Annotated in this window: 48 protein-coding genes and 2 pseudogenes (2 of these 50 cut by a window edge); 8 read left to right on the top strand and 42 right to left on the bottom strand. The window is 66.3% G+C overall.

All coding sequences use genetic code 11. The features are described from left to right. Positions 1-30 (top strand): annotated as a pseudogene (locus ACO1BR_RS25105) (IS630 family transposase) (its annotated part extends 114 nt beyond the left edge of the window); the annotation flags it as partial. 513 nt (positions 31-543) lie between these two features. Next, positions 544-822, top strand: coding sequence for a helix-turn-helix domain-containing protein (locus tag ACO1BR_RS25100; protein ID WP_426797354.1), 279 nt, complete (start codon positions 544-546; stop codon positions 820-822). Between the two features lie 198 nt (positions 823-1,020). Here ACO1BR_RS25100 and ACO1BR_RS25095 read toward each other — a convergent pair whose 3' ends face one another. From ACO1BR_RS25095 to ACO1BR_RS25050, 10 genes and pseudogenes are all read right to left on the bottom strand, one after another. After that, complete coding sequence (locus tag ACO1BR_RS25095; RefSeq protein ID WP_426797353.1) at positions 1,021-2,430, bottom strand: hypothetical protein; 1,410 nt, start codon at positions 2,428-2,430, stop codon at positions 1,021-1,023. Positions 2,431-2,605: 175 nt separating this feature from the next. Then, positions 2,606-2,770 carry a hypothetical protein gene (locus ACO1BR_RS25090; RefSeq protein ID WP_426797352.1) on the bottom strand — a complete coding sequence of 55 codons (165 nt, stop codon included), beginning with the start codon at positions 2,768-2,770 and terminating at the stop codon, positions 2,606-2,608. Between the two features lie 396 nt (positions 2,771-3,166). Next, a complete protein-coding gene (locus tag ACO1BR_RS25085) occupies positions 3,167-4,366 on the bottom strand; it encodes a hypothetical protein (protein WP_426797351.1) in 1,200 nt (399 codons plus the stop codon). Continuing rightward, positions 4,363-5,103, bottom strand: coding sequence for a hypothetical protein (locus ACO1BR_RS25080; protein ID WP_426797350.1), 741 nt, complete (start codon positions 5,101-5,103; stop codon positions 4,363-4,365). Before ACO1BR_RS25080 ends, ACO1BR_RS25085 begins: the two co-directional genes overlap by 4 nt. Further along, the gene (locus ACO1BR_RS25075) at positions 5,100-8,909 is read right to left on the bottom strand and encodes a hypothetical protein (protein WP_426797349.1); all 3,810 of its coding nucleotides are present in this window, start codon (positions 8,907-8,909) and stop codon (positions 5,100-5,102) included. Before ACO1BR_RS25075 ends, ACO1BR_RS25080 begins: the two co-directional genes overlap by 4 nt. After that, on the bottom strand, positions 8,906-11,134 hold the full coding sequence (locus ACO1BR_RS25070; RefSeq protein WP_426797348.1) for a hypothetical protein: 2,229 nt from the start codon (positions 11,132-11,134) through the stop codon (positions 8,906-8,908). The genes ACO1BR_RS25075 and ACO1BR_RS25070 overlap by 4 nt, the downstream gene beginning before the upstream one ends. 10 nt (positions 11,135-11,144) lie before the next feature. Continuing rightward, positions 11,145-13,280, bottom strand: a complete 2,136-nt coding sequence (locus ACO1BR_RS25065) for a DUF6603 domain-containing protein (RefSeq protein WP_426797347.1) — start codon at positions 13,278-13,280, stop codon at positions 11,145-11,147. Positions 13,281-13,605: 325 nt separating this feature from the next. Beyond that, complete coding sequence (locus ACO1BR_RS25060; protein WP_426797346.1) at positions 13,606-14,340, bottom strand: hypothetical protein; 735 nt, start codon at positions 14,338-14,340, stop codon at positions 13,606-13,608. 206 nt (positions 14,341-14,546) lie between these two features. After that, complete coding sequence (locus tag ACO1BR_RS25055; protein WP_426797345.1) at positions 14,547-15,497, bottom strand: hypothetical protein; 951 nt, start codon at positions 15,495-15,497, stop codon at positions 14,547-14,549. A gap of 841 nt (positions 15,498-16,338) precedes the next feature. Next, positions 16,339-17,413, bottom strand: a pseudogene (locus ACO1BR_RS25050) (IS630 family transposase). 20 nt (positions 17,414-17,433) lie between these two features. On the opposite strand from ACO1BR_RS25050, the gene ACO1BR_RS25045 reads away from it, so the two are divergent. Next, a complete protein-coding gene (locus ACO1BR_RS25045) occupies positions 17,434-17,586 on the top strand; it encodes a hypothetical protein (protein WP_426797344.1) in 153 nt (50 codons plus the stop codon). 186 nt (positions 17,587-17,772) lie between these two features. Here ACO1BR_RS25045 and ACO1BR_RS25040 read toward each other — a convergent pair whose 3' ends face one another. The 3 genes from ACO1BR_RS25040 to ACO1BR_RS25030 form a co-directional block, all read right to left on the bottom strand. After that, the gene (locus ACO1BR_RS25040; protein ID WP_426797343.1) at positions 17,773-17,982 is read right to left on the bottom strand and encodes a hypothetical protein; all 210 of its coding nucleotides are present in this window, start codon (positions 17,980-17,982) and stop codon (positions 17,773-17,775) included. A gap of 4 nt (positions 17,983-17,986) precedes the next feature. Continuing rightward, positions 17,987-18,910, bottom strand: coding sequence for an N-acetylmuramoyl-L-alanine amidase (locus ACO1BR_RS25035; RefSeq protein WP_426797342.1), 924 nt, complete (start codon positions 18,908-18,910; stop codon positions 17,987-17,989). Between the two features lie 193 nt (positions 18,911-19,103). Beyond that, the gene (locus tag ACO1BR_RS25030) at positions 19,104-19,463 is read right to left on the bottom strand and encodes a hypothetical protein (RefSeq protein WP_426797341.1); all 360 of its coding nucleotides are present in this window, start codon (positions 19,461-19,463) and stop codon (positions 19,104-19,106) included. A 245-nt stretch (positions 19,464-19,708) separates the two neighbouring features. Here ACO1BR_RS25030 and ACO1BR_RS25025 point away from each other — a divergent pair, with 245 nt between their 5' ends. Beyond that, on the top strand, positions 19,709-20,470 hold the full coding sequence (locus ACO1BR_RS25025; protein ID WP_426797340.1) for a hypothetical protein: 762 nt from the start codon (positions 19,709-19,711) through the stop codon (positions 20,468-20,470). A 75-nt stretch (positions 20,471-20,545) separates the two neighbouring features. On the opposite strand, the gene ACO1BR_RS25020 is transcribed toward ACO1BR_RS25025, so the two are convergent. From ACO1BR_RS25020 to ACO1BR_RS24985, 8 genes are read right to left on the bottom strand one after another with little or no spacing between them, the layout of a single operon-like run. Continuing rightward, entirely contained in the window at positions 20,546-22,033 is a 1,488-nt protein-coding gene (locus ACO1BR_RS25020) for a hypothetical protein (RefSeq protein WP_426797339.1), read from the bottom strand. 17 nt (positions 22,034-22,050) lie between these two features. After that, positions 22,051-23,142, bottom strand: a complete 1,092-nt coding sequence (locus ACO1BR_RS25015) for a hypothetical protein (protein WP_426797338.1) — start codon at positions 23,140-23,142, stop codon at positions 22,051-22,053. After that, on the bottom strand, positions 23,139-24,071 hold the full coding sequence (locus ACO1BR_RS25010) for a hypothetical protein (RefSeq protein ID WP_426797337.1): 933 nt from the start codon (positions 24,069-24,071) through the stop codon (positions 23,139-23,141). The genes ACO1BR_RS25015 and ACO1BR_RS25010 overlap by 4 nt, the downstream gene beginning before the upstream one ends. Next, positions 24,071-24,976, bottom strand: a complete 906-nt coding sequence (locus tag ACO1BR_RS25005) for a phage distal tail protein (RefSeq protein WP_426797336.1) — start codon at positions 24,974-24,976, stop codon at positions 24,071-24,073. The genes ACO1BR_RS25010 and ACO1BR_RS25005 overlap by 1 nt, the downstream gene beginning before the upstream one ends. Further along, the gene (locus ACO1BR_RS25000; RefSeq protein WP_426797335.1) at positions 24,973-29,934 is read right to left on the bottom strand and encodes a phage tail tape measure protein; all 4,962 of its coding nucleotides are present in this window, start codon (positions 29,932-29,934) and stop codon (positions 24,973-24,975) included. The genes ACO1BR_RS25005 and ACO1BR_RS25000 overlap by 4 nt, the downstream gene beginning before the upstream one ends. A gap of 57 nt (positions 29,935-29,991) precedes the next feature. Next, a complete protein-coding gene (locus ACO1BR_RS24995; RefSeq protein ID WP_426797334.1) occupies positions 29,992-30,297 on the bottom strand; it encodes a hypothetical protein in 306 nt (101 codons plus the stop codon). Between the two features lie 20 nt (positions 30,298-30,317). Beyond that, positions 30,318-30,905, bottom strand: a complete 588-nt coding sequence (locus tag ACO1BR_RS24990) for a hypothetical protein (protein ID WP_426797333.1) — start codon at positions 30,903-30,905, stop codon at positions 30,318-30,320. Between the two features lie 5 nt (positions 30,906-30,910). Further along, positions 30,911-31,408, bottom strand: coding sequence for a hypothetical protein (locus ACO1BR_RS24985; protein WP_426797332.1), 498 nt, complete (start codon positions 31,406-31,408; stop codon positions 30,911-30,913). A gap of 243 nt (positions 31,409-31,651) precedes the next feature. On the opposite strand from ACO1BR_RS24985, the gene ACO1BR_RS24980 reads away from it, so the two are divergent. Beyond that, on the top strand, positions 31,652-32,227 hold the full coding sequence (locus ACO1BR_RS24980) for an HNH endonuclease (protein WP_426797331.1): 576 nt from the start codon (positions 31,652-31,654) through the stop codon (positions 32,225-32,227). A 29-nt stretch (positions 32,228-32,256) separates the two neighbouring features. Here the strand turns inward: ACO1BR_RS24980 and ACO1BR_RS24975 are convergent, their stop codons facing one another. The 17 genes from ACO1BR_RS24975 to ACO1BR_RS24895 all read right to left on the bottom strand — a co-directional run bounded on the left by ACO1BR_RS24975 (position 32,257) and on the right by ACO1BR_RS24895 (position 48,508). Beyond that, positions 32,257-32,694 (bottom strand): hypothetical protein, encoded by a 438-nt coding sequence (locus tag ACO1BR_RS24975; RefSeq protein WP_426797330.1) that lies wholly within the window; start codon positions 32,692-32,694, stop codon positions 32,257-32,259. After that, complete coding sequence (locus ACO1BR_RS24970; protein WP_426797329.1) at positions 32,691-33,092, bottom strand: HK97 gp10 family phage protein; 402 nt, start codon at positions 33,090-33,092, stop codon at positions 32,691-32,693. Before ACO1BR_RS24970 ends, ACO1BR_RS24975 begins: the two co-directional genes overlap by 4 nt. Further along, positions 33,089-33,508 (bottom strand): DUF6093 family protein, encoded by a 420-nt coding sequence (locus ACO1BR_RS24965; protein WP_426797328.1) that lies wholly within the window; start codon positions 33,506-33,508, stop codon positions 33,089-33,091. Before ACO1BR_RS24965 ends, ACO1BR_RS24970 begins: the two co-directional genes overlap by 4 nt. After that, positions 33,501-33,872: a hypothetical protein gene (locus tag ACO1BR_RS24960; RefSeq protein WP_426797327.1), complete on the bottom strand. Its 372-nt coding sequence runs from the start codon at positions 33,870-33,872 to the stop codon at positions 33,501-33,503. The genes ACO1BR_RS24965 and ACO1BR_RS24960 overlap by 8 nt, the downstream gene beginning before the upstream one ends. A 204-nt stretch (positions 33,873-34,076) precedes the next feature. Further along, positions 34,077-34,688, bottom strand: coding sequence for a 2'-5' RNA ligase family protein (locus ACO1BR_RS24955; protein WP_426797326.1), 612 nt, complete (start codon positions 34,686-34,688; stop codon positions 34,077-34,079). A 444-nt stretch (positions 34,689-35,132) separates the two neighbouring features. Continuing rightward, on the bottom strand, positions 35,133-35,624 hold the full coding sequence (locus ACO1BR_RS24950) for a helix-turn-helix domain-containing protein (protein ID WP_426797325.1): 492 nt from the start codon (positions 35,622-35,624) through the stop codon (positions 35,133-35,135). Positions 35,625-35,702: 78 nt separating this feature from the next. After that, on the bottom strand, positions 35,703-37,031 hold the full coding sequence (locus ACO1BR_RS24945) for a glutamine synthetase family protein (RefSeq protein WP_426797324.1): 1,329 nt from the start codon (positions 37,029-37,031) through the stop codon (positions 35,703-35,705). 83 nt (positions 37,032-37,114) lie between these two features. Further along, the gene (locus tag ACO1BR_RS24940; RefSeq protein ID WP_426797323.1) at positions 37,115-38,614 is read right to left on the bottom strand and encodes an amino acid permease; all 1,500 of its coding nucleotides are present in this window, start codon (positions 38,612-38,614) and stop codon (positions 37,115-37,117) included. Between the two features lie 52 nt (positions 38,615-38,666). Further along, positions 38,667-39,701 carry a hypothetical protein gene (locus tag ACO1BR_RS24935; RefSeq protein ID WP_426797322.1) on the bottom strand — a complete coding sequence of 345 codons (1,035 nt, stop codon included), beginning with the start codon at positions 39,699-39,701 and terminating at the stop codon, positions 38,667-38,669. Between the two features lie 102 nt (positions 39,702-39,803). Beyond that, on the bottom strand, positions 39,804-40,718 hold the full coding sequence (locus ACO1BR_RS24930) for a glycosyltransferase (RefSeq protein WP_426797321.1): 915 nt from the start codon (positions 40,716-40,718) through the stop codon (positions 39,804-39,806). Positions 40,719-40,777: 59 nt separating this feature from the next. Further along, complete coding sequence (locus tag ACO1BR_RS24925) at positions 40,778-41,389, bottom strand: HD domain-containing protein (protein ID WP_426797320.1); 612 nt, start codon at positions 41,387-41,389, stop codon at positions 40,778-40,780. After that, complete coding sequence (locus tag ACO1BR_RS24920) at positions 41,386-43,113, bottom strand: carbamoyltransferase family protein (RefSeq protein ID WP_426797319.1); 1,728 nt, start codon at positions 43,111-43,113, stop codon at positions 41,386-41,388. The genes ACO1BR_RS24925 and ACO1BR_RS24920 overlap by 4 nt, the downstream gene beginning before the upstream one ends. Before the next feature lie 22 nt (positions 43,114-43,135). Beyond that, positions 43,136-43,951 (bottom strand): radical SAM protein, encoded by an 816-nt coding sequence (locus ACO1BR_RS24915; RefSeq protein WP_426797318.1) that lies wholly within the window; start codon positions 43,949-43,951, stop codon positions 43,136-43,138. Between the two features lie 16 nt (positions 43,952-43,967). Continuing rightward, positions 43,968-45,068: a hypothetical protein gene (locus ACO1BR_RS24910; protein WP_426797317.1), complete on the bottom strand. Its 1,101-nt coding sequence runs from the start codon at positions 45,066-45,068 to the stop codon at positions 43,968-43,970. Beyond that, positions 45,065-46,183, bottom strand: coding sequence for a radical SAM protein (locus ACO1BR_RS24905; RefSeq protein WP_384978967.1), 1,119 nt, complete (start codon positions 46,181-46,183; stop codon positions 45,065-45,067). The genes ACO1BR_RS24910 and ACO1BR_RS24905 overlap by 4 nt, the downstream gene beginning before the upstream one ends. After that, entirely contained in the window at positions 46,173-47,162 is a 990-nt protein-coding gene (locus tag ACO1BR_RS24900) for a D-2-hydroxyacid dehydrogenase (RefSeq protein WP_384978969.1), read from the bottom strand. Before ACO1BR_RS24900 ends, ACO1BR_RS24905 begins: the two co-directional genes overlap by 11 nt. Beyond that, positions 47,159-48,508, bottom strand: a complete 1,350-nt coding sequence (locus ACO1BR_RS24895; RefSeq protein ID WP_426797316.1) for a glycosyltransferase family 4 protein — start codon at positions 48,506-48,508, stop codon at positions 47,159-47,161. The genes ACO1BR_RS24900 and ACO1BR_RS24895 overlap by 4 nt, the downstream gene beginning before the upstream one ends. A gap of 199 nt (positions 48,509-48,707) precedes the next feature. On the opposite strand from ACO1BR_RS24895, the gene ACO1BR_RS24890 reads away from it, so the two are divergent. Next, positions 48,708-50,150, top strand: coding sequence for a carph-isopro domain-containing protein (locus ACO1BR_RS24890; RefSeq protein ID WP_426797380.1), 1,443 nt, complete (start codon positions 48,708-48,710; stop codon positions 50,148-50,150). Between the two features lie 18 nt (positions 50,151-50,168). Further along, entirely contained in the window at positions 50,169-51,125 is a 957-nt protein-coding gene (locus ACO1BR_RS24885; RefSeq protein WP_426797315.1) for an FAD-dependent oxidoreductase, read from the top strand. A gap of 46 nt (positions 51,126-51,171) precedes the next feature. On the opposite strand, the gene gltX is transcribed toward ACO1BR_RS24885, so the two are convergent. The 3 genes from gltX to ACO1BR_RS24870 all read right to left on the bottom strand — a co-directional run bounded on the left by gltX (position 51,172) and on the right by ACO1BR_RS24870 (position 54,612). Next, a complete protein-coding gene (gene gltX, locus ACO1BR_RS24880) occupies positions 51,172-52,545 on the bottom strand; it encodes a glutamate--tRNA ligase (RefSeq protein ID WP_426797314.1) in 1,374 nt (457 codons plus the stop codon). Positions 52,546-52,739: 194 nt separating this feature from the next. Further along, a complete protein-coding gene (locus ACO1BR_RS24875; protein WP_426797313.1) occupies positions 52,740-53,402 on the bottom strand; it encodes a hypothetical protein in 663 nt (220 codons plus the stop codon). 331 nt (positions 53,403-53,733) lie between these two features. Further along, entirely contained in the window at positions 53,734-54,612 is an 879-nt protein-coding gene (locus ACO1BR_RS24870; RefSeq protein ID WP_426797312.1) for a GNAT family N-acetyltransferase, read from the bottom strand. Positions 54,613-55,024: 412 nt separating this feature from the next. Between ACO1BR_RS24870 and aspS the strand changes: the two genes are divergently transcribed. Next, a complete protein-coding gene (gene aspS / locus ACO1BR_RS24865) occupies positions 55,025-56,335 on the top strand; it encodes an aspartate--tRNA(Asn) ligase (RefSeq protein WP_426797311.1) in 1,311 nt (436 codons plus the stop codon). A gap of 168 nt (positions 56,336-56,503) precedes the next feature. On the opposite strand, the gene serS is transcribed toward aspS, so the two are convergent. Continuing rightward, positions 56,504-57,671, bottom strand: the 3' portion of a protein-coding gene (gene serS, locus ACO1BR_RS24860; RefSeq protein WP_426797310.1) for a serine--tRNA ligase. It continues 131 nt past the right edge of the window; only the last 1,168 of its 1,299 coding nucleotides appear in the window; the start codon falls outside the window, past its right edge; its stop codon occupies positions 56,504-56,506.

Raw genomic sequence — 57,671 nt, 5'->3', positions numbered from 1 at the left:
AGGGAGTTACGGGTGTCGCGGAAGTCCGCGTTGCCGGGCGTCGACCTCTTCGAACCCTCAGCGCCGTGGCGTACGTTCCGCTGGCGGGACGGACAGAAGCACTACTCGGGCTCGTATTGGTCTACCACCATGCGTGCTCATGTCGTCTACGAGTCGCCGCTGGAGCTGACGTCTGCTCTATGCCGACTTCGACCGGGACGTGATGGCGGTCTTCGCCCAGCCATTCCTACTGTCCGCCACGGTGGACGGCCCCCGAACTCTTGCAGGCCATCGGCCCTGGAGGCGCCCGGATGATGCTCCCCATTGCCCGGAAGCTCGTCCCCGAGGAACGCTTTATGGACCTCTACATCCAGCAGAACCAGAGCTTGTTAGAGATCGCGCGCGTCACCGGCGTCGGCAGGAAACTCCTGGCCAAGCTCGCGGACGAGTACGGCATCCCCCGGCACGCTCCCCAACAGCCCCCCCGGCGTCGACCGGGACTGGTTCTACGAGCAGCACTTCGTGCCAGGCCGGCCCCTGGCCGACCTGGCTCGGGAGAGGGGCGTGAGCCTGGACACGATGCGGCGGTGGCGCAAAGCCCACCAAGTCCCGCTCCACCGACCCGTGCGGCAACCACACATCCGCGAACCCCACTCCCCCGACTGGGCCCCGCCGATCCTCAGCCCCGTGGCGGGCAGCGCCGACGGCCGCCGCCGGCCGCAGATCTTCCTCCGCATCGTCCCCTTCCCCACGACGGACATGGTGTGCCGGACCCTTGGTCTGAATCAGCCAGCGGTCACCGGCCAGATCCAGCGACTGGAAAAGGCACTCGGCGGCCCCTAGCTGGTCTGAGCCCAGCGCGCCCACCCGATGAAGCTCACGGACCTTGGAAAGGAGATCTACGAGGCGGCCCTGCCGCACATTTAGAAAACCCAACAGTGCTGCACTGCAAGGCCCACCCATGCCCGGTTTGTTGCAGGCCTCACGCTCACCTACGCGAGCCCGTCACTATCACCCGATGGGCGGCAACGGCGGGCTATATCAGCCTTTCAGGCAGGCGACAGTAGTCTGGAGGTTCCCGGCTTTAACGCTTGCGGCCAATTCGGCTCCGGTCTCAGTGAATCGGCACCGCAGCTCGGCTTCAGCTTTATCGGGCAGGAGTTGCGTCAGCTCGGGCGGAAGATCCTCGCTCTTGACACCCAGCGCCCTGACCAGAGCGGCAACACTGAAAGGCCCTCCGGTGGCCTCGAACTGCCAGCCATGGACGTCCTTCGAGAAGTCTCCGCTGAAGCACAAGGGGGTGGCATTGCCGCTGCTCCCATCCACGCAGGACACCAGCGCACCCAGCCCGAACCCTCCTTTCTTCACGTATTCCAGGTAGAAGACCATGCTCATGTCCACCCCGGCAATCACGCTTTGCGTGCCAACGCAGACCTGCCACGCTTCGAAATCGTGTGCCGTTTCGGCTTTGACGGTCAGCTGCCGAAGTTCCAGTTTCCTGACAAAGTCCGGCACCTCGAAGGGGCTGGACTTCCACTTACCGGATGCCCAGTCAAGAACATCGGACATCTTAATTCCCGTGGCGCTCACGGACCACTGCTTGTGGAAGAGGTCTTCGGCGACGACCTCCAGCAAGAATGTCTTCTCGCCGATTTTGACGACGGGGTCGATATCCGCGACCCTGATCGCGGAGACGGCGACAGGCTCGACCTCCAGTCCTATGGTCACCGGCACCCCCCTCCCTTCCACTTGACGGAGAATCATCCCGGTATTGTTGACCAGTGTTCCTTGATGCTTTTTCACGGCCTCCTTGGAGTTTTTAGTGATCAAGCCAGAGCCATTGGAAGGGAGGAAATGCCCTCCCCGCGCGATATGCCTCCAGTCCTGCTCGCGTACCCCCTGCGGATAGTCGCCTGCAACTCTCAGGGAGAGCGTTCTCAAGTGAGAGAAGAAGGTGCCAAATTCGGCATCCCCTCCCGTGCCGCCCGTCGTCACGGACGCAATCTTCTTGAGCTCTTCCGCGGCAGTCAAGCAGTCAGGGTTCTGGAGCCTGCGGCCGAGATCCGGCTCAATGTTTTCACCCGGGTCGTCCACCCGGTATGCCACGCCTTCCAGACCGGACGGCCCTGAGGGGCCAATGATGAGATTCCCGGACGTCCAGCAGATCATTTCCGTCAGCTTCTCGACGCCCATCTTGAGATCCGTTCCCCCCTCCTGGTGCTCGACTTCCCCAGCGATAAGACCTTGCAGGAGATCCCTCAGTTCCCGCTTCTCCTCGGGCGTGAGCTCAGGATTAAACGGCAGCTCGGCCACAGAGCCTCGAAGCACCTTCAGGTAGTTCATGACACCTTTCGGTACCCCGCCCTTTCCCTGGGTGCCGTAATACCTCTTCGCCATGTTGTTCCAGGAATCCCTCAAGACATTCCAAGGGATCAGGTGATGCCGCGTCATGTCTACACGCGGACTTGACTTACTGCGAAGTCCCAGATCATCCACCCGTCTCGACGCCATTTGATCTTTTGCCGTTGTTGTATTGTAAGGATAGCTGCTGCGCTTATCGAAGGCGAGGTTGACGTGCCATTTAATTTCAGGTCGGACCACCGTCAACTCCAATGATTCTCGCAAATCAGGGTGAAAGGTTCTCGTTTTGCATCCGCCGAATCCGGTTGGCGGCGGTGATCTTCAGTTCCTGGTTCTGGTAGCCGGGTCCGAGGGGCGGCACGGGCGGATCCTCGTCGACCATGTAGACCAGCTGGGTCTTGTCCGTGGTGTCGTTCCGTGGAGCGAACATGGCAGGCCCTCCGATCCGCCGGGTCCGGCCAGCCCCAGTGCACGCCCAGTGCCACTGGATAGCCGGCCACCGGGGTGTCGAGAGAGATGCACTTCTGAGGGTGCTGGTTCGGTGGGATCGGCATGAGGGGTTCCCCTGATTTCGCTGTTCGCGGCAAACAGATCTGGCGGACTCTTGGGTGAGTTGGGGGTAGCCGATGTGGGCTTCGGTGAAGGCTCCGTTGGTTTGCCTCAGCTGCCAGTCTTCCAGTGACTCCTGATCTGGCCTGCCGGGCTCATTGGATGAACGGGAGGTGGGAGCTGAGTGTTGTGGCCTGGTTCAGTCCTTGGTTTGGCCCGCTGCGTGGCCGCTGGCGCTGAACTCTGTCGCAGTATGTGGCTGCGTGTGAGGGGTGGGTCAGGTGGTTGGTCGGTCGTTGGTGAGGCGTTCGATGCCGAGGGGGTTCCAGTGGAGCCGCAGCCCGGCCTCTGCGAGGAGGAGGCTGGGGGTGACGGTAGCGAGGTGGATCTCATGATCTTTCGGGATGGGTACGGTGAAGCATGGTTTGTGCATTCTGCCGTCGCTGACATGTCGGCTCTGCGGGATCAGGGTGACGTCGTAAACCGTCGTTTTATCTTGTGGGAGCTTCAGGTCCAGCTTGATGTGCGGCAGTTGAGTGGCGGGCGCGTCTACGAAGAGGGAGAGGACGCCGTCGGTGCCGGCTCGGAGTACGGCGGGGGTGTCGTGTGCGGGCAGCGGGAGTGTGGTGATCTGTGGCGTGCTGTGCAGGTGAACGGCTCCTGTGGCGGTCAGGTTGCCGACGGTGAGGTCGGGGTGGGCGATGATGACGAAGCTGTTGAGAGTGACCTTGTGGGGCGCTGTTGTGAGGTCGGTTGGGCTGATGGTCGCTTGCAGGGAGAGGGGGGAGTCGTGGAAGAGGTCCTGTGTCTTGAAGTTGTGCTGATTTCCTACGGGTTCGGTGATCTCGCCCGGGGCTGCCACGTAGGAGACCGTGAAGGTGATGTCCTGGCCTTTGGCGGAATTCGAGGTCCAGGTGAGTTCTGCGGGTGATCCCGCGTTGATGGACATGCGGTTGGGCGCGAAGCCGCCGACGGTGCAGCCGCTCGGTAGCTTCTCGACTGGAATGTGGCAGGTGTGTGGCTTTTTGCTGCGGGTTTCCGTGATAGCCACATAGGACTGGCCCTCGATGTTGCTGACCTTGATGTCGCACAACTTTACGGACAAGTGCTCCTGTCTCTCGATCACGGGATCAAAGCCGTCTTCGGGTGCGAGAGCGTATTCGAATCGGTTCTTGGTGCATTGCAGGTCCCATGGGCCGTGGTGGAGCTCCACATCGATCGTGACTCGGCGTACCCTGCTTGAGGGGTCGCATAGGGCTGTCTTGTTTTCGAATGGCAGGCCGAGGGTGATTTGTCCACATTCCACGTTGCCGGTACCTGTGTTTGTGGCGGTGATTGTCAGGCTGGTGCTGGTGCCTACGGTGACAGCCGGGCTTGCAGTTCCTAAGGGGCCTGCTTGTACGGGTGAGTTGGAAAAGTCGAGGGTGTAGTTGAGGATCAGGGGGCATTCATGTCCTGGGCTGCCATGTTCGCTCATGCTCGGCGCTCCGCCTTGGTGTTGTTGTGCAGCAGGCCGTCGCCCAGGGGGAACCACGCGACGCTTCCTTGCACGGTGGCATCGGCGTGAATCGTGACGGTGGTTCCCTGCCCGACGGGGACGAACAGCGTCTCCTGCTGGTTCGGGTCCGTGGAAGACGCGCTGACGGAGAAGTCCGCGTTGGTGCCGCCGTGGTAGGTGATTCTGAGTGTTGCCCTTTGGTGAGCTTGGCTGCTCTTGATGACGGCCACGACGTAGCCGTCCGTTTCGGCCACGGCACGGTCGAACTGCTTGTTGCGGTCTTCGACCTGACCTGGCTCGTCGTATCGGTAGGGGTGGCGTGCCTTGAGGAGCTTGACGTGTCCGTTGGCGGTGAGGTCGCCGGCCACTACGTCTCCGCCCTCGACCGTCACCAGGGTGAGCAGGCTGGTCTCGTGTTGCTCCCCCTTTGTGGCCGTGAGCCGGAAGGCGGTGGTGCTGGTGAGGTGGTCCACGGTGAACTGCCAGTGTCCGCCGACGTAGGCCAGATGAGGATCACCGTTGATCGGCTTCGTGGCGCTGCCGGTCTGGGTGGTGTATTCGAGGATGTAGTGAGGTGCTTCTTTGGGGTCCGGGCCTTGCCAGATGAGGTTGATTGGATCATCTCGCTTGACCTGGAGAGGGCGGGCTTGAAAGCCGTCGATCAGCCGGCCGGAGGTTTCCGGTCCGGTGGGCAGGTGGCGTGGGGCCGTGCTCACTGCTTCTCCTCGTGGTGTCCAGGGGCCGGTGTCTGGTGGTGGCTGTCGGGGATGAGACTGAGGTAGCCGGAGCGTGCTGTGGGACGGGGGTCCAGTGGATGGGCGGTGCCGTCGGCGGGGACGAGGGGGAGGGTGTGCCACTTCCCGTCCGTGGTGCGTTCGGTCCAGACGGCGGTGCGGCCGGTCTTGTCCAGTGCCAGGGGGTAGGGCAGGACGAGCTTGTGCGTGGTCTGTGCGTGGGCGTGGTCGGCTCCTGGCGGCCGGAGGGGGGCGAGCAGTGGGGCCTGGGGCAGGGACAGGCTCAGTCCGCGCAGTGCGGCGTTGACGAGGCCGTCGGGGAGGCGGAGTTTGGCGGCGGGCAGGATGCCCGTCTTCGCCTCGACGGAGCTCCAGGGATCCATCAGCAGGGTGGCGAAGGCGGCGGCGGTGTCGTCGGCCGGCTGGCCGGCCGACCGGGCCGCGACACTGAGGGCCTCGCCGTGCAGGACCGTTCGGAGGTAGACGGGCTCGGGAACGATCTCATAGCCCACGCACAGGTGCTGGTAGTCGATGGCCTTGTCGCCGGGGGCTGCGGAGGCTGCCGTGTAGTAGCCGAAGAGCCCGTCGGTGAGGTCGTGCGGCGAGCCGAGCTGGATGTTCCAGCGGGCCTTCCACAACGGGTGGGTGGCAGGCCCTGGGGCGGTCATGGCCGTGGCCCAGGAAGAGTCCGGCAGGGGCGGCCCGTCAAGCTCAAGGCGCAGGCGGGTGCGTACGAGGACGAGGGGGCGGCCTACGAGGAGGGAGACCACTGCTGTCTCGGGGTCGGTCGGTGGTGCCACGGTGGGCACGCCGATGTCGATGGCTGCGGTGAGGGCCTGGAAGCGGTCGGCGCGTTCGGTGCGGCCGCTGGCGTGGTCGGCGTCGGGGTCGACGAGCGCGCTCAGCAGACCGTACAGGTCGGGGTAGGCCTGCTTGAAGGGGGCGCCGGTGATGTCGGAGGGCCGCAGGAAGGGGGATCCGGGCAGGGGCACCCATCCGACGGCCTCTTTCCCCGCGGGTCCGACCAGGCGGACTTCGCCGAGGGCCTGGCCGCGCGGACCGTAGACCGCAAGTGCCCTCTGTGCCACGCCGCTGCCATGGGCGCGGGGCAGGATCCAGCCGCAGGCAGGAGTTTCATCGACGCCTGTGGGGTCGGCGTCGGGGTCGATGGGCCGGATGCCATCAGAACCAACGCTCAGGGGTTCGAAGCACAGTCTGGCCGGCTGGGGCAGGCGGGGGCGCAGGGAAACGAACCGCTGGGCGTCTGTGGTGCTGACGGGTGGGTCGACATCGGGGTCGGTCTGCCCTTGGCATTCGACGTGCAGGTCGCGGCCGGTGCGGGGCCGGAATGACTGCTGATTCGTCGAATCGACCACGGTGGCGAGCTGGCCGAACCGGTCGACGATGGCGAGGCCGGCGAAGGACAGCTGTCCTGCCAGTACCGGCGTGAAGGGCACCGGCTTATGGGGGTCGGGGGGGACGGGTACCGGCGTCAGTGTCGCCCCGGGTGGTGCGTCTGCGGAGGCGTCGCCATAGAAGGGTGTGCGTTGGACGAACCAGTCGTTCACTCCGGTCAGTTCCTGGGAGATCATGTCCCAGTTCCCGATGTGCTTGCGGAATTCGTGCAGGACCTCGTTGGCCTTGGTGTCGGGGTAGGTGTCCAGGTATTGGGCCACGCGCTTTTGGAGGGTGAAGATCGGCACGGGGCTGAGGTGGGAGCAGCCCTGGACCGTGTACGGGTCCGGGTTTTTCCCGATGGGGTCGAGGTCTTTGCGGGGTGCCGTAAGCCGGTGACTTGTGCCGGTGAAGGACCAGTAACCGGTGCTGTTGCCGGCGCTGTCGACGACGGGTACGGGGTAGCAGTAGGCGCTCCAGCGCAGGTACATCGGGTCCCACGGCTGGTTCCAGGGTGCGGCACCGGCTGGGAGCGTCTGCCCGGGGCCGGGCCCGACCATAGCGTCGGTGTAGTCGGAGGGGCGGGGAGTGCCCTTGCGCAGGAGTTCAGCGGTGTAGGCGTCGAGCACCCAGAATTCGCCCAGGAGTCGGCCGACCGTCTCCCAGGCCCGGGCACCGGCCTGCTGGAGCAGCGCCTTTTGGAGACTGGCGAAGTGGGCGGGAGCCGGGCACGGCTCGGGAGGGATCAATGGCGGGGACGGCGCCTGGGCGCGGGTGAGAATCTGGGCGGGGGTGCGGCAGGGCAGCGGCGGGGTGCTGTTGTCCAGCCGCAGTTCGGGAGGCAGACCCATCGGATAGGCAAGGGCAACGGGCTCCGCCGGCCGGTAGAACGGGGCGCCGGGCAGCTTGTCCACAGCCCACCCGCTCGGCAGCAACTGCTGGACGGCGCAGACGAACTGCGGTAGTTGGTCTCGCTTCGCCAGCGCGTCCGACCGCGCGGCAGCCGCGGCCTGCTGGGCGGGGGCGACGGCCCTGGCCATGAAATCAGCTGGTTTGCCGTCCAGGCCGGACATCCACCACAGCTCGTACCAGCGGCGCAGCGCGGCTCGAGCGTGCACCTCTGCCCGGTCGCAGTCGTGCTGGAGTGTGTTGAGTTTCCGCAGTGCTGCACGCAGTTCAGGGAAGTCGGTCTGCCGGGCCGGCGGCACGCCGTCTTGTGTCCGGGGAGGCGTGAGCCGCCAGGTGAAGCCACCGGGTGAGCTGTGGAACCATGATGTGCGCAGCGCGGCGTCGAGGGCCTCTGGCGAGGCGACGGTGCTGTTGTCGAGCACGTCGAGCAGGCCGGTGTGGAAGGCGTGCAGCAGTTGGGCCCGTTGGCGCCGGCGCTCCAGGTCGCCGGGGAGGCACTCGTCGACGACGGCGTCAAGTGCGTCGGCCGAGGAGTGGCCTGTGGAGACCAGGGATTGCTTCCAGGGGGTGAGAGGGCGCCTGGACGGTGGCACCTCGCCTTTTAGTTTCCAGTCCAGCCCGAGCACGGTGCCCACATACAGCGGGCGGGCTGTGTCGGACGCCCCTTTCACGGCCCAGCCGAGTGCTGCCAGGGCGTCGTCGACGGGCCGCCCAGCGCCGCCCAGGGCACCGCCTCCTGTGCCGTGGAAACGCAGGAGTTCGGTCACTGCGTGCGGGTGCAGCGGGCTGTCCTCGGGGCGGGAGTGCCAGCCGACTACCAGGTAGCTGACCAGTGCCTCGTCGATCTTCGTGTCGTTGCCGGGCTGGTTCAGGGGATCGTGGAGGGAGAAGACGTTCTCGTTGTACGGCTGGTACGAGGCGAAGGTGGGGATGCCCGGGCCCACTGCGGTCAGGAGGAACCCTGGGGCCTGGCCGGGGTCGTTCCATTCTTCGATGGACAGATCGTGCTTGGCGCCGATGTAACAGACCTGCCAGTCGTTACCCTGTCCGACCGTGCGCCGCAGATATGGCGACGTGCCACCGTCGCGGTGCGATTGGCTGTAGCGATGGTTGCTCGCGTAGTCGCTGTGGATCAGCCATCCCGTGGCTGCCGGACCGGGCAGGGGCGCACCGTGAACCGGATGGGGGCGGTGGTAGCGGACCACCACCCATCGGTTGGGAGCGGTGGGGAAGAACGGCTGACCCTGGCCCTGACCCTGTTTCGTAAGGTCGACCCGTCCGCGGCAGAGTGCGTCGGGCAGTTGCCAGTGGAGGAAGACACCGATGTCAGGTCTGTGGTCGGCGGATTCCTGCGGGTCTGTCCGCGTGCCCGGGGCGAAGCGCAGGTTCCACCGGGCGAAGTCCTGGTTGTAACGTACGGCGTTCGAGACGACGAGGGCCCGGGTGGTGACCGGTACGAGGATGATGTCGGCCGGTTCGGTCACGTGGTGCTCCTCTTGAAGGTCGCACAATAGGCAAGGTTCATGAGCTGCAGGGCGAGGCCGGCCGGTGCGATGGGTTGCTTGAGCTGGCTGGTGAGCGCCGGGACGAGGGGGGTTCCCGTGCCGCAGAGGTTGAAGACCTGCGGGCGATCGAGCCCGGACCCCGGCGAGATACCGCGCAGGCATTGGTCAACCGGCTTGAACGCCTCATTTTTCGCCTCGCCGGTTTTCTCGCCGCTCACCCAGCGCAGGTTGATGGCCCCGTGATCCTTGCCGTCCAGGGATGTGTCGATGCCGAAGTTCAGTGCATGGGGCGGCTCGCGCAGTACTAACGTCTGCGGCCACTTCGGGAAGAGGAGGAGCCGGATGTCCGGGGCCATTGCGAATGTGTGCGGAGCCGGCATGTCGGACGGGAGTTCCAGCACCAGGTCTGGCCAGTGCTGGATGAGCCGGGATCGGATCAGCACGCCGCCTTCCGGCAGGGCCTCGTCGGTGAACGCCCCGGCGAGGAGCCGGGAGGTGAGCACGACGTCGGTTGCGGACGAGGCTCCTTGACCGGCGGCCCCTGCGATCAAGGCGTCGAACCAGTACGGGTCCACGTGGAAGAACCGCAGGCTCTCGGCGGGGAGCATCTCCATGTCCGGTACCAGGAAGGAGAACGGAACTGCCGGGAGCAGGTCCTTCCAGGTCAGTCCCGCGTGGGCCACGTGCGGTCGGTGCCGTGCGGCCACTTCCTCCAGTGCCGCCTCGCATGCGGCTGCCAGGGGCGATTCGGCGGTGCGGGCCGCCATCTCGCGCAGAGCGCGAGCAGGCGCCGGCGTGACGGGCTCGACACGCGCACGCGCCGCGGAGCTGGGCGGCACGGCGTACGCCTTCTTGGCAAGCTGCTGGATATTGCGGCTGAGCTCGGACGGCATCCGGGCATCCCCTGCGAGCCATGAGTCGAATAGCGAGCGGGTGCCTTCGCTGCCGCCGTCAAGGCCATGTTCCCGCGCTGCCGCGGCCTGCTGCACTGCGCGCAGCCCCTCGCGTCGGTAGCGGGAAACTGCTTCTGCCAGGCTGGTGTTGGCCAGGGCGAGCGTCTGCCCGAGGGTGTAGGCGGCGGCGTAGCTGACGTCGAAGAGGCCGTAGTGCTCAGAGTAGATCAGGGCCGCGTCGGCGCAGGTCCACGTCGTGGCGGCGTCCCGTTCTCCGGGGGGAAGGGGATTTTGGGGGACGACGGGTGTCAGGGGGCCGCGCGTCCAGCCGTAGCTGTCCTCGCCGCCGTGCAGCCGGTGGACGAGCGGTACGTACCCATCCGCGAGCCGATCGCGGGCCTCTGGGTGGTCCACGGGGCGGGTACGCAGCCGGAGCATGGGGTCGAGCTTTGCCTCGTGGGCGAGGTGCTTGACGACGTCGCCGAAGGTGCCTTCTGCCCGGGCCTTCGAGTCGAAGGACCAGGAGGCCAGAACGACGAAGCGGACCCTGTCCGCGCGGGGTGGCAGAGGCTGGTCGCCTTGGAGATACGGGTAGCCGCCGTGCCCGCGCAGGGACACCAGCAGCGCCGTGTAGTGCCCGTCGGTCCGGGGCAGCCGGTTGGCGACCACCACGCCGTACTGGCCGGGCTGCCACCCCTCCCCCAGGGCGGCGATTTTCTTACCTTGCTTGGTGACCTGGCGCAGGTGCGTCAGCCAGCGCAACTCCTTGCGCAGCGGCATCAGGTCTTGGACAGCCGCCAGTTTGATGTCCACGGTCTGGCAGGAGTCGTCCACACCGGCGATGTCGTCGACGGTCAGGTTCGGAAGGACGACGCCATCTGGTGCCGTGCCCTTCAGGCTCTGAACCGGCCGGGTGGTGATCCACTGCCTGGTGTCGGGGTCGGCCACCAGGCTGCCGTCGGTGACCACCAGCAGCGCCAGCCAGGGGATATGGCTTTCGTCCCGTTGGCTGGTGATGGAGCGTTCCCAGGGGCGGGTCGCCTGGTTCAGTGTGATGTGGGGCAGGACGGTCGAGAAGTCTCCGGTGGCGCCGGGAGGTGGGTACTGGGCGTAGATGGACGCCGAGTCGAGCGTGAACTGCGGTGATTCGACGACGAATTCCTGGCAGGCGCCGGTCAGTGATACCTGTGACGGCCCGTGTGGGGTGACATCCTGGCTGACCTCGATCGTGTAGTGGCCGGGGTCGATCGCCGGGCGCAGGTCGTCCGCGAGTGTCACCGTGTGCCGGACAGGGGCAGATCCATGGGGCATGGGGTCACCTTTACGGGACGGCTGACAGAGGGTCATCGAGGACGTACGACCACACGCGGTCCGGGAAATCGGCGGGTGTGCCCCTGTGGGCGGTGGCGGGCAGGACACCTGCTGCGGCCAGCGCCTGGCGCAGCTGGTCGCGGCGCTCGGTGGTCTCCGGTGTGGCCATCGTGTCGCGGATGGCCTGCCGCACCGTCCCCGGCCGGCCGGTGGTGGGGCCCACGGGCCGGGTGTGCTGCGGGACCAGGGCGTCCTCGCCGTGTGTGAACACGACCTTCTCGAAGGAGAGTGTTTCCTCGGCGGCAATCTGTTTGAGCGGCCCGGTCGCGCGGGGCGGCGGGACGGTCAGCCGCATGCCGGTCTGCGCGCAGATGGTCCCGGCGCCCTGTGGTGCGGGCGGGCGGGTGCCGGTGTCTTGCAGGGGCTCGCCCCAGACACTGGTCGGGACCTGCTCGGTCGTGGGCCTCGCGTCCCAGCCTGCTTTGACGAGGTCGATCGGCTTCGTGCTGGGCCGTGGCCCCCTGACCGTGAGGGCATGGGTGACGGAGACGCCTTCCCATCCCAGCGGGCGCACGTCAACGCCGTTGCCCCGAGCTCGGCCGGGCTGCCGGCTGTGGGCAGAGAAGGGCATGGGAGAGCGGGTGGCCAGGACGAAGCCACTCTGCGACGCCTTCCACGGCCGCGCCTGGTTCTTGGCATCCGGCGCCGGTGGCCGGACGCCGGTCAGGGGCAGTACCTGGAGCTGTCCCCCATGCAAGGGCCCCGCCACGAACTCGGGCCAGGTCAGCCGGTCGGGCCTGCTCCCGCGTCCTTCCCCGAAGCGGATGTGCACGTCCCCCAGCACGGGGACGTGCACGGTGGCGATGCCCCCGGTGGGCGGTCCCCACAGCGACAGATCCACCCCGAGCTCGCCGCGGATGGTGCCGAGCCCTACATCCAGCGCGAAGCCGACGCGGATGCCGACGTCCAGCTCGAAATGGAACGGCGACCACTGGATCAGCGCGTCGCACTGGGCATGCAACCAGGCACTCAGCGGCCCGGCATGGAAGTCGACGTCGAGCCGGCCTCCGAGCATGAACGACCAAGGGGTGAGCGCCGCGTATCCCTCGCCCCTGATCGAGACAGCGTCGCTCACCGCCCAGTGCAGCCCCACCCGCTTGATGTCCGGGTAATGGCCGGGGCGGACGAACGAGGGGTGATAGCCGCCGAAGGAGACGACGAAGTCGCCCTGGTGCGGAGAGGGGTCCACCCACGTGGCGTAGGCGAAGCCGCCCTCGATGCGGCAGCTGGGATCAAGGACGTAGGAGTCCCGGGTGAACTGTCCGGCGAACGACAACTCGCCCGTGGAGCGGCGGTACACCGCCCGCAGCTCCAGCGCCGCCTTGGCGTAGGGATGCTTCTTCGGGAACTGCGCGCCGACGATACCCAGAACGGAGAGCGTGAAATCGTCCCCTGCCTGGAGCACGGCCAACAGGCTGCCGTCGATGAACTCGAATGCGGTGAACTGCGCGCCCGCCGCGAACCACATGCTGCCGGGTTCAGGCGTGATGACATCTCGCATCGCCTTGAGGACCTCGACAGATCCCTGCCCCACAGGGAACCTTTTGTCGTCCGTAATCCCCGCGATAAGAGGGAAGTCCTCCACGGCCGCCAGCTCGGGGACGGCGATCCGACTGTTGTAGCCGAACCCTCCGGCCAAGCCCGTCAGTTCGATCACGGGCGTGCCGATGTGCAGCCCGCCGACCTTGCCGAAGACGGCCAGGGAGACCCCACCGTCGTCGCGCTCGGCGTACGAGGCGACGGCCGCGACGCTCAGCTGCGGCGTGACCACCTCCGCGAGCCCGGTCAACAGGAGGTGGTAGCCCGCGGGCGGCTCCTGCAACAGCACACCGGCGGCGATGCGGACCGGGTCCCGGTCGTACTCCAGGCTCAGCCCCCGGAGGCAGCCTCGCACCTCCAGGTTCTTCTTCAAGCTGATGCCGAGCCCTAAGCCCTGGGCCGCGAAAGCGAGCCCGCCGATCGTGACGCCGGCGTCCACCAGCAGCCACACACTCTGGTCGGCGTAGGCCACTCCGATCCGGTTGAGTTCCAGTGGGCCGATTCCCTTGCCCACGGAGGACCACACGGCATGGGACTCGGGTGCCACCACAATCGGACTCCCGCCCACAGCCTCAAGCACAAGAGACTTGGTTCCCTGCCCTTCGGTCAACAGGGGGTAACGCTGCCCGAGCAGTGTGACATCGGCCTCAGCCATGAGCCCGCTCCCAGCAGGCCCCTGGACCGGCGGCTCACCTGACAGATCCCTGAGCCTGCGCCATTGCGGTTCTGTAACCTTGCCAGACAGGTACAGCAGGGCGACAGCGTTCACCTCAGCGACATTGCGTGGCATCTGAGCACCCACGACCGGGAGTTCGGCCAGCGAGAACGCATGCTTCCAGCTGAGGCACACCAGAGTGACACGGGCGGCCACGTCAGCCCAGCCCCGACGGCCCGTGGATGGTGAAGGTCCCCCATTTGTAGTTGCCGTCGGCGTCCTTCTCACACGTCCAGCCCAGTGACTGCCAGATCTTGCCGTCGTGCACACACAGCTTGTGGGTGGGCTTGAACTGTGGATCGATGGGGTCCGGTTCCGGCAGGGCCGCCTGGACATGAACAGCCGGTGCGAGGTTCTTGAACGTGACCCGGAATTTTTCGGGTACGTTCTCCGTTCCGACCAGCGGGACGATGCAGTATCGCTCGCCGGAGAATAACGTCACCCATCCGCCCACGAGTTCAGCAGCAGCGTCCACCTCGGTCCTAGCCGGAAGGTCTCTGGCAAAGGCATTACCCCACTTCAACGGGACCGGCGGGCACTGGTGCCAGGCCTTTCCCTTCCGCTTCTCCGGCGGCGTGGGCTTCAGCACCTGATAGGTCCCCGCATCGCCCACAACGAACCAGGGCTCCCCGTCCCGGACGAACGCAGCGGCCCGCTTGTCGAGCTGTCCACCGTAGGAGCGCCAGCCCTTCCCGTAGTCCACTCCGCACGGCGGATAGCCATCCAGGCTCCACGTCCACGTCGCCGGGTCACCCTGATATGTCTCCCGTCGGCGGCGAAATAGCAAGCCCCGTGGATCGAGAAAACACCCCTGCGCAACGTCTCTCTTGTCGGGGTCCGGCAACGCGAACGCCGTGGTGATACCGATGATGTCGGGGACACTCTCACTCATGCCCATCTCCCGGGATAGCGCCAGCATGTCGGTCCACCGCCGAAAGACGCGAAAGACCTGGCCAAAGACGACTGACCGACATCACGAATTCGATTCCAGTGGCTGCGGAGAATGCGATAGTGGCGATGTTACGTCACAGTAGGCCGCTATCCACTGTGAACAAGCCGTCGATTTTACGGGTTGGCGCGGACCTGCCTTCGTTTATTTCATTTTCCCCAAACCAGCAGGGAAGGAAACGGCGTCCCCCAGCCCATTACAGCGCCCACCTGATCGTTAGAGATCTCTTTGCTCGCGATTGACACCTCCATCTTAGAGGTCATGGAAATCAAATGAATCCATCCACGACCCTTAGGGTCAATAGTGTCAGAAGACCCCAGCAGCCACGAAGGATCGAGGCTCTCGTTGTAGCCCTGAGCCCCACAAACGGTAAATCTGCCAAATTTCTCGGTGATTGGGACGGAGCTGACTTCTCTGCTGACTGGGTCAAGAACCTCAATCTTTGCATCCTCGCCCAAGGAGGCTGAGAGTACGCAAACGCTAGATGTCCCCCTGATCAGTAGAGGAACTCCGGTGAACTTCTCGAAGAATTTCGGAGTGCCTGACTCCAGGTTGACGACAGTGGTTCCCCTCGTGCCGCTAGTGACGAAGAGAAATTTATCGTTATCGGTCTTCGTGATGAAGTATGGGTTGTCAACGACATCCCAGGTGGGGTGCTCGCCAAGAGAATAAGGAGGCGGTCCCTTCACCTCCTGCATGAGCAAAGCCTTGTTCCCAGTGAAATTACGGTCTCTAACAAGTGCGTAGACGCAGGTCCCTTGGGAGTGGACTGCGATGTCAATCACTGGCCTGCTGTCGGCATCGACCAGACGATAGGGGGTCGGTTCTGTTTGCGTACGAGTCTTTCCGTCGGGGGAGAGGGGGAAGGTGTAGAAAAAGCCACTGTCGTCTCCGCAGAACAGTCGGTTATCGACGTGAGGTGGCTGATCCGTGCCGTACGCAAGACCTGCACTGATCAACCTGGCATTGTTATGAGTTTTCAGCTGTTGAATTTTCGGACTGCCTGCACCCTCAGCAACCTCCTGCACGCCGCATCCTAGTTTAGGGCCCATGGCGCCATATGCGCGATAGACCAAGGCTCGACCTTCGTCGATTTTCACGGTATTAGTGCAGAGGGGCCTGCCGTCCAGCGTTACGGGAGAGCCGACATTCAGTGAGTCGCTAATGGGGATCATAGGGAAAGAGCCCTCGGTTTGCGCGTACACGGCGAATGACATGAGGCTGACCTTCTTCTGTATGATGATCTTGCGGCTCGCGGCCCGCAAATCGCTATGTTTTGACGCTTCAGGCAATTACTGAACCGGAACTGTCAGATTTCCTGCCTGCGGCTCACTTGTCAGCGGCGATGCCTCGCAAGAGCGGGAAACCGCGTTGTTCGTAGGACCCCTCTCAGGAAGAATCGCACGCTGATACCCGTACGCCAAGCATCTCAGGATCGTGAAACCCGCATCCGTGAGCGTCATGTCCGCCATCGAAAGCCACCAGACTCCGGGAGATGGGTGAGTTGCGCTGCCGGCACCATCGCATCGTCGTCGCTCACACTACGCCTGGCTCTGCCTGACCGCATAAGCTTGTCAAGAGGAATCGTTTCTTGAGAAGGCCGCTCGTCCAGTGAGATGAAAAACAGATCTTCTTTGGCCGATCCGACGCTAAATAACCCTCGTGCTAGGTAATTCACTAGCGCCTCAGCCGCCTCTTGCTTTTCCCCGCATGACCCACCATTCACACCTGGAACACTCGTTCAGGCCATTCACCTGTCACGCGAACCCGAAGTTGGCCGAGCAACTCGCTTCCCAGGCCTACTCAAGCCTGCCAGGTCCGTTGCAGAGCCTGTGGATGTCGCCGATCTTCCCTCTCCCCCAAATCAGCACGGCGGGCCACGGCGGCACGGAGAACAACGGCCAGGGACCCGCAATTGAGGATTGCGTGTTGGGTTGATGGTCAGGGAGGAGTGAGGTTGAGCCCGGTCTCCGCGACGAAGCCGTCGAGGAGGTCGGCTCTGTACTGCATCTTCTTCAACCGGGTGCGGGCACTGCCGGCGAGTTGGTGGGTGGTGCACGCGGCCAGGTTGGCCAGGGACTTCTTCAGGTGCGCCCACACGCCTTCGGCCGGATTCAGGTCCGGGGTGTACGGCGGGAGGCGGAAGGCCGTCAGTCACGTGCTGCGTGCTTGGAGTAGTTCGCGCATCGCGGTGTCCTTGTGCTGGGTGGCGTTGTCCCATACGAGGACGAGCGGGCCGCCGAGCTGCTGATGTGCGGTGTCCAGGAGCATGGCGAGGTCTCTCTCGCGGAAGCCCTTCTTCTCGCCCTTACGACCGGTGTGGGTCAGCATCCGGTAGATCAGCTGGGTGCGCTGCCCGGGCCGGACACATACCAGGGCTGCCAGCGAGATGCGCGCCCGGAGCCCTTCCCGGTGACCCTGACTACCGGGGTATGTCCGCGGCGGGACCAGGTGCGGGCCTTGGGCGGCTTCAGGCTCTGTCCCGACTCGTCCTCGAAGAGCAGCCACGCCCTCTGGTCCCGCACCGTCTTTCCACGCTCGGCCACGCCTCCTGCATCCACCGCTCCACCGCCTGCGGATCGCGTTCGGCGGCCCGGTGCACCGGGACCTGCACGCTCCACCCCATCTGGTGCAGAATCCGGCAGACCTGCGCTGTGCTGAACCAGACGTGGAACCGCCGCGCGATCAGCAACGCGATCCTCGGGAGCGTCCACTGCTGGTCCTCCACCCAGCCATGCGCGGCCGGCCCCTGCCTCAACGCCTCCTCCAGCCACACCCGCCACTCGGGTTTCATACGCGAGGACGGACCGCTGGGCCCCTTCGAGCGCAATGCCTCCACCCCGCCCTCACGCCACAGCGCATGCCCGGCAAACGCGGACTTCCGCGACACCCGTAACTCCCTGGCCACCACCGGCGGGGCCACACCCTGCTCGAACCTCTCGGCGACCTCGAACCGCACCCGCTCCCGCCGGGCCCGCTCCGACGCGGTCAGACCACCCCCATCGGGATACCTCATCTACCAGACATACAACCAAAGTGACCACACGTCACCCCAATCCGCAATCCTCAGTTGCGCACCAGCGTCCCTCTATCGAGCCGAGTTTGCAGACCACGCTCGACCTCGTCGAGCACATCATCGACCAGCTCAACTCGCAGATCGGCTGGGGCGCTGGCAGACAGGGAAGATGACATTGAGCTTCCTCGGCGACAGTCCGAAACTAGCAAGAAACCGGACCATCTCACTGCCGAACGCGTTCGAGATGCCCGTGGAAAAGCCCCCTGGGGGTTGAGCCGAACGCGACTCACCCCCCAGGGGGCCGGTGGCCATCTAAGCGATGCCAGGTTCTGGTTGTGGCGCCCATGCCACGGCCAAGGTCACGTGGATGCAGGCGGCTTCTGATGCAGAGCCATGGTGGTCTTCCGATCCTCGACGCGCTGGACGGCCTCACCCGTACCGAGGACCGCGGCGACGAGAGCGAGGATCAGACCGGTCGGCAGGTCCTGGACGTAGTGGGCGATCAGCGCCAGCGCCGCGGCGGCGATGGCGTACAGGCGGGTGCTGTGCGTGTGGATGAAGTCGAACAAGGTGTCAGTATCCGTAGGCGAGTCGGTGCAGGAGGCCCCAGCCGCGGCGGCCGATCGCCGGGTCGTCGGGCCGTCCTGTGGTGAACAGGTTGTGCTTGCGGTTGAAGCCGGCCACGGCCTGCTGGGTCTGGGGGCCGTAGGTGTCGGCGAGCGGCACCGAGGGGTCGAGCCACCCCGTGTCTTTCAGCGCCTGCTGCAAGCCCTTCGCAGACGGTGACGAGCGGCCCGGAGCAAGACCATCCGGAAAAGGAGGCGGGGCATACATACCTCCGGATGTCTTCCCCGGGATCGTGAGCAACTGCCCGGGCTTGATGACATACGGCGCGGTGATCTTGTTGGCCTGGGCGATGCGCTCCCAACTGACGCCGAACCGCTTGCCGATGCCGGAGAGCGTGTCGCCGCTCTTGACGACGTACGTCGAGCCGCTGCTGCCCGCCGAGCCTCCACCCGAACCTCCGTCAGTCGGTTTGGACTTCAGGCGCGCGGCAACCCGATCACGCAGCCAACCCATGGTGAAGCCCTCGGGATCGATCTTCCCGGGCTGCCACTCACGGTGCCCGATCACGCTGGCGGCGCTCCAGCCGTGGGCGCGGCACAGCGCCGCAGCGGCACGTTCGATGGCATCGAGCTGGGCCGCCGGCCACGGATCGCGGCCATCGCCGAGGTTCTCGCACTCAAAACCGTAGAAGTGCGTGTTGCCATCCGTATCTGCCTCGTTCGCCGAAGGCAGCGTTCGTTCCGCGATGACGGCGCTCAGTACGTCTCCGTCGCCGCGCCCGGCATGGTTGGCGCGGCCGTAACCGACCAGATGGACGGTGCCGTCCTTGGCGATCACGCCATGGCACAGCGGGCCGGGCAGGCCGTCATAGCCGCGCTCGCAGATGTTGACGGTGTTGGCCGTACCGGAGGTCACGGTGTGATGGACCATCACTCCGTTCATTGGCCCCCACGGCCCCTTGTGATTCCTGTTGTGGGTTCTCCACCCCGACCGCTCCACCACGCGCACGCCCTCGGCGCGCAGCGCGGCAACGAAACGGTCAGCACTGATAGGTGTCGCCACGTTCGGCGCTCGCTGTTCTCCCCGCGCCCCAATTGAAAGTGAACTGCCCCCATCGCCCCGGCTACGGAGCCGCGCCCCGCGACGCGAGCCACAGCTGGAGCGCCATCAGCCCCAGCGGCGACACCAATGAACTGACCACGAGCCGTCGTGTTGCTGCAGCCTGTGCTTGATCCTCGCGGCGTTGCTGCTGGGCACGCTCCGTCGCCTGGTCATGCTCGCCGCGCAGCCCGGACAGACCAGCCTCGATCTGGCTGATGCGCCGATCAACCGCACGCTGATCGGCCCGGTACACATCCTCGGTGACAACCTGGTCCAGGCGGGCGGCGAGCTGGGCGAGGTCACCACGAAGATCCTCACGCAACTGCGAGACGGCACGGTGCAGCTCCCACAGCGTGGGCTCCGCGCCCGGCGGTACGGACACCGCGATCCTCCTGGCGGCCCCGCACCCATCTCGATCGTACGGGTGCGGACGTACCGGTTGAGCGGCGCCGGTTGGTGTCGGCAGATGCTTGCGCGATTTGGCTGTTCTCCGTGACCGAGTCATCTCGCGGTGCAACCAGACGACGACACTCCTTTTGGAATTTGCTGCGTTGATACGCGGCATATGCGCACACTCCAGGTGCTCGCCGGCTCCCTCGCTCCGGCAGCGACTCGCCGGGCCGCTTGATGGACATCGCCCGCAACTATGACCGCATCTGCCTGCGAGCCGAGGGCAACCTGCAGCCCGACGCCACGGAACCCGAAATCCTCGCCACCCTGCTTGCCATCCGCATGCTCCGGGAGAAACTCGACCACGATGAGCTGAAGCTCACCACGTTGGCACGCACGAAGCGGATCACCTGGGCACGTATCGCCCAGTGGCAAGAGCTGAGTGGCCGGCAGGCGGCAGAGCGCCGACACCTCCAGCTCGGACGCGCCCACACACGGCCCGATGGCACCGTGCCTCGCACGCAGAACGAACGCGTCGAGTACACCCGTGAGTTGCGTAGCCGTCGCGCCGAGCGTCGGTGGGCCTTGGAGCATGCCGCGCGGATCCGACGCATTGCTGCACAACTGGCGGCCCTTGACGACCTCCAGAAGCGCGTAGATGGTTCCCACGAGGCTCGACTCATGCATGCCCTCAGTCGTTCTCCTGCCGAGGAGCAACCGTCGCAGGCAGTGCTCGCGTGGCCCAGAGCCCTCCGGGAGTGCGTCGCGTGGGACGAGCGTTTCCGCAGCACTTCATCGGCCGCGCTTGTCGATGAGGACGCAGACGACTCCGACTGGCATCGCCGACAGCGGGAAGCCGATATTGTGCATCGCCTCCTCGGCCTGATTGTCTACGCTGCCAACCCTAGGAACATCGACCTGTCCGACCTCCCCGACTTGGCTGACGCGATCTTCGACCTCCACAACGACTCGCAGCAGGCAGCCAAAGCCCGCCGCTGAGCAGAAAACCGTACGGTGCTTGTGGGGTGCAGTGTTGATGCCACTCCGCTGGGTGCCTCGGAGAGCGATACGTGGTCAGTCGGCTCGGCAGCTCACCCCGTCGAACCCCACCCAGGTACTGCGGTTCCCGAGCATCGGGTACAGGTTCAGGGTGCCGTCGATGCCGATGTCGATCCGCAGGATCGTGCCGTTCGCTGTGGATGGGACGAGGACATGTCGGCGTGCGGCCGGGCGGTATCCCTGTGGCAGGATGCCGAGTTGGCGCCCGGGAGGGATCTGGGAGTCTTTGAGGGTGACGTAGCCGCAGAGTTCGATGGTGCGGTTCGCGGTGACCCGGACCATCGCGGGGCTCGTGGCGTCGGAGGTCACGCCGGTGCTGAGCTCGGTGATGCGGGTCCAGTCCGTTTCGGCGTGGGTGATCCAGCCGTTGACGGTGATGCCGGTGGGGGTGAAGACGGTCAGGGTATCGCCGGCGGTCGAGGCGGTGCGGATGGTGACCTTCGCGCCTTCCAGGGTCACGAAGGAGCGGGCGCCGAGGTTCCCCGAACCTCCGGGGGCGTCTCTTCCGTCTTCGGCGTAGAGCTCGCAACTGCTGCTGCCGGTCGGTCCGTTGGCGCTGACTCCGTGGAGCTGAGACTGCCCGTGGTCCTTGTTCAGCCCGGAGGTTGCCGTGAGGTTGAACGAGCCGCCTCGCACCCCGAGTTGCGGGGAGAGGAGGTTCAGGCTTGAAGCGTCGGGGAGGTTCCAGCGGTCGATCTGCACGGCAGGCGCGGTCAGCGCGGCGTAGGGCAGGGCGGTGCCGTCGGCGTTGACGCTGGCTTTCAGCGTTCCCGGCGCCTTCTCCAGGCCAGAGTCGGAATACAGCAGGACCGACGGGATCTCCTCCAGCGGGGAGGGCGGTTGTGGGGTGACGACGACGCGGTTGCCGGTCTCGGCGGTTCGCACGGTGGAACCGGTGACGATCGCGCCATCGATGGTGCCCCCGGTGATCCGCTTGCCAGAAATGGCGTCCGCGGCAAGGGTGTCCGCAGTGACCGCTCCCGCTTGAAGATCCGCGGCGGCTGCCCGGCGCGGCGTCCCCGCCACGGTGCCACTGGCATGGCCCGGTGTGCCGGACAGGCTGCGCCCGCGCAGGCGCACCCACCAGTTGGTGTAGGGCAGCGGCACGGTGCAGGATCCGCCCTGCGGGGTCTCGATGGTGTCGCGCAGCGTGCCCTGCGTCGCCTCGAAGTCCGGTGACGGCCCGACATGAACCTCCACGCGAGCAAAGTCGAGTGGTGCCACTGACGCGTCGGTGAACGTGCCGTCCCAGGACACCGACAGGGCGCCGAGAGCTGCCTCGACGGTCGGGGCGACGGGCGTGGGTGGGGGAGGGCCGTTGACGACGCTGACGCCGCTGGAGCCGTCCGGCTGCTGGCCAACGAGCGCGCGCAGCGACCCTTGAGCGTCATACACCTCCAGGGCGCCGTCCTCGATCGATGCGTTCACGAGCTTCGGCGCCCGGAGCAGGGTCTGGACGTGCTTCTCCAGGCGCGCAAGTCGAGTGCCGATGTCGGCAGGCAAGGCAGTGTCCTTCCGGGCTATGCGGCGGTGCCGTAGTGGTAGGCGTCGGCGCGGGCGAGGCTGAGCGTGGCAGTCTCGCCTGCCGGGGTGTCGGGCCGGATCGTCCAGCCGGTGATGCGGCACCAGCCGGACCAATGCGTCCACTGGGAGCGGACGGTCACGCGGACGTCGTCCCCGACCTGCCAGGAGCCGATCGGCGCCTGGGGGTGGTCGCGGACGGTGATCTCCTCGACGTTCCCGAGGGACTGCCGCCATGCCCGCTCGGCCTTCGCGCGCTGGGCCAGGGTGTCTTTGCCCCGGACCTCCGGCAGCTCCAGGACATGTTCCAGGCGCAGTCGATTGTTACGGACGGCGTCGATGGCCCGTTGCTGGGCGCGGCCTTCGCCGCTGCCGGTGGCGATGACGACCTGCGCGTAGTCGTCGGCGCTGTAGGTGACCGGCGGGCTGTCGATGATGTTGATGCCGCTGGTGAACGACACGTCGGTGCGGCGGGCACCCAGGCGTGGATAGCCCAGCTCGATCCGGCGGACCGGCTGCCGGTGGTGCCCCCACCAGGTGGTGCAGGTGTAGTCGGGGGAGTCCGGGCCCTTGACGAGATCGTCGAACTGGTCCCCCAGGACGGGAGTCTCCCACCAACGTGAGTGCCAGGGTTCGGCGGCCGTGCCCACGGTCGCCGTTGACGTGGTGGCGTCGACCGTGAGGCCCAGGTCGCCGTCCGGGACGGACTGGGCGTAGTCCACGATGTCCCGCGCGATCGTGCAGGGGTCGGTGTTGACGTAGGGGCCACGGCCGTTCAGTTCGCCGTCGAGGTCGTGCCGGCGTTGGAGGTAGGAGGACCAGCCCGCGGCCTCCACCTTCAACTCGTCGCCTTCTGGTTCGACCTGCCAGATCAGGCCGCCCCAGCGCAGCAGCCCATCACGCTCGACGTACAGCAGTGTGTTGCCGGGGTCGGCCAGTTCGGGGTGCAGCCAGGCCAGCCGCGGGGTGAGAGTGCCACGCAGGTGCCCCGGACCATTGAGCTCCGGCCCGAACTCCACATCCGTCAACGGCAGGTGTGGGGAGAGCCATTCGCCGGTCAGGGCGTGCTGGGTGAGGTACCGGTAGGTCATACCGGGCCCTCGGTGAACTCGACGTCGACCACGATGGAGGTGCCCTCGTCGACGGAGAGGTCACCCTTTTCGTTCTTGCTCATCCGGGCCCGCAGGAACAGCGGCTGGCTCGTGCCGCGGTAGTTGGCCGGGAGTGTGAGGGTGTCGGCGAGCACGGCAGTGGTGCGACGGACCCCGTTGCCCTGATCATCGTCGATGACGGTGCTCTCGCTCTCGGCCGTGCCCAAGACGATCTGCATGGTGCCGAAGACGTCGGCGAAGTCCAGCCGCAGGCCCGCCAAAGTCACCACGACGATCACCTTCGTGGCCCACTCGGGAACAGAGATCATCCAACGGGCCTCGGCCGGCCACACGTACCACTTGTCATCGTCCCGCCACGCCTTGCTGAGCTGGCGCGGGTAAGCGGTGTACAGGGCGCGCTCGCGACGGGGGTTCGCGACCTTCCGCAGATCCTTGATCATGCCGACCGTCACGGTGCCGGTATTGGCGGGCAGGTCCAGCCGGGCTATGGGGATGCCGGTGACGCCTGGCGGCACAGCGGTCGCGGTCTTCTCGACGTTGGGGATGATGTCGAATGCGTTGATGGCGTCGGCCGCCGGATCCAGACCGCCTTCGTATTCCGGGTCCGTGATCCGCAGGACTACCAGGTCCGAACGGGGCGTGGCGCCTGTCGGGGCGACCGGGACGGTTGTGGTGCCGATGTTGTAGGCGGTGTAGGACCCCTGCCACGCATTAGCCTTCCCCCGGACGACGGCTGAGCCGTCAGCCACCTGCACACCAGCCCCCGGCACCCGCAGCGGGGTCACCTTTAGATCCGGGGCTGCCGTGATGCCCTCCTGGCCACGGGAGAGGTCTTTGATCATCTGCCGGAACGTCTGCGCGGAGTGCGTGGCGCCGTCGACGAGCAGAGGGGCTTGGGCAAGAGTCATCAGGATTCTGTCCTTCGGCTGTGCAGGGAGATGTAGGTGTCGCGCCACGTCGCGGTCAGGCGCGCGGTGGCGGTCGGGTCGGAGGCGGTCCAGCGCAGTTCACTTCGCCCAGGCGGCAGCACGAACGTGTCCAACCGCGAGGTAGTGGGGGCAGCGCCGCCGTTGTCCCGAACGATGTGGATCTGCCCGGGGCGGGTATCGACGCGCACCCACTGGCCGGCGGCCAGCGTGACGGGCACAGCAACGGTCCGCCCGCTCTCGACGTGCGTGATCACGGGATTTGAGCACGGGCCGTGCACGGTCAGGACCGGGTGCGCATCGACATCGCCGTTGTTGGTCACCCAGCCACGCCGTGACTGGCCGGACGGATCCGCGCTGGTGACACGGATCGGGGCCTGCACCGGAGCCTTGAACCCGCCACCGGACAACCAGCCCAGCCGCAGATGCGCCTGCTGCTCGATGTCGGCGTAGTAGCGCGCCCCGGGAGCCACGAACTCAAGGTCGAGTGGCACCCAACCAAACGCCGCCTTCTCCAACGTCGGTCCGATCTTCCGCAGCCGGCCGAGCAGCACCCGCACCGGCGCGCCGGGCCACTTGATCCGCAACGGCATGACCGCCCCGCCTACCGTCCGTACCGGCGCTTCGTCCGCGACGGCTTCCAGGTCCGCGAGGATCTGCATGGCAGCGGCAGGATCGCCGGGAGTTTTGATCGCGCAGTCGATCCGCAGTGTCCGGGCCTCGTACCAATCCGGGCCCAACCACGCACCATCGGCGTCCGGTTGAGGCACCACCTCACCGCGCACCCCGGCACGGCCCAGCCCTTCGATCTCCGCGATCGGCACACTCGTGCCGTGCCCGATCACGATGCCGCCGACATCGAATTGGAAGTCCTTGAGCTCGGTCATCGCAGGACACCGCCCCGCTTGGCGCGCCGCATCTGGTACGACACAGCCGAGGCGATATCACTCGCGGTGGAGTTGGACCGCGTGACGTTGATGGTCTGGCTGCCGATCGCCGGGGCCTGGTGCACAACCACGATCTGAGCGCGGCCCTCCTTGGCGTCGACCAGTCGTCGCGGTGTGAGCGAGTACCCGAAACGGTCCGCAGTCTGCGCCAGAACGCCGGTAGCTCGCTGACGCTTTGCTGCCGCATGCGGGATGTACGACTCCCCACGGGTCTCCGGCTCCGCGAACTTGATCAGCCCCTTGCCGGAGGAGTAGACGCCCGGTTCCCAGATGCCGCCGTTCGCATACGCCTTGCCGGCGTTGGCCTTCGCCAGGTCGGCCAGGAACCGGTCCGCCTTACCGCCCGCCTTCGTGAGCTGGCTCTGGGAGGCGTTGGCGACCTCGATCAGCCGGTCCTCCTCGATCCCGGTCAGCTCTGCCACTGTGTGGATGCCTCGGCCCTTCGCCAGAGCACCGATGATCTTCACCAGGTCGGTGAGCTGATCACCTTCGAGGAGCTGGCCGGCGGCCTGCGCGGCGGTGTTGGCCTGCCGGGCCGTCTTGGAGTCCCGCACTGCCTGTGCCGCGAGGGCTTCGGCGCTGTCGTCGTTCTGCTCGGCCAGACGCTGAGCCAGCGCCCCGTAGCCGCCGGCCGCCAGCTTCGCCAGGTTGTCCTGGAAGGCGGTGGTGTCCTTCACGGCGTTATTCAACTGGCCGGTGTAGTCGGACAGTGTCGCCTTCGCGGTGCCGGCGAGCTTGGTCAACTGCGTGGCCATGTCCTTGACGTACCGGGTGGACCCGCGGGCCATCTTCCGGGTCAGGGCCACACCGTCTTCACCCATCTCCTCAAGGGCCTTGGCAACGTCGGTTCCCGCGCGCCGGGACACTGTTGCAAGGTCGTTGCGCCAGGCCGCGGCGGTGCGCACCGACGTCCGCAGGTTCCTTTCGAACATGCCGAGGTCGAAGTGCTCGCTGCCGTCCTTGCCCTTGCGCTGCGACTTGGAGACGACATCGGAGATGGAGAACCCGGAGGAACCCAACGGCTGGTAGGACCAGTTCGACAGGCCACCGTCGGCGTACCACGCGATCCCGGACGGGTCTCCGCCCAGGCGCCGCACGATCTCCTCGGTGATCCGGCGCGAGCGAGGACGCTTCGACGGTGCGAGCGGAACGTACCCCTCGCCCTGCGTCTCTGGCTCCGCCCACACCCGCATGGCGCCGGCGGGCGCGATCTGCGCGACGTGGTTCTCGTGGAGCCCGCCGTCCGCGTAGGGGTAGGTGACGATGCCGCCGTCCTTCTTCATCAACGGAACCCCGTTGACCTCCGCGCGGGGCACGTTGACGGTCTGGACGTAGTTGGTGATCGTCCGGCCGCGCAGCGAGTTGATCGCGGACTGGATCGCCGCCACACCACTTTGAGCGGGCCCTGCCGGCACGGTCACGGACACGTTCTTGCTGCCCGGAATGCCCGCGATCTGGAAGCCGAGAGCCTGGAGTTGCGCGCGGGCCCCCTCGGTCGGGGCACTGACCGTGACCGTCCTTCCGCGCGGCAGGCCCCTGATCTTCTGCTGAACCTCTTCGAGGCTGTTGATGGTGCCCGCGGTCGCGGAGGTGACCGTGATGTGCTTGGCGCCCGGGGTCTTGGCGATCTTCGCGATCAAGGAGTCCAGGTCGTCGCGCGCCGCGTCCGTGGGGGCGGTGATCTGCACCCGCCGGTCCTTGAGGTCCTTGATGCTGAAGCCGAGCTTCGTCAGGTCCTCGCGGGCGTCGTTGCTCAGCGTGGCGATCGTGACCGTCTTACGGTCCGGCCACGCTTTGAGTTCCTGCTGCACGGCGATCAGATCGGCCATGGACTCGTCCATGCCGGCGGTCTGAAGAAGGATGGAGACCTGCTCGGGCACCAGGCCCGCGGCATCGGCGAGCTTCGCGGCCTGCTCGGCCCCCAGACCAAAGCCCTGCGCTGTGGAGATCGCCGACGCTCGGGCCGTGGCCATTTCCTTCTGCGCGGCCTGCAACGCCTCCGGGATGCTTTTGCCGTTGGCCTCGGCGTACTGATAGGCAGCCAGCGACGCCTCGGCCGCGTTCGTCGACAGCCCCTGCAACAGGTCATACAGCTTCTGTCCGTTGCGGGTGACGGTCGATAGTGAACCGTCCATGTTCAGCAGCGTCTTGCCGAACCCTTCGGCTTGGTCAACGCCGCCCTTCAACGCCTCAGCGGCATCGGACACGGACCGGTTCAGGCGCGCCTCGGCCGCCGACAGGTTCACCGAGCCACCCGCGAGAACATCCAACGCATCGTGCAGGGCCCGCGCACGCGAGTCAGCATCGGCTGTGGTGTCGGACAGGCGACGCATGGCGTCGGAGAACTTCCCGAACGGTCCGACTGCGTCGGAAGCCGACCGGCCGCCACTGCCGGTGGCGTCAGCGAGGTCCCTGGCGTCCTTCACCGCCTGGGACATCTCACCCTTGACCGACCCCAAGGCGTCAGCCGCCCGGGCCGCAGCAAGCCCCTCATCGTCGTACGCCTTCGCGGCACCAGCCGAGGTGGGGATCCACTTCAGGTGAGCCTGTGCGGTGTCGCTCAGGCGCCGCTGAAGCGCATCCAGCCCTCCGTCCTGGCTCACGTAGGCGTCGGTGAGCTGCCGGACACTGACCCCGGCCTTCGACATGACATCGACAAGCCGACTCTTACCGTCGAAGACCTTCGTATCCATGACCGTCTGCGCCGCGGCCACCCGGACACTGTCGTTGACCGCACCGTTGGACTCCCGCAACGCCTGCGTGAGCGTGCTGATCCGCGACTGGTGCTCAGCCGCCGCCTGCGCGGCCTTCTGCTGATGGTCAGCGAGCATCGACAACCCCACCCCCGCCGCCGCGATCGCCACACCCCACGGCCCGCCCAGCGCACCCATCAACCCACGGGCAGCACCGCCCACGCTGGCGCCGATCGCCCGAGCCACTCCACTGATCGGACCGCTGGCGCTGCGGAACGCAGCGGTCATCTGCCCCACCACCGGAATCCGGGCCTGCACCACCGCCAGAGCTTGACCGATCCGCCCGATGGACTGGCCCTCAGCAGCCGCAAGACGCTCCTGGACCCGCATCTGATCACCCAACGACCGATACGCCCCAACGACCGGCCCCGCCACCGTCTGACCCAGCCGCGACATCACCGGCGTAACACGGCGGGCTAGCAGCATCGCGATGATCGCCGTCTGGATCGGCCCCGGCAGCGCCCCGAAACCACGCACCAGCCCAGCCACGACGTGCCCGATCGGAATCAGCGCCGTCGAGACGGAGCCGGCAGCAGACGAGGCCAGGTTCAGGGCAGTGACGATGATGTCGAGCGCGGTCCCGCCCGCACCTGCTTCCTTCGCGACCTCGCCGATGGCGTCGGCCACGGGGGAGGCCGCTGACATCATGCTGCGCAGGACCTCCAGCAGGGCGCGACCGCCGTTGACGAGGACGTTCAGCCCCGCAGCAGCGGTATCGAGCGCAAGGTCACCCAGCGGCCCGCCCAGGCCCCCGAGCGCATCACCGACCTCGTCCAGCCCGGACGACACCGCCTTCGACACCGACGGGCCGACCAAGGTGTACAGGTCGTGGAGGTAGTCCAAGGCCCCAGCCAAATGGGGAGTGGCGGACGCCATGCCCGCGGTCAGCAGTCGCGTCAGCTTCTCCAACCCCGGCGCCGCGGCGGTGAACAGCACCTGCCCGGTATTCGACGCCTGTGTCTTCAGCTGGGTGACGGCACCGGCCAGGCCCTTGGTCTGCGACGCGGCAATCTCCCCAGCGGCCCCGGTGCGGGCGATCGCGGTGTGCATCTGGTCGAACGCCTCAACGCCCTGATGTGCCAACGCCGATGCCCCTGCCAGGGCTGGCTTGCCGACCACATCGGCCAGCGCCCCAAGGAAGTTCTTCTGCGACATCCGGTGCTGGGCCTTCTCAAAGCCCTCGATCACCGTCCGCAGACCACGGAAGTTGCCCTGCGCGTCCCACGCCTCGACGCCCAGCTCGGCCAGACCCTCCTTCATCCGCTTGGTGGGACGTGCCAGATTGGTGAGCATCCCCCGCAGGGAAGTGCCGGCCTTCGAACCGAGGATGCCGGAGCGGGCCAGCATCGCCACCGACGCCGCAGTGTCCTCAATCGAGATACCGAGCTGCGCTGCGACCGGGCCGGTGTAGGACATCGCGTAGTAGATGTCCTGCAACCCACCCGACGCGGCGTTCGCCCCTGCGGCCAGCACATCCGCGGCCCGGCCTGCGTTGTTGGACGACAGACCGAACTGGTCCATCACATCGCCCAGATACCGCGCAGCGTCGGCTGCCGACAGGTTGTCGGCGGCCGCGAGCTGCATCGCCGCCCGCGCGTTCGCTATCGACGAGGTGGAGGTCTGTCCCGCCTTCGCCAGCTCCAACATCGAATCCGCGGCCTTCGCCGCCGACGTGCCGGGGATCTTCAGATCGGCGCCGAGCTCGCGGGCCTTCGCCGCGGCCTGCACCATCTCCACACCCGAAGCGCCCGTGACCGCGCCCCACTTGTTGATCGCTCGCTGGTACTCGTTGCCCTCCTTCGCGATCTCCGCCAGCCCAGCGACGATGCCGCCGCCGACTACGAGACTGCGGAGGTGGTGCAGCTCCTGTCGGGAGGAGACGATGCCGTGGCGAAGCTGCCGCATCGAGGCATGCCCATCCGCCCCGACACGGCGCAGACCAGCCCCCGCACGCTCCGCCTCGCGGCCGATTCCGCGAAGGCCGGAGGCAGAGCTGCGGGAGCCGGAGCCGATCTGGGCAAGGCGCCGGTTCAGGGCATCCGTGTCACGACCGAGCCCGCGCATCGCGCGGGAAGCCTGGCGGATCTCCGACAGAAGGTTCGCGAAGTCCGCCCGCGCCTGAACACTGAGCGTGTAGGACGACACCTACCAGCGCCCTTACTCCCCACGCCCCTTCAACAATCCCCTCCCGAGCCCCCGCGGCTACGGGCGTGGCACCAGTCCGATGCGCACCCCATAGCCGTCCGGGCCCTCGGGCACCTGGTCCTGCTCGTGGGCGATCAGCTCACAGCCCGGACACCGCACCGTCGTCGTGACATACGCAAACCGGTCCCCGCCCTGCTCCTCATCCCACTCCGCAGACCGCGTCCCACACTGACCACACACCGCGCGCTGATACGCCGCGAACGCCAAAGCCTTGGCCCGATCGGTCTGCGACCACTGGCCATCACCGGACCCCAGGAACTGCGAATGCGGAATGCCCCACCGGTCGCACAGCTCCAACTCCACGCGAAGCTGCGCGTCCCTGATCAGCCTTTTCCCAACTCCACCGTCGAGGTCCGCACGATCTGCTGCGCTTGCCACGCCGCCGCGAACAACGCATTCGACTCCGCCACCGGCCACGAGTCCAGCAACTCCTGCGCATCCTCCTCACTCATACCCTCGACCGCGTTGCCCCGGTCGTCGCGTTCGACGTGAGCGGCTTCGATCAGCGCCGCGGGGAACCGCTCCGGATCCCACGCATCCCCATCCTCTGCCTGCGCCTCGCTCGGAGGGAACCGCTTGATCAACCCATCCAGGATCGGCCGCGGCAGGGCCCGAAACGTCAACTCCACCGCAGCGGCCTTGAAGCCTGCCTGTGCGCTCTGGAGCTCCTGCTCGGTGCGGCGGGTCTCCTCACTCGACTCGCGACCGGCCTCGGCGTCCACCATGCGCCACCGCGACAGCTCCAGCGCCGCCGCGTCCACACGCGCCTTCGCCTCCTGATCATCACAGATCACCAGCGTGTGCTCGGGCAGCTGGCGAGCGCGCAGCCGCGCCATCTTCTTGGACCAGTGCGCATCTCGACCCACAGCCTTGGCCGGGGGAGCGGACACGGGCTTCGTTTCCGCAGGCACAGGCGTCACTTCTCCTGCTTCGGGACAACGGCGGCCGGCACTGCAGCGTCCTGCACTGGCTTCTCCGTGATCGAGAAGTTCACGGTGAACTTTGCGGCCTCGTTGTCCGTGGAGTAGTTCGGCGACCGCGATCCGACCCGGACCGGGAAGACATCCATCGACCGGGAGCTGGGCACGTCGCCCTTGCGAAGGAAGACGACCCAGCCGGTCGCGTCCTTCTTCAGCAGCTGCTCCAGCTCGTCCGACGCTCGGTCCTCGTAGAAGCCGAGGGAGGAGTCATCAGCTTGGTCGGTGCCAGGGATCTTCGACTCGAAGGTGGACCCGAGATCGGGAGTCTCGATCGGCTGGTTCGACAGCGTCCAGCCATCGATCGACGCGATCGCATCCGTCAGATCCGTACCAGCCGTCAGCTCGGAACGGGTGGGAACGTGGCCGTCATCGGCAACGCTCTGGAGCCACAGCACGCGGGTCACCCCACGCCGGGAGAACTTCTTTACCTGCAAGGTCCGTTGTCCGAATCCGGGACGGCAGCCACACCCACGGGAGGCCCCGCCCCTCGACGATGTGTCGGGGAACCGGCCCACACCAGCGGGTGGTTGGGCGTCCGCGAAAGGCCTCCGCGGTGAGGACGCAGGCCCAGGCCAATGAGCCAGGCGCTACACGCTGATCACGATACTGTCGCCAGCGGCCAGCGAGTGAGCAAGGCCCCGCGCAGCAGGGAACGCATGGTCTGAGAGGGGTAGGACGTGAGGGCACGCACACGGTTCACGCTATGGGTGCACCTTACGGTGCTCTGTGCCAACGACGGCCTGTGCGTCTACTGCAACGAGGCAAAGTCCGAGGTCATGGACCATGTCATCCCGTTCGCCCGGGGAGGGCCAGACAAGTTGGGGAATCTAGTCCCAGCCTGTGAAGCCTGCAACGCGAGCAAGAACGACAAGACGCCTCCGGAATGGATCGTCGCTCGCCGACTCCGACATCACTGGACCTCAACCGAGCACAAAGCTCGCGACGAAGCGCGCAAACTTTGGGACCTGCACCGGGAAGCGCACCGCGAGTGCGAAGAGGTCGAAGAGCGGATCGAGGCAGTCCTGGACGAGATAGAGGACCGCACTCGCCGGAAGTGGATCCTCATGAAGACGATGTTTCGCGGAGCCCCCAGCAGCCGGTCGGAAATCTCCTCCTTCCGCAGCCAATTCGAAATGAAGCTGAAGGCAGCCCAGGAAGCAGGATTCCCCCAACCATGGAGTGATGGGGAGTCGGTGTTGTCGGTCCTCGCCAGACAGGAGGCGCGGAAGCCCTCCCGAGAGGAGACGAGTTGACGACACGAGTACTGAATCGAATGCGCAGCTCAAGCCACAGCGCCTGAGACCAGCAGACCAAAACGCGCTGCTGCTGTGACCACGCCATCGCCAGCTCCGCCGGTATCGACGCCATCGTCGGCAAGCATCTCCCGCGCCCAGACACGCACCCCCGGCACCTGGATCGCGTTCGCCCACTGGCCAGTGTCAGTGCGGCTCAGCAGTGCTTCCCGTACGCGGTCTGCAAGCCACTCGGCTTGATCAGCACGCGCCGCTACGACGGTCACCTGATAGACGAGGTGGGCGTCTTCCGACCTGTCCGCCAGTGGCGCCCCGCCGACCGGCCCGCCCTGCGGGTAAAGCACTGTGTACGACAGTGACGCCGGCCGCCCATCGACGACGGGAAGCCGACCAAGACCGCACGGCTTCCCCGTCGCCGCAGCCAACATCGCCCGCAGGGCCTCGGTCACACGCGCCCGGTCGATCACAGCGCCTCCACAACCGCCCGACCGAGATCCTGCACCAGCCGCGGCCCAAATCCTTGGACCGCCGGCCCCAGGTGAGGGAACGGCGGCTGGTTGTAGTGGCGGCCCAGCGAATCAACCCCGACGAACCCGAACTCCAACCGCCGCCCCTGCGGCGCACTGGTGCCCACCTCCGCGACGACCACGGGCCCCGCCCGGTGCACTTCGGACTGCCACGACGTCCGATACCTGCCAGTGACCACCCGCGGCCCCGGACGGCCCGAGGCGTTGCGCTGCACCTCAACCACCAGTGCCTTGGCGCTATGCCGCATCGCCGTCTCCGCGGCCGCCAACGCCGCCACCGCACCACGGTCCAAGGCCCGAGCCAACTCGCCCGGATGCCGGAAACTCCCACCGCTCACTGCGCCACCGGCTTCCGGTCGTGCTCCTCCAACCACACCGTCCGAAGCACCGGCATCGACGACACCTCGCCCAACGCCGACACCCGGTACGAACGGCCCACCGCCTGCTCGTCCCGAGCATCGACGACCACAGCCGTGTCGCCTTCCCGCACCTCCGGAGCATCCAGCGGCAACACCAGCCGGTAGCCCGCACGAACCTCCTCAACCCATGCACCCTGGCCCGATCCCTTAATGCGGATCCGTTCCTGGTGCGCGTACAAACCCGCCCGGCCGTCGTACACAACCACTGGGGGCGCAGGCACAAGATCCCCCGTTTCGATGTCGAGGACGTCCTCACCGCTGAACCGGGTGATCTTCACCTTGTCCGGCATCAAGTGGCGATCCGCGAAGCGGCCGACCGCTGACAGGTCAAGCATCGGCAGCCCACTCCTTCAACTGCGCGAGCAACCCGCGAGTCAACTCACCTGGCGCACCATCCAAGTCACCTCGCCTCAGGACAGCCTCGTTGAGGTTCCGCCAGTCCACCGCATCCAGGAATCCGAGCACCACGTGCCGAAGATCAGCAGGCTCCACACGCACCTCGGCAAAGCCATCGAACTCCACACCCCGCCCCCTGTCGACGTACAGAGTGACCTCCGGCCCGTCAACCACGGTCTGTGCGATGCGGTACGCCTCAACCGCAGAAGCGACATCGCGACCGTCGATCTCGACCATTGCGTCCTCGCCGGGGGACGAGACGATGCGGACACGACGAACAGATGGGTGGTCCATGGTGCTCATGACCACGACCCTAGGTGCACGGAGAACACCCATACCGGCTCGAACAGCCCGACAGCAGCCGCCTCCCCACGCCTGCTTACTCGGAGCCCACGGCCTGCCGCTTGCCGGCTCATGCTCCAGATCTACGGGGCACTTGCCGGTTCCCTCATGTGCCCATTGCCACCCTTGCGGGGAGGCGGGTACCGACGCGCGAAGCGCAACCACTCAGGATGTAACGCCCAGCGGTATGTCGAGAATGTGGTCCCACGTGATCTCGCGGCGATCGTGTCGTTGGGCGACGAGGCTGATCTTGCCGACCTTGATCGTCACAGGTCCGGGCCCGTTGTCGCTCAGCCACACCTTCATGGGCAGACGTTCCACTTCGCCTACGGCGTAAGCCAAAGATCCGTGAGGATAATGCCCTGCGGGGATGGTGGGAAAACGGTCGCCGGTCGCCTTTGCCGTGGCCTCGGCGGTCACTTGCCACAGCGGGCGAGAGGCTGCTCCCGGACGCCCGGTGCATTCCAGAGCTACGCTGCCCACTGCCGGCCGCCCCAGGGTCAGTTCGAATGGATCGATGCTCTGGCAGCCCTGGCGGACCAAGGTGGTCATGTCGTCTATCTCCTGCGGGGTGACCTCCGCGACCGGGGGGCCGTGCAGGAGAGTCAGGTGGAAGTTCTCCGGGCGGACGGGGGCGAGGTTGGGGCGGTGGGTGAGGTCCCGGTAGGGCTCGAACAGGCTGTGCCGCACCACGTCGGGGGCGGGCAGGATGTGCCAGTGGAGGTCCTCGCGGCCCTCGGGCCAGCGGTGTACGACGGTGGAGAAGAAGTCCTTCATAACGAATCCCTTCGGTCAGGTGCGACAGGTGGTGGGGTGGGGTTTCCGGCATGAGAGGCACGCGCCTGCCGGGGGCCGGTGATGTACGCCCGGGCGCGGGTGCGAAGCGGGATCACGCTCGGGCACGTTTAGGGCGAGCCGACCGTGGGCGCCACGAGCCACATGAGGCCCAGCCACCCACCGCCGAGTACGACAACGGCCAGCAACAGGACAAGAAACGTTGCGGCGCGTATCGGTGGGTCTGGTTCAGGGGGCTCCGGCGGAACGTGACCGTGAACGTGATCGGCGTGGAGACAATCCTGGCAGCGGGGATGGTGCAGCATCGTGATCGTCCTCGGTGTGGTCAGCAGGGGTTTGCCAACGGTGGTGTTCGGTCTCGGTGGCGACGCGTCAGTCCTGGCTGATGAGTGGTCCGGGTGCGTCGAAGAGGTTGGGCCGGCGCGCCTACCGAATTCGGACGGGCTGGTCGTCGGCCAAACCGGGTGCAGTCGTCGACTCGTCGAGGAGTCCGAACTCCCACCCGCACGTGATCAGGTGGGCGTCGTTCCTTGCACCCCACATCTCCCGGAGTCTCTTGATGCGCGTCTTAGCGCCGTGTTGCGACATCTCGTGCGAATTCCGCTGTGCCATCTCGGCGTAGTCAGCGCCAAAGGCCAAGAACCGCAGGAGCTCGGCATCGGCCGCGTCGGCCTGCTGCGAAGGCTCGATACGCCTAGGGCGGGGCAGTTGCTCCCGGACATAGCAGCGGTGGATGAGGCAGGCCCGGTCGGTTACAACCATCTTCTGCTGCGCGTGACGGAGTTGGCTGTCGACCGTTCCTTTTGCGAGGCGAAGTTTGACGGCGATCTCGCCGCCGGTCAGACCGAGCGCCACGAGCCCGGTGACGCGGATCTCGGAGGGCGAGAGGCTGTCAATAGGGGTGATGTTCCTGGGCATGTGGAACCTTTCGGGTATCGCGCGGGTGTGCCGAGCCGCGCAGCCGGGCCGCTGCTCGCGCGCTGGTCGGGGTGTGGGTCAGGCTTGGACGAGCCAGCGTTCCCGTTCCGTGTCCGGGACGACGGCGCGCTGGTGGTCGAGTTCCACCTGCGCGAGATGGGCGTAGTGCGCCACCACTTCCGGCCCGAAGGCCCCTTTGGCAGTGGGGCTGTTGTGGAACGCGACCAGGGCCTCCTCCAACGTCAGCGGGAGGGCCGGCGCATCGGCGGCCTGGTGGGCGTTGGCGGTCTGGACGGGTGGGAGCGGCGGCTTGTGATCGAGGCCGTGGTTGATCGCGGCGAGGACGGCGGCCATCGCCAGGTATGCGTTCGCATCAGCCCCCTGTACCCGCACCTCCAGGTGCAAGCCGCTGCCGTGGCCAACCACGCGTACAGCGCACCTGCGGTTGTCGTAGCCCCACGTCATGTGGGTCGGGGCAAACGAGCCCATCGCGTACCTGCGGTAGGAGTTGGTGTTCGGGGCGTACAGCGGCGCCAACTGCGGCAGGGCCTGCACAAGTCCAGCGATGGCATGGCGGCCGGTGTCGGACAGGTCGCCGTCCGAGGTGGCGAGCACCGGCTCGCCCCCGCGCCACAGGGAGACGTGCAGATGCAGGCCACTGCCCACGCCGGTCTGCGGGGCAGCCATGTATGTCGCGGTGAGGTCGGCGCGGCTGGCGAGGGTGCGGACGGCGTGTTTGAACAGTATGTGGGTGTCGCACGCCTCCAGGGCGGGCCCGTAGGGGAACGTGCCCTCCACCTGGCCCGGCCCGGACTCCGTCTTGATGGCCTCCATCGGGGAGCCGGCCCCGGCCAAGGCGGACTGCAGTCGGCGCATGAACCGGTCGAGGACAGGCGGGTGATCGAGCGCGTAGTCCAAGTTCATGGCGCCCATAGGCCGCAGTCTGCCCTCCCCGAGCTCTCGGGTGCTGGTGAAGCGGCCTTCGTAGAGCAGGGATTCGCTCTCCAGCCCGGCCTGGACGTGCAGCCCGTGGGCGGCGGCGAGGCGGCCGATCTGCGTGAGCAGCATCTGCCGCGGAGCCACCGCGAGGGGCTGGTCTTCCGGGGTGAGGGCGTGGCCGAGGACCATTGTCGTCCGCGGCAGCCACGGCACCCGCCGCAGCGTGCCCAAGTCCGGCGCGACTGTCAGATCGGCGTAGCCGGTCTCCCAGGAGGTGAGCGCGAAGCCGTCGATCGGGTTCATGCCGACGTCGGTGGCTAGCAGGTACGCGCACATCTCGGCGTCGCCGCCGACCACGCGCTCCAGGAAATGCCGGGCGCCGTACCGCTTCCCTTTCAACCGGCCCTGTAAGTCGGGCACGGCCAGGATCACGGTGTCGATGCGGCCGTTGCCGACCGCGGTCCGCAACGCACCAAGGGACAGTCGGCCGTCCCGCTGAGCAAGCTCCGACGCCGCTGTTCTTCCTGCGCGAGGGGACTGGGGGTGAGACATCAGATGACGTGCCTTTCGAGGTCTTCCAGGTCGCGGTCGACCGGGGCGGTGGGCACGGTGTAGGTGCGCTTGGCCAGCCACCACCACAGCGTCGCTGCGGCGAGCACCGCTACGAGGGCGATTGGCGCGTAGTTGAAGGTGCCAAGGGTGATTGGGGCGTGCTGGGGCAGGCAGAACAAGACCGTCACGAACGCCACCCAGGCCACGGCCACCACGCCGATCGGGATGCCCCAGCGGCCCAGGTTCCACGGCCCCGGCTCGAACCGCCGCCGGTTCTTGATCCGCAGGAAGATGGGGATCGCGTAGGCCGGGGTGATCCCGATGACGTTGATCGCGGTCACCGCACCGTAGGCGGTCGCGCTGTACAACGACGGTGCCACCAGCACCGCGGCCGCACCGACCGAGAGCCACACTGCCGTCTTCGGGGTGCCGTCGCTCACTCGCTGCCACAGATGCGAGCCCGGCAATGCCCGGTCCCGGGAGAACGCGAAGATCATCCGGGAGCAGGCGGCGGTCCCCGCGGTCCCGCAGAAGAGCTGCGCGACGATCACGACCAGCAGCAGGGCCTTGGCCGCCTCCGGACCGAGCGCATCGTGGAAGATCTGCGCCGGCGGCACGTCCGCGTGCTGAGTGGCGGTGTAGTCCTGGATGGCGAAGGTGAGCCCGGCCAGCAGAACGAACCCGGCGCCCCACGACCAGACGATCGCCCGCATGATGCCCTTCGGGGCGGCGATCTGTGCGTTGGTGGTCTCCTCCGACAGATGCGCGGAGGCGTCGTATCCGGAGAACGTGTACTGCGCCAGCAACAGCCCGACCAGCGCGACGTACCACGTCGAGCCGAAACCGGTGTCGTTGACGAACCGTGTGAAGACGAACGACGCGGACTGGTGATGGGAAGGCACCAGGGCCAAGGCGCCGACGATGAGAGCGACGCCGGCCAGGTGCCACCACACGCTGACCACGTTCAGGACGCTGACCAGACGCACTCCCTGCACGTTGAGCACGGCGTGCAGCAGCAGGACCGCAAGGAAGATCACGAACGTGGTGCCCGGACTTACCGACACGTCGAATTGCAGGTTGAGGAAAGCGGAGATGAACTGGGCGCACCCGTAGTCGATGCCAGCGATGGCGCCTGCCAGGCCGAGCAGGTTGAGCCAGCCGGTGTACCAGCCCCATCGCCGCCCGCCGAGCTTGTGGGCCATGAAGTACAGGGCGCCGCTGGTGGGATAGGCGGAGGTGACCTCGGCCAGGCCGGCGCCGACGAACAGCACCATGAACCCGACGGCCACCCAGCCCCACATCATGACCGCGGGGCCACCGGTCGCCATACCGAAGCCGTACATGGTCATGCACCCGGACAGGATGCTGATCACGGTGAAGCTGGCCCCCGCGTTCCCGAACGCGGTCATCCGACGAGCCAACTGCTGTTTGTAGCCCAACTCTCGCAGCACCAGGTCATCAGACCGGGAACCCGTGGAGCGATGGGACGGGCGAGACACGAGAAGACCTCCAAGTGCAGAACGGACCGAGCTCTGGGGGAGCCGGTGCATGTCAACCAGAGGGATATGTGGGCGGGCGCACAGCAGGGCCGCGAAGCGGGGTGCGTCTCCTGGCGGACTCCGCTTCGGCGCGGGCGCGCAGGAACAGGGTTTCGGCGGCGTCCGGATGATTCCCGTAGTCGTGCACCGAGGCCCACGGCTCCCTCGCCGCATACGGGCCTAGGGCATCGAACGCCTCGGACGCCTCGTTCAGCTTGTGCCCCGCCCACAGAGCACAGGCGAGGTGGCTGAGGTCGGATACCGAACGCGAGGCCGGTTCTGTGCGGCGGAACCAGTGGTGGTAGGCCGTGAGGGTGTAACCGATGGTGGGTTCCTCGGACCACTGGAGCCGCCACGTCGCCGGTCTGTTCCACCAACCATGACGCCGGCACTGTGCCGTCAGCGCGTACAGCGGCAACAGCAGCAGCGGTGACCCCTCGCGCGCCCACGACGCCACCCACCGGCCGAAGTCCATCACCTCCGCCAGCGCCCCCGCCTCCGCTACCTGCCGGGCCGAAAGGAACTGGATCATCCGGTGGTACGCCTCTCGACTGCCGGGATCACGCCGGTTGACCTCGTACAGCAACTGCCACGGGCCCGTCGGCAACATGGGCTCGGGAGCCCGCTCACGGTGTTCCCGCCACACCTGCCGCACATCGACCTGCGCCAGCGTGAGCAGACACAGCCACGGCACAGGATCACGCCACTCACGACGGGTTGTCTCCATCGCCGTGGCCCTCGCCCGCTGCTCCAGACTTCCCGCAGCGCCGTGCCGTTGACGGTGCGATCGCAGCGCCCGCTCCACCGACACCCGGGCCAGCATCACCTGAGCGTTGTAGTTGTCGGGTTCCTCAGCCTGCCACTCCTCCACCACGTTGGTGCCAGCGGCGACGATGCCGAGCACCTGCGTACGGAAACTCCGCAAGCGCCAGTTCGACCCGGTTTCCGCAAGGAGGTTCCGCATGGTCAGCCACCGGCCGATCCGTGTGTCCGTGACTGCGACTCGCAGCTCCTCGTCCGGACCTGCAGGGTGATAGATCGGGTGCATCAGTCCTTCTTGCCATCATTCAGGGGTAGAGCTCACCTGGTGGACACGTCTGTTTGGCCGGTGTGGTCGCCGCTTCGGGCACCTCGAGGCGGACGCCAATCGCTATGTCAGGAGGGGCATCCAAGCGTTGCGGAAGTACGTGGTGTTGAAGCGGGACAGCGTTTCGTACACGGCCTTCGATTCGTCCGGTGCCGCGCGAGCTCGTTCCCTTATTTGTTGGGTCAGTAGATGCCGTACGGGGGCGGGTTGGTTGGTGAGATGGGCGAGGTCGCCGAGACCCGCGATCGGTTGGATGAGGCAAGGCACACCGAGCAGTAGCGCCTCAGCGGTGCACCGGCTCCAGCCTTCCCTCATGCGGGGCGCGAAGACTCCAACGTCGCAGGCCCGAAGGAGCGAGAGGTACTGGTGGCGGGGCACATCGAAGTGTCGGCCTGGGGAACCGATGGTGTTGCTGCCGGAGGTCACGAGCTGGATTCCGGGGGTGCCTTTGATAGCTGCGGCAACCCGTTCGATGCCCTTCCAATGCACGGCTTTGCCCGCGTATACGGCGATCTCGTCCTGCGGAAGGCCGAGCTGCTCCTTGCAGTGGGCTGGCTCCATGGCGCGTACGCGGTCGATCTCGGCGAGGTCGAAGGCGTTGTAGATCACCTGGACGTTGCGCACACCGCGGTTGCGGAGGAAGGCCGCCCAATAGGGAGCGACACATACGACGACGCGGCATTGGGCCAGGACCGTGAAGAGCTTGCGCCACAGCAGCGGTTCAACGGGCCAGGAGTCGAACTGGAGAGGTTCGTAGTGGTGGAAGAGGAAGACGGTCCGTGCCTGCATTTCGGGGGTGAACTGCAGGATGCTCAGGTCGTCCCACAGGAACGTGCCCGTCTCCCCGGCGAGGTCCCGGATGTGAGGTGCGAGGCGGACGAGGTGACGCAGCTTTCGTCCTCGGCGGATGGCATACGTGCGTTTGTAGTCCGGCACTCTATGCCAGTCGACCAGGTCGGCGGTCACTTCGTGGATCATGCGGAGGTAGATGCGACCTCCGGTGCGGCCCTGCGGCGACAAGGAGTGGACGACCGGTCTCACGTGGCCGCCCCCGCTCGCACATAGTGCTGGTACTCGGCGGTGAGTAGCTCGTACGCCGTGCGCAGCGGTGCACTCGCGCTGCGGGATTCCTCGGCGAGCGGCAGATAAGTACGGGTGAGGCCGCTGAGGAAGCGGGTTCGACGGTCGGGATCCGGCGAGTGCCGCAGGTCGCGCAGGTTGTCGATGCGGTCGGCGAGGCGTACGAGGAGTTCGTTCAAGCCGAGCGCCAGGATCTTCCTGTGCCAGGCGTCGGCATCCTGCGGCTGTTTCGGGCGCCGCTCCAAACGGTGGTCGGGGGTCATGGAGCGCAGCTGCTGGACGAAGGCGTTGCCCAGGACGGATTCGATGAGGGGCTCAGCCGAAGGAGAGATCTCCAGCGCATCGTGCAACAGCCCGAGGAGGAGCACGTTCGGTTCCGTGACGCCGAGCTCGTCCCTCAGGATGGCCACGACCCGCGTGGGGTGGTTGATGTAGGGCGTGCCTTGGTCTCGGGTGTGGCCGGCGTAGATTGCGGCGGCAAGGGCCGTGGCCTGTCGGCCTCGCTCGCGCTGTGGCCTCGGCCAGTCCATGAGGCCGAACTGGGCGAAGAGGACGGCGGTGTTGGTCATGTGCGATCCCTTCCGGAGACTGCCGGCTGGACCGCGTCGAGCTGGACGTGCGGGGAGAGGATCAGCGTGTCCCCGATGGCCAGCGCGTCGAGACCGAGCTCGACTGCGGCGTCGATGGTCTGCTTGGCGGTGCGCAGGATCGGGGCTCCCTTGAGATTCAGGGAGGTGTTGAGGAGTACAGGCACGCCGGTGAGTTGGTGGAACTCTTCCAAGAGGGGGCGCACTGCGGTGTGGCTGCGGCTTACGGCTTGGAGGCGGGCGGTTCCGTCGCGGTGAACCACCGCGGGCATGCGGCCTGACTTGCAGTGCCTGGCGCGCACGACCCGGTTCATGAACGCGTCACCGCTTCCGAGGAACCAGGCGTTGGCTTCCTCGGCGAGGATCACGGGCGCCAGTGGGCGGAAGTCGGCGCGCTGCTTGAGGGCGTTGACCCGGGTCTTCGTCGCCTCCCTGCCGGGATGGGCCAGGATCGAACGGTGGCCCAGGGCCCTCGGGCCGAACTCCATGCCGCCCTGCACCCAGCCGACGACATGGTGGTCAGCGAGGAGTGCGGCCGTTGCAGGGATGAGTCGGTTGCCGAGGCCGGAGAGGCGCCGGTAACCCCGCGGGAGGGCAATGTCGGGCAAGGAGCCAGGGGCCGGGCCCCAGTCCGCGTCTTCAGGCGCCGGCAGGAGTGGCTGTCGCAGGATGTAGTTCCAGGCGTAGAGCGCGGCCCCGACTGCGGTGCCTGCGTCATGCGGTGCTGGGGCGACGAATAGGTCCTCGAAGCCGGATTCTTCGGCGAGCGTCCCGTTGAGGTGCGAGTTCAAGGCACAGCCGCCGGAGAAGACCAGCGTGCGGGCGTCCGTGAGGTGGCGCAGGTGGCGGGCAACGTGGATGACCGCTTCGGCGAAGACTTGCTGTGCTGCTGCGGCCAGGTCCGCGCGGCTGTCCATCGCCTTCGAACCGGCGGAATGTGCAGTCCATATCGTCTTTTCGACCTGGAGCGGGGTGGCGGGATCGTAGGACCCCCACGGTGCCATCACGTCTACGCGGCCGTCACCGCCGAGACGAATGAGGGTGCGCAGTTGTTTGTAGTAGCGGTTGGGATCACCGAACGCGGCCAGGGCCATCATGCTGCCTTCGGCTTCGTTGCCTGGCGGGATCACTCGCAGCGCGAGGTTGCGGTAGAAGTGGCCGAGTGACGGGTGGGTGCGCGCGGGGCCAGTGGGGCTAGGGGTGACGGTTGGGGTGGCTTGGTGGATGCGGTCGATGCTGTTCGGAGTGAGGTTGTAGCCGGTGATCCGTTCACGTCCGGTAGCAATGTCCGCGCCGAGAGGGGAGCCACCAGCGTCGATGACGAGCCCGGCGGCGTGCTCCTTCCCAGAGAGCAGATAGCCGGCGAGGGCGTGCGCTGTATGGTGCGAGATGAGGTTCAACCGCTTCCCGAGAGTCGTGGGAAGCATGGCAGCGAGTTCTGCTTCTTCGGTGGATGCCCAGGAGCCGATGCGATAGGTGGGTCGCATCGAGGGGGCCCATACGTGGTCGATGTCGGCTGGGGTGATGCCGGCGGATTGCAGGCACCATTCGAGCGCGTGGGTGGGCGCCGTGAGGATGCCCTTGCGTGTGGTGCGGTTGTGTTTGATGCCGCTCCATCGTTCTTCCTCGGCAGCGTAGATGCGGCCGTCGACGATGAGGCAGGCGGAGGTGTCGTGGTGGAAGTTCAGGCCGAGCACTGCGGGCACGGGGGCCTCCAGAAAGAGGGCTTTATGCGGGTGCCGTGTGGCGAATGGGGGCAGGGACGACGGGGAATCCCGAGTCTTTGTACTCGTGGCACTTCAGGCAGAACTCATAGTGTTTGCTGCGCGGTTCGAAGACCTTGGTGGCGAAGTCGTCATCCCAGACCGTGAACTCGCTGTCGATCTTGGCCATGGCGTTAAAACACCGGTAGCAATCTCCGTCGACCTCGATCATGAGGTGCTGATCGACGTTGCGGTCACAGAGTCCGCCAAGGACGTTGGCCGGCTGGCCGACGTCGATGTGGTGCACGTGGTTGGTGACATGGATGGCTCCGTGCTCCTCGCACAGCACCGCCAACTGCTGGAGGCGTTCCGGGGCGATGGCCTCCAGCACGCTGTTGACCACCACGATCTTTCCCGCTTCCCGGAGTACAGGGAGGACGGCGTGGACCTCTTCGTAGTTGTCGTGCTCTTCATCGCAGCCGATGAGGACTTGGTCGTAGTGCGCGAAGACCGTCTCAAGGAGGCGCTCGTTGCGGGCCAGGGTGATCGCGTTGGATCCGAGCACCATGATCTGGTCGGGGAAGCGGACACGTGCGAGGGCGCTGAGCTTGTGGAAGTCGCGGTGGACCGTGGGCTCTCCGCCGTTGATGTGCAGCTGCCGGAACGGAATCTGCTCAAGGCGGTCGAGGACCTGGGCGAACGTGTCCAGCGACATGTTCTCGCCCTGGCCACCTTCGGCGAAGATGCAGAAGTCGCAATGGCGGTTGCACTTGGTCGTGATCTTGACCTTTGCGGTCTTCAGGGTCCTTCGTGCGCTGAGTGGGATCAGGGATGACGTCATAGAGAGCCCCCTTGGGTCACGAGGAGTGGGCGGAGAGGAAGTCTTCGACGACGGAGCGGTGGCGCCTCCACAAGGACAGGAGGTCGTGCAGCGTGCTGGTGGTGGTCGGGCCCGGCGGCAAGAGCGCCAACATGGCCTTTGCCAGGATGGCTTCGCTGCTGGAGCCCCTGTCGGACAGGCGAGTCAAACTGTTCCGGGCCGAGTGGAGTTCCTTCTCCTCACGAGCGATCAAGTAGCAGGTCGCGGTTTCCGGCGGCGGGTTCAGGTAGTAGAGCCAGCGGGCCAGACGCACGCGGAGCATGCCTGCGGTCGTGGTCCAGGTCGCGGCGTCTGTGTCTGACGTCTCGGGCAGCTCCCTGGGCGGCGGGGTATGGCGCAGCACGGTACCGACGGTGATCTGAGCCGCGCGAAGCATCTGCGGGACAGGCGGTCGCGGAGCGTCGATGCCGGTGGCTGTGCGAAGCAACCCCTCTACGTGTGTTTCGAGTTCTCCTGGGTGCCACTGGTTGAGAGCTGCGGACTTTCCAGGACAGCGGGTGCGAGTGGCCAGGGCCGCGGACGCAAACCAGCTTGGCGCCACGTAGTGCCAGGCGATGCAGTGCCTTCGATAGTCGTCGAGGTCATGGTGGACGTTGTCTGTGCTGTCCTGATCGAGCTGGTAGCGGGCACCGATCCGTGCGTCGAGAATTCCCCGGTAGAACCTCTCGTCGGTGCGGTTCCACGCAATCATCTGCGCACGGGACTTCCACCGCTGGAGAGTGATCGCATTGCCCGTGGACAGGCTCCACGTAGAGACCTCGGCCGGCGCGACGCGGCTTCGTGCGAGTTCATCCGCCGTGAACGCGAAGCCGGGCGGATGCTCAAGGAGCCGACTGTGGGACGGGTCCAACCGCACGGCCCGGTGATGGGCGGCGGCCAGATACTCGTTCCACTCCCACCATGACTCGGGAGCCTGGTCGAGGATGACACGGAGGTCGAGGTCCGAGTGCGGCGCGATGAGGTCGCTGGCCTGCCACTTGTGGGTGAGCATGCTCGCAGCGATGCCTTCCTCGGCCATCTGGTCGTTGTAGGCGACGCCGAGCTGCGCGTACGGGGTGGTGGAGTGGGCCGTGGTCACTGCGCCGTCCCCCCGGATCGACGGACCGAGCAGCTTCCCTGCGCACTGCCGTCGGTGGACAGCAGAGGCAGCACGGGCACGCCTTGCGGCCGCTCAAGGCGGTCCCAACGCAGGTCGTAGTCCACGTAGTGGAATCCCTGCCAGGCTTCATTGGTGTTGCGTTCGAGGATGGCGCGGAAGAGGTGGGCGTAGGCGTCGTCCATGGTGCCGTCCGCGAGGTGCGCCTTCAGCGGGATGTCGCGGTTGTGGAGGATGCAGGGCCGGGCGATCCCGGTCGGTGTGACCTTGATGCGGTTGGCGTCGGAGCAGGTGGCACAGGAGGAGTTGGAGATGAACCCGATGGAGCCGACCCACCCAGTGGGCTGGAGATAGCGTCCCGGGCTTCGCACTCCTAGCTCCGTTCGCGAAATCTCCCCAGCCTTGTCGAACCAGGCGTGGAGTCGTTCGCGGACCTCCGCTTCCGACACGAATTCGGAGGGGTAGAGCGCCTCGGCTGGTCCAATGCGCTGCAGCTCAATCAGCCGGACGGCAAGGGGGAGGTCTTTGGCTAGTTCAGCGACGCGGAAGGCGTCATCCAGGTACGACCGCTGAAGGACACAGTTGATTTTGACGCTGAGGCCAAGTTCGAGTGCTCGGTCGATCGTGGCACGGGCGATGCGCGGATCACCGCCGCCCATGATGTCGGAGGACCGTTGCGGATCGAGACTGTGGAGGCTGATGTTCAGGTACGTAAGCCCCGCATCGCGCAGCGCGTCCACGGTCAGGCCCCGGCGGAGGTTCCCGTGGCTGGTCATGCCGATGGCCGCCTTCGTACCGAGCCCATCGGAGAGCACCTGGACGATGTCGATGATGTCGGCTCGCAGTGTCGGCTCCCCACCGGAGCAGTGCGCCTTCCGGATGCCCCAAAGCCCGGCTTCCTTCGCGATTCCCGCGTAGTCGGCGACCGTAAGGAGCTTGTCCTTGTGCCCGTAATCGGGCATGCACCGCGGCTTGCAGAAGACGCAATCGAGATTGCAGATCGAGTTCAAAGTGAACGCCAGGTACGGATGATTGCGTCCGGTCGCCTCGAACTGCTGCAGTAGGCCGACCTTCGGCGGCTGCGGCTCAGTGGACATGAGGGCCTCCGATACTTGTGTTGACGACACCGTTGAGGGGCTGCCCGGAGAGGAAAAGGCGCAGGTTTTCGCAGAAGAACTCCACGGCCTGGTCCATGTACGTGTGGCTGAACGTCGCGCACTTTGGTGTGAGGACGATGCGTGGATGGTGCCGAAGCGGGTCGTCGAGCGCCGGCGGCTTGGTCGGCAGTACGTCGAGGGCCGCCCCGCTCAGCGTGCCTGTGCTGAGCGCGTCCAGCAGGGCCTCGTGCTCGACAGTGCTTGCGCGTCCGAGATTGATGAACACGGATCCAGGCCGGAAGGAGGCGAACACGCTTCGGTCGAAGTAGTGGAAAGTGTCCTCGGCAGTCGGCAGCAAATTGATGACGGCCCGGGAACGGGCCAGCGCCTTGCGTACGTTGCTCGACGGGACCCACTCCACTTTTTGGGCTGAGAGCGTCGCAGGGGTGCGTCGAACCCCGATGACGTGCATGCCCAGGGCCTGCGCTGCCCGTGCGAGATGCCCCCCGATTGATCCACAGCCGACGATCGTGAGGGTTTGCCCGGCGAGGTCGAAGAAAGTCCCGGCGAGTTCGTCTTTCCACCAGGTTGATGTGGTTTGCAACCGGTTGCTCTGGAACAGGCCCCGGGAGAACCCCAACAGCAAACCGAGGGCGTGTTCCGTCATAGGCTGCCCGTGGTAGCCATATCCGCGTGTGAGCACGACGTGTGCCGCGGTCAGTCCATCAACCGGCCAGTGGTCGACACCTGCGGACGGTGTAGCGGCCCATTCCAGTGATCGTGCTGCCTCCAGCCACCTCGGGTCGAAGGCCCAACCAAAGTAGCCGCTGGCGTCTGCGATGTGCCTGACGACATCGGCCTCCGTGACGCTTTGGAAGCGAACATCTGGGAAGCCGGCGCGAAGTCGTTCAGCGTGTTGATTGGCGAACTGCCAGAAGGGATAAGGAGAGTTGAGGCATATCAGGACAGTGGGTGTCATGCCGACTCCGCGTCTACGCTGTTGGGATTCATTGACCACGGAATGTAGGTGTGCAGATAGGTGCGGATCGTGGCTTCGTAGTCGTGCCGGGCTGCGAGAAGGGCCTTCCCGCGGTCCCGCAGTTGCTCTCGCTCACGAGCGGTGATGCGAAGGGCCCGCTTCATCGCCGCAGCCAGGCTGGCGGGGTCGCTTGGGCGCGCGGTGAAGCCGGTGACCCCGTCGACAACCGTCTCCGTGAGCCCGCCAGCACGGGTGGCGACTACCGGAGCTGCCCCAGCGGCGAATGCTTCGAGGGGAATCCGTCCGAACGGCTCGGCTCGCGAGGGCACAATTACGGCTCGTAGAGCCGGACTTTCCAGCCACGAGCGGTACCCCGGCGAGAACCGCGTCACGAAGGTCCCGTCGATGCGATGGTGCCGCATCAGCGCGCGGAGTCGGCGCTGGTAGTCGTTGGGCGAGAGGCCGTGGCTGGTGGGGGCGAGCAGGAGATGCGGCACGCGCGATCCCTCTGCATTCAAGAGACGTACGGCTTCCAGCAGGTCCTCGAAACCTTTGCTCGCCACAGCACGGCCCATGGCGAGCAGGAAACCGTCCTGCGCCGGCTGCGGTAGTGGTGTTGTGGGAGGAGTGCTTCGGGGAGTTGCCGGGTTGAGGCCGTTGGGGATCTCAACGAGTGCGCGCTGGGGTACGCCGTACACGCGCTTGAGATGGGCGGCCATGTGATCCGAGATGGCGGCAATGCGGGCACCGGACCTCACCGCCGATTCCATGCCGCGGCGCTCCCATTCGATACGACGCTGCTGCTGTGGGCTGGTCAGTTCGGTTGTGGAGCGGGGCAGCAACAACAGGCTGAAAGGGTCGCGGGCGTTGTAGTGACCGCCGAGGCCGAGGAAGGGGATATCCAGTCCGATGAGTTCGGCGTTGGGCGCATGGGCGAGGTGTTCCCGGGCTACGTCCATCACTTGTGCACAAAGCGCAGCACAACCAGCGAGATAGCCAGTCAGCGCACGTCCGCCTGGGACGGGGACAACGTGGGCTTGAGCGCGATGGAGGATGAGTTCCGTCTCCGCGGTCCATGCGGGGTCGTAGCTCGGGTCTGAGCGGGAGACCTGGACAGGTATGACGAGGAGCCGTCCAGGGGGCAGCGCCTGTACGAGGGCTTCGAGGAAGGCTCGATTGCTGAACCCGGTCCCCGAGGTACAGCCGTAGAAGCCGTCGTGCATGGCAACGGCGATCTTGGTCTGCGGCGGCTCAGCGAGGGCGCCCGCTCGTCGCGCACACAGCAGCGAGGGATCGTGCTGCGCGACGGTGCGCCTCACCGAGGATGAATGATTCGGAAGTGTCATCTCCTGCCCCCTCAGCCAGCGGGCCGCGATGGGCTGGCCCGGTGAGTTACCAGGACATCGGACTCACCCGTACCGGAGGAGGTGATCAGTGGGTCAACTCGGTCAACTTCGCGGTGCCGTACCGGATCAGGGCCGTCCTACGAGAAGGTTGGTATCCGAGTTGGAGATGGCGTGGTGTCGAGGACGAGCGGTGGTGGGCATGGCGCGAGCGGCCGGAAAACCAAACCTCGCATTGGCGAGCTTCCTGGAAGAGCTGGGATGGAGCCCGAAGGAGCTGGCCCGAAAGCTCAACCGGGTGTTCGGGATGGGAACTGTCGCCGAGTCGGCCCCGTATCACTGGAGGGACGCCGGCAGCGTGCCTCGATCCTCATTACCGTCCATGGTCGCGTATGTCCTGTCCCAGGAACTCGGCCGAACAATCACCGTCGAAGAACTCTGGCAAGGCAAGGCCACAGATTCCTCAACGCTCGTACCGGCAGACAAGAACCTGAACCACCCCTGGAATACCCCAGGTTTGAACCGCATTCTGGAGGACTGGGTGCTCGGAGGACTGATCGATCGACGCCGCTTCCTGGCGGTCTCAGGCTCGGGCCTGCTCGCCGTGGTCTCCCACTACCTGGACGGTACCGCTGGCCGTGGTTCCTTCAGCCCACGACTGGACGTTGATCAGGCCGCTGACCCCCTCGTCACCCAGGTCGAGCAGAACCTTCCCCTGCTGCAACTCCTCGACGACAAAGACGGTGGTGCCCGACACCTGCCGTACGTCAGCGCCCAATTCCGATCCATTGGTCTACTGCTCAAAGAAGGTGGCCACTCAGAGGTTTCGACTACCCGGCTGATCCGGGCCTTCGCAGAAGTCGGGCAACTGGCCGGGTGGATGGCCTTCGACGCCGCGGAGCACGGAGTCGCCCAGCGGTACTTCGTCACCGCACTACGCGCCGCGCACCAAGTAAACGACCGTGCGCTGTGTGCCCACGTCCTAGCGGACCTCTCCTTCCAAGCAGCCAGCCGCCAGCACCCCGCCGATGCCATCGCCTTGGGCGAGGCAGCACGGCGAGCGAGCGAGGGCGGAACCGCCGGTGTACGCGCATCTGTGCTCTCCCGCCTGGCCTACGGATACGCGGCCGCCGGTCGCGCCACCGACTTCGACCGCACCCAGGACCAAGCCCGCGACCTCATCGAGCATCGGCCCGCCAACGACCCCGACCCGCGCTGGATGTACTACTTGACTCCCAACCACCTGGACTGCCAGGCCGGCTACTCACTCATCAGCCTCGGTCGGTCGACCATGCGCCAAGGGAACCGTTCGACCGGCCTCCAGCTTGTACGGCGGGGCGATGCGCTGCTGGCGACCGGAGCACACGAGGTGAAGCGAGGTGACCCGAGTCAACGTCGTGCACTCTTTGAAGGGGCCTGGCTCGCCCTTGGGCACAGCGCGTCCGGAGACCTGGAACGCAGCTGCGAAATCGCACGAACCGCCGCTTCACGACTGGAAGCCGTTCGTTCACCGCGAAGCAATGCTCTGCTCCAGCAACTGGCCGTCGAACTCCGCCGCAAGCAGAGGAACCCCCACGTCAACAGCTTCCTCCCCGACCTGGAGGAGACCTTGTCCCGAACAACTACTGGAACCACTACCGGATAGGCAGATACGGTCGAGCGCATGACCGCAAACGGCGACATCGTGATCATCGGCGCAGGAGTCACGGGCCTGACCACCGGGCTGACACTCCTCGAATCGGGACACCCCGTCCACATGATCGCGGCGGAGATCCCCGGCCCGACATCGATAGCCGCCGGCGCCCTGTGGGGACCGTACCTGGTTCAACCGTGGCCAAAGGTGCGGAGGTGGAGCAATGAATCCCTCGAAGCCTTCCGCTCACTGTCCAGCGATCCAGCCTCCGGGGTGCGCATGGTGCCCGGCATCGAAGCAGCCCGGAACCCGGTGCCCGCCCCCGAATGGAGCGGCCTGCTGCCCGATTTTCGCCCGTGCAGCACACAAGAGCTGCCGCCCGGATTCGTCGAGGGATACCGGTTCACAGCACCCCTCATCGACATGCCGACCTACCTGGACTATCTACTCCGCCGCTACGAGAAAGCAGGGGGCACCATCGAGCAGCGAGAGATCAACTCACTCGATGAGCTCGACCGAACAACCACCGTCGTCAACTGTGCGGGCATGGGAGCCGGGCCACTGGCGAGCGATCACACGGTACGGCCAATCCGCGGTCAGCATGTGATCGTGGAAAACCCCGGCATTACAGAGTTTTTCTCCGAGGACACCGGACTGTCCCCTGATCTCGTCTGCTTCTACCCGCAAGGGAAGACCATCGTCCTGGGCGGCACGGCTATCGATGGGGAACCGAGCCTGGAAACCGATCCCGCAGCAGCAGCCGCGATCGTGCAACGGTGTGCCGCTATCGACCCCCGGCTGGAGAAAGCTCGTGTCCTTGAGCACCGAGTCGGCACACGGCCAACCCGTCCCGTAGTACGAGTAGAAGCTGAACAACGGGACGGGGCGGCTCCCCTGTTCCACAACTACGGGCATGGCGGAGCGGGCGTCACCCTGTCATGGGGCTGCGCTCGGGAAACCACTGCGATGATCACCCAGCACTGCTGACCACCGGCACCCGCGCACTGCGGGTGCCGGCCTCGGCACTACCGGCTCACTCTCGGCCGGTGAGCTTTGCCAGAGCAGCGTCGATCCGTGCCAGCGCGCGCTCCTTGCCGAGGACCTCCAGAGACTCGAAAAGGGGCAGACCGACCGTGCGGCCCGTGACGGCGACGCGAACCGGGGCCTGAGCTTTGCCCAGCTTCAGGCCATGCTCCTCGCCAGCCGCCAGAACGGCCGCCTTCAAAGACTCAGGGCTCGACCAATCAGCCGTCCCAAGATTGGCGTGGGCCGTGGTCAGCACGGCCACAGGATCCCCCTTCATCGCCTTTGCCCACGACGCCTCGTCATCCACCGGTTCCTCGCGGAACAGGAAGTCGACGTTCGCCGTGATCTCCGACAGAACAGCCACGCGGGTCTGGGCGTGCGGGGCGATTGCCTCCCAGGCGACCTGATCGAAGTCCTCCGGAGCCCAGTTCGCGTACGGGGCACGCAGCCACGGCTCGCAAGTCTTGATGAACTCCTCCACCGGCAGGGCACGGATGTACTCGCCGTTGAACGCCGACAGCTTCTTGATGTCGAAGAAGGCTGGGGAGGTGTTCACGTCCTCGATGCGGAACTTCTGCTCCAGCTCCTCGTACGGCTTGAGTTCAACGTCGTCGCCGGGCCCCCAGCCGAGCAGCATCAGATAGTTCGTCATCGCTTCGGGCAGGTAACCCTCGGCGAGGTAGTCCTCAAGGGCGACCTTGTCGCGACGCTTGGACAGCTTCTGCCGCTTCTCGTTCACGATCACCGGCAGGTGTGCCCATACCGGGGGCTTGGCGTCGAGCGCCTCCCACAGCAGCTGCTGCTTTGGCGTATTCGACAGGTGCTCGTCACCGCGAATGACCAGGTTGATCCCCTCATCGAGGTCGTCGACGACGTTGGCGATCAAGAAGACCGGCGAGCTGTCGCCGCGGGCGATGACGAAATCCTCGATCGCGGAGTTCGGGAAAGACGGCGTTCCACGGACCAAGTCCACGACGACCGTCTCACCCTCAGTGGGCGTGCGGAAGCGCAGCGCCCGGCCCTCCACGTATTCGAGGCCCCGGTCCCGGCAGAATCCGTCGTAGCCGAGGTGCTGCGAACCGGTCCGCTCCTGCACCTGCTCACGGGTGCAGTCGCAGTAGTACGCGCGGCCCTGCGCATAAAGCTGCTGGGCGGCTTCGCGGTGCCGGTCGGCATTCTGCGACTGGAAGTACGGGCCCTCGAAGGCAGGATCGTCCTTGGAGATCCCGATGGACGCGAGCGCGCTGATGATGCCGTCGATCCACTCCGGCTTGTTGCGGGCCGCGTCGGTGTCCTCGATACGTAGGACGAACTTGCCCCCCGACTGTCGTGCGACGGCCCAGTTGTAGAGAGCCGACCGGGCCCCGCCAACATGGAACATTCCAGTCGGAGACGGGGCGAAACGCACGCGCGTAGAGGCTGTAGGCATGCGAGCAAGCCTACCGATTCCCACCCGGTGCTCGACCGCATCTATCGGATCTGTCGCTGTGAAACTACGGACTGCGACCTGTGGCCGGGTGAGATCGGGAACGAAAGGCTCATGGAGCACGTCGCCGCCCATTCGACCTACCTTGATCATCGGCCTGGATCTGAGCGACGGCAGCGTTTGTAGACGTGCCAAGCCGTGGCTTCACTGATACCGAACGCGACGCCGAGCTGGGCGTACGTGACCCCATCCTGCTCACGCATCCGCACGAGATCAGCTTCCTGGCCGACGGTGAGCGCATGCCGTCCGCCCCGTCCGGTAGACGGCATAGGGGGAGGATCAGTGAGGTGCCGCCACGACGCGCCCTGTACGGCCGCTCGAACCGTCGCGTACTTCAGTCGAAACTTGTCAGCGAGCGATCGCAAGGAAGCACCCCCAGCATGGGCGCGTCGCATCTCTGCCACCACGGCTGCGGTAAGGAGGACGCCGGGGCGGCGCCGCTGCTCCAGAGGCTCCTCCGGCGCCAGGTCATCGACATGCGCCCAGGTGACACCACGGATCGCGTCGTGAACGGTGTTGTAAGAGAGACCGTTTCTGGTTGCCAGATAGCGCACTGACACACCACCAGCATGCTCGCGCCTCAACCTGCGCACACGATTTTCATCCAAGACGGTAGGGCTGGGATGGTCAGGATCACGAGGGCGTGGCCGACTGAGCGGCGGCGGATCATCCAACTTGCGCCAGGTGGAGCCGTAGATCGCCTTCGACAGCGTCCTGCTGCTCACACCCATGGCTCGGGCGAGATGACTCACTGAAGCTCCGTCTCGGACTTGACGCCGAGCATGGCGCACCATGTCTGCTGTGAGCACGCTCCGATCGCCACGGTGGCCTCGCTCCGAGTCGTGGGGATACTCGTCATCACTCTCACTGCGCATGAGCAACTATCTTGCCGATCAGTGAGCCGCATTCGGCGCCGTTGTGTTTGATTTCGGAGGCGTTCAATTTGATGCCCGGCGCCCGCAACGTGATGAAACGGGGTATCCAGCGCACCCTTCGAGTCGGCGTCGCCAGCCGCCACGAGACGTCAGGGCCGCACTCATCCACGTACGCTCGTTTGCAAGATGACTACCTGATCCGTGCGGTTCAACGGCCTTCCTGCGCGGCACACGTGAAGTCGTACACCGCGAAGTCGGCGACCGGGCGGTACCCGATCCGCTGGTAGAGGCCGTTGCTGGTGGGGTTGGCCAGGTCCGCGAACAGCAGGATGTCCACCGCGCCGGCGGCCAATGCAGCCCGGCTCACCTCGACCGTCGCGGCACCCGCATAGCCGCGGCCGCGCAGATGCGCCGGGGTGTAGACGGGGGCCACCCGGATCTGGCCGGCGACCATGGGAGTCACGCCCGCCACGGAGACGGGGGTGCCGTCGGCGGTCTCCCAGAACGTGACGCGTCCGTAGTCGATCCGCGTGTCGGCCCAGGAGCCGGCGTCAGCAGAGGCAATCGCTCCGATGTCCTCGACGAACTCGCGGTACCAGACGATGAGTTGCTCACGGTCGTGCTGGCCAGCTACTCGACCACGGCCCTCCGGGAGTGGCTCCGGTGGCGTGAGCGTGCCGAGGCGGTACAGGCGCTGCCGTTCGTGGAGCGTCGGCGTCGTGCCTGCGTGCTGCTGCCATGCCTCGGCAAAGACGGTGGCGGTGTCGTGGTCCGCGGTGACACCAGGGAGGAGGGGGCTGAGGCCAGCCAGGTGGTCGGCGAGAGAATCGGCCTCGTCGGGGGTGAGTGGGGTGAGGCTCAGGCGGCGGGGCGGGGTGCGGAAGAAGGCCGCACGGACCTCGCCCGCCCGGTCCAGCCAGCCGAAGATGGGGGCTTCGGTGCCGTACGCGTCTGCGCCGCGCGTACGCAGTGTCTCGGTGACCGTCAGTGGGACGGTGTGTAGGGCAGGGCGGGAGCGGAGGAAGTCTCCGGCTCGGGCAAGAAAGTCGTCCAGTTCTTCGGTGACGTGCCAGCCATCCGGGCGCATGCCTCATAGTCCCTCGTGACGCCGGCGCTCGCTCGTAGTTTTCTGCCGGGGCGGAGCGACAAACCTCATGGGCTGTGCGCAGCAAGCACTGCGGCGACTATTGATTGCAGGTGCGGTTGCGGAGTCCGTATCCTTCCGAGCAACGCGTTGACGGAGATGAGTAGCCAGGGATCACGCGAGCCGAGAGAGCCGCCGGGTGCTGTGAAGGCGGTCTCGCACCCCGAGGCGAAGACCCTCCCGAGCGCGGGGAGGAACGGCCTCCTTTGATGGTCCAATGCCCCGCCGGCTGGCCCCCGTCATCGGGCTTGAATGAGGCCGCCACGGTGTGGCGGCGAAAGTGCGGTGGCACCGCGAGTTGCCCTTCTCGCCCGCACTCCCAAGGGATCATGACGATGTCCTTCGGAGGACCGCAATGATCCACAGCCGCGTACACGTCTCCGACCTGCGAGAACACGTCGGCCGTACCGTTTCCGTCTGCGGGTGGGTGAACACGCTCCGCCTGCAGAGCAAGATGCAGTTCGTCGTCGTACGGGACAACACCGGCATGGTCCAGGTGACCCACAAGCGCGACACCGGGGCCCTGGAGGCCCAGCTCGAATCCCTCACCCCAGAGTCGGCCGTCAAGATCACCGGCCGCGTTGTCGACGCCGCCCAGGTGAAACTCGGCGGCTTGGAGGTCGTCCCCGAGACGGTCGAGGTCCTGAACCTGGCCGCCACGCCGCTGCCGATCGACGAGCACACCAGCATGGAGCAACGCCTGGACTGGCGCTTCCTGGACGTGCGCCGCCGTCCCGCCACCCAGCTGCTGTTCGCCGTACAGACCACCCTGGAGCAGGCGATGCGCGAGTACGCCTACACACAGGGCGCAACCGAGATGCACACCCCCAAGCTCATGGGCACGGCGAGCGAGAGCGGAGCCGAGGTGTTCAAGCTCGGCTACTTCGACCGCTCCGCCTACCTGGCGCAGTCGCCACAGTTCTACAAGCAGATGGCGATCGCGGCCGGAATTGACCGCGTCTTCGAGATCGGTCCGGTGTTCCGCGCCGAGCCGTCGTTCACCTCCCGGCATGCCACCGAGTTCACTGGCGTGGATGTGGAGTTGGCCTGGATCGACGGCGTCGAGGACGTGATGGCCTTCGAGGATCAGATGCTCGCCCAAGCGATCGCCAAGGTTGCCGACGTGCACGGTGAGGCGATCGCCGAGCACTTCAGCGTCGAGGTCACCGTTCCCATCACGCCCTTCCCTCGCATCACCATGGTCGAAGCGCAGGAAATCCTGCGCAAGGGTGGGTGGGACCCGTCGGGGATCAAGGAGGACCTGGACCCGGAGGGCGAGCGGAGCATCTCGGCTCACATCCAGCAGGCCACCGGGCACGAGTTCGTGTTCATCACGCACTACCCAGTCGGCATCCGGCCCTTCTACCACATGAGGCCCGCCGACGACCCCAGCGTGACCTTGAGCTTCGACCTGCTGTGGAAAGGGCTGGAGGTCACCACCGGCGCTCAGCGTGAGCACCGGTACGACGTGCTGCTCAAGCAGGCCGCTGAGAAGGGCATGAGCCCGGAGCCGATGCAGGACTACCTGAACGCGTTCCGCTTCGGGTGCCCGCCCCATGGTGGGCTCGGCATGGGCCTGGGGCGGGTGCTAATGGTACTGCTCGGACTGGACTCCATTCGCGAGGCCACGTTCCTCTTCCGCGGGCCGAACCGGCTCACCCCGTAGTGGTTCGTGGAGTGCGTCCCACGGCACGGGCCCATGCCTTGTGTCGTGGGACACCGTCTCAGTCGCGGATATGGCGCAAGACGTGCGCCCATGGGGTGTCAGCGCAGTTGGTCATGTGACCGCGCAGATCCGCTCCCTGACGTGCATGGGCGGATGGTGTGCAGGGCCCTACGGCGATCGGACTTCTGCGGCGGGCGTCAGGACGTCGCACGCCATCCACTTCCTCAACACCTCAGGCACGGGAACAGTTCCGTCGGGCTTTTGATGTTGCTCAAGGACGGCGGGGAGGAGCCGGCTCGTGGCCAGGCCCGAGGCGTTCAGGGTGTGGACGTACTCCGTCTTGCCGTGTCGGGGCCGGTAGCGGATGTTGTCTCGCCGGGCCTGGTAGTCACGGGCGTTCGATACCGAGCTGACCTCGACGTACGTATCGAGGCTCGGCAGCCGCACTTCTACGTTGCAGGTCTTGGCCATGGCGGCGGTCGTGTCCTGGGCGGCCAGGCGCGTTACGCGGTAGTGCAGGCCAAGGCTGTCCACCAACTCCTCGGCCTTGGCGAGGAGTTCCTCGTGTGCGGCGGCCGAGTCGCCGGGCCGGGTGAATTGGAACATCTCCACCTTGTTGAACTGGTGGCCGCGCAGCGTGCCCCGCTCCGCCGTCCGGTAGCCGCCGGCCTCCTTGCGGTAGCTCGGCGTATAGGCGAAGTAGCGTTTGGGCAGCTTGCTGTCGGCCAGTGTCTCGTCGCGGTGCAGATTGACCAGCGCGGTCTCGGCGGTCGGCAGTAGGAACTGCTCGGGGCTGCCGTCCTCGCCGTGGCGCACGGTGAACACCTCGTCGGCGAACTTGGGGAACTGCCCCGCGGTGTATCCGGCCGCATAGGTGAGCAGATGCGGCGGCAGGACGAACTCATATCCGTCGCGCAGATGCGTCTCGGTGAAGTAGTTCAGCAGCGCCCATTCCAGCTGCGCGCCCTGACCGCGGTAGATCCAGAATCCGCTGCCGGCGAGCTTGGTGCCGCGCTGGTAGTCGACGAGCCCGAGTGTGCCCGCGAGCTCCACGTGGTCGCGTGGCTCGAACGTGAACCGAGGCGGCTGCCCGACTGTGCGGACGACCTCGTTGTTCTCCTTCCCGCCGGCCGGCACTTCGTCGTCAGGCAGGTTCGGCAGCCAGTCGAGGAAGGCCCGGTGGGCCTGGTCCAGTTCGGCAAGGCGCTGCTCGGCGCCGGTCAGCCGCTCGGTGACGGGCCTTGCCTCGGTGCGCAGGTCCTTGACGGCTTCGCCTGCGCGCTGCCGCTGGGCGATCTTGCCCGAGACCGCCCTGCGGCTGCCGCGTAGCTGTTCC

Origin of the sequence: Streptomyces sp. YGL11-2 (assembly GCF_050054615.1) — a bacterium.
Classification (GTDB): Bacteria; Actinomycetota; Actinomycetes; order Streptomycetales; family Streptomycetaceae; genus Streptomyces.
Note: the sequence above shows the minus strand (reverse complement) of the source record. Positions and strands in the feature narration are given on the sequence as shown.

What these genes read in the sequence shown, in the direction of transcription:
- ACO1BR_RS24935 (WP_426797322.1), bottom strand. Translation starts at nt 39,701, where the DNA reads ATGCACCCGATCTATCACCCTGCAGGTCCGGACGAGGAGCTGCGAGTC.
- ACO1BR_RS25015 (WP_426797338.1), bottom strand. Translation starts at nt 23,142, where the DNA reads ATGACCTACCGGTACCTCACCCAGCACGCCCTGACCGGCGAATGGCTC.
- ACO1BR_RS24965 (WP_426797328.1), bottom strand. Translation starts at nt 33,508, where the DNA reads ATGCTTGACCTGTCAGCGGTCGGCCGCTTCGCGGATCGCCACTTGATG.
- aspS (WP_426797311.1), top strand. Translation starts at nt 55,025, where the DNA reads ATGATCCACAGCCGCGTACACGTCTCCGACCTGCGAGAACACGTCGGC.
- ACO1BR_RS24955 (WP_426797326.1), bottom strand. Translation starts at nt 34,688, where the DNA reads ATGAAGGACTTCTTCTCCACCGTCGTACACCGCTGGCCCGAGGGCCGC.
- ACO1BR_RS24960 (WP_426797327.1), bottom strand. Translation starts at nt 33,872, where the DNA reads ATGAGCACCATGGACCACCCATCTGTTCGTCGTGTCCGCATCGTCTCG.
- ACO1BR_RS25035 (WP_426797342.1), bottom strand. Translation starts at nt 18,910, where the DNA reads ATGGTCCATCACACCGTGACCTCCGGTACGGCCAACACCGTCAACATC.
- ACO1BR_RS25060 (WP_426797346.1), bottom strand. Translation starts at nt 14,340, where the DNA reads ATGAGTGAGAGTGTCCCCGACATCATCGGTATCACCACGGCGTTCGCG.
- ACO1BR_RS25070 (WP_426797348.1), bottom strand. Translation starts at nt 11,134, where the DNA reads ATGCCCCATGGATCTGCCCCTGTCCGGCACACGGTGACACTCGCGGAC.
- ACO1BR_RS24900 (WP_384978969.1), bottom strand. Translation starts at nt 47,162, where the DNA reads ATGACACCCACTGTCCTGATATGCCTCAACTCTCCTTATCCCTTCTGG.
- ACO1BR_RS25090 (WP_426797352.1), bottom strand. Translation starts at nt 2,770, where the DNA reads ATGTTCGCTCCACGGAACGACACCACGGACAAGACCCAGCTGGTCTAC.
- ACO1BR_RS25005 (WP_426797336.1), bottom strand. Translation starts at nt 24,976, where the DNA reads ATGACCGAGCTCAAGGACTTCCAATTCGATGTCGGCGGCATCGTGATC.
- ACO1BR_RS25010 (WP_426797337.1), bottom strand. Translation starts at nt 24,071, where the DNA reads ATGACTCTTGCCCAAGCCCCTCTGCTCGTCGACGGCGCCACGCACTCC.
- ACO1BR_RS24925 (WP_426797320.1), bottom strand. Translation starts at nt 41,389, where the DNA reads ATGACCAACACCGCCGTCCTCTTCGCCCAGTTCGGCCTCATGGACTGG.
- ACO1BR_RS24890 (WP_426797380.1), top strand. Translation starts at nt 48,708, where the DNA reads ATGGCGCGAGCGGCCGGAAAACCAAACCTCGCATTGGCGAGCTTCCTG.
- ACO1BR_RS25095 (WP_426797353.1), bottom strand. Translation starts at nt 2,430, where the DNA reads ATGACGCGGCATCACCTGATCCCTTGGAATGTCTTGAGGGATTCCTGG.
- ACO1BR_RS24895 (WP_426797316.1), bottom strand. Translation starts at nt 48,508, where the DNA reads ATGACACTTCCGAATCATTCATCCTCGGTGAGGCGCACCGTCGCGCAG.
- ACO1BR_RS25025 (WP_426797340.1), top strand. Translation starts at nt 19,709, where the DNA reads ATGGACATCGCCCGCAACTATGACCGCATCTGCCTGCGAGCCGAGGGC.
- ACO1BR_RS25085 (WP_426797351.1), bottom strand. Translation starts at nt 4,366, where the DNA reads ATGAGCGAACATGGCAGCCCAGGACATGAATGCCCCCTGATCCTCAAC.
- ACO1BR_RS24915 (WP_426797318.1), bottom strand. Translation starts at nt 43,951, where the DNA reads ATGACGTCATCCCTGATCCCACTCAGCGCACGAAGGACCCTGAAGACC.
- ACO1BR_RS24930 (WP_426797321.1), bottom strand. Translation starts at nt 40,718, where the DNA reads ATGATCCACGAAGTGACCGCCGACCTGGTCGACTGGCATAGAGTGCCG.
- ACO1BR_RS24885 (WP_426797315.1), top strand. Translation starts at nt 50,169, where the DNA reads ATGACCGCAAACGGCGACATCGTGATCATCGGCGCAGGAGTCACGGGC.
- ACO1BR_RS24870 (WP_426797312.1), bottom strand. Translation starts at nt 54,612, where the DNA reads ATGCGCCCGGATGGCTGGCACGTCACCGAAGAACTGGACGACTTTCTT.
- ACO1BR_RS24950 (WP_426797325.1), bottom strand. Translation starts at nt 35,624, where the DNA reads ATGCCCAGGAACATCACCCCTATTGACAGCCTCTCGCCCTCCGAGATC.
- ACO1BR_RS24905 (WP_384978967.1), bottom strand. Translation starts at nt 46,183, where the DNA reads ATGTCCACTGAGCCGCAGCCGCCGAAGGTCGGCCTACTGCAGCAGTTC.
- gltX (WP_426797314.1), bottom strand. Translation starts at nt 52,545, where the DNA reads ATGTTCCATGTTGGCGGGGCCCGGTCGGCTCTCTACAACTGGGCCGTC.